41 protein-coding genes and 1 pseudogene are annotated in these 44,607 nt (G+C 63.5%); 21 read left to right on the forward strand and 21 right to left on the reverse strand.

Annotated features, from left to right (window positions below; genetic code table 11):
• Positions 1-2,038: S9 family peptidase (locus tag HU770_RS25490; RefSeq protein ID WP_186666215.1), on the forward strand; the 2,038-nt coding region annotated here is incomplete at its 5' end.
• A 37-nt stretch (positions 2,039-2,075) separates the two neighbouring features.
• Here HU770_RS25490 and HU770_RS25495 read toward each other — a convergent pair.
• Positions 2,076-2,354, reverse strand: coding sequence for a hypothetical protein (locus HU770_RS25495; RefSeq protein WP_186658456.1), 279 nt, complete (start codon positions 2,352-2,354; stop codon positions 2,076-2,078).
• A gap of 132 nt (positions 2,355-2,486) precedes the next feature.
• Here HU770_RS25495 and HU770_RS25500 point away from each other — a divergent pair, with 132 nt between their 5' ends.
• Positions 2,487-2,858 carry a YajD family HNH nuclease gene (locus HU770_RS25500; RefSeq protein WP_027594605.1) on the forward strand — a complete coding sequence of 124 codons (372 nt, stop codon included), beginning with the start codon at positions 2,487-2,489 and terminating at the stop codon, positions 2,856-2,858.
• 70 nt (positions 2,859-2,928) lie between these two features.
• On the forward strand, positions 2,929-3,399 hold the full coding sequence (locus tag HU770_RS25505) for an RNA methyltransferase (protein WP_033699757.1): 471 nt from the start codon (positions 2,929-2,931) through the stop codon (positions 3,397-3,399).
• 111 nt (positions 3,400-3,510) lie between these two features.
• Here the strand turns inward: HU770_RS25505 and HU770_RS25510 are convergent, their stop codons facing one another.
• From HU770_RS25510 to HU770_RS25530, 5 genes are all read right to left on the reverse strand, one after another.
• A complete protein-coding gene (locus HU770_RS25510; protein WP_186666217.1) occupies positions 3,511-5,001 on the reverse strand; it encodes an aldehyde dehydrogenase in 1,491 nt (496 codons plus the stop codon).
• Between the two features lie 2 nt (positions 5,002-5,003).
• Positions 5,004-5,906 carry a dihydrodipicolinate synthase family protein gene (locus HU770_RS25515; protein ID WP_186666219.1) on the reverse strand — a complete coding sequence of 301 codons (903 nt, stop codon included), beginning with the start codon at positions 5,904-5,906 and terminating at the stop codon, positions 5,004-5,006.
• A gap of 74 nt (positions 5,907-5,980) precedes the next feature.
• Positions 5,981-7,309, reverse strand: coding sequence for an MFS transporter (locus HU770_RS25520; protein ID WP_186658447.1), 1,329 nt, complete (start codon positions 7,307-7,309; stop codon positions 5,981-5,983).
• Between the two features lie 184 nt (positions 7,310-7,493).
• The gene (locus HU770_RS25525; RefSeq protein ID WP_186666221.1) at positions 7,494-8,813 is read right to left on the reverse strand and encodes an FAD-binding oxidoreductase; all 1,320 of its coding nucleotides are present in this window, start codon (positions 8,811-8,813) and stop codon (positions 7,494-7,496) included.
• Between the two features lie 61 nt (positions 8,814-8,874).
• Positions 8,875-9,603, reverse strand: coding sequence for a GntR family transcriptional regulator (locus HU770_RS25530; RefSeq protein WP_186658443.1), 729 nt, complete (start codon positions 9,601-9,603; stop codon positions 8,875-8,877).
• A gap of 338 nt (positions 9,604-9,941) precedes the next feature.
• On the opposite strand from HU770_RS25530, the gene HU770_RS25535 reads away from it, so the two are divergent.
• Positions 9,942-10,283: a DUF2892 domain-containing protein gene (locus HU770_RS25535; RefSeq protein WP_033699769.1), complete on the forward strand. Its 342-nt coding sequence runs from the start codon at positions 9,942-9,944 to the stop codon at positions 10,281-10,283.
• A gap of 50 nt (positions 10,284-10,333) precedes the next feature.
• Here the strand turns inward: HU770_RS25535 and HU770_RS25540 are convergent, their stop codons facing one another.
• On the reverse strand, positions 10,334-11,548 hold the full coding sequence (locus HU770_RS25540; RefSeq protein ID WP_186666223.1) for a hypothetical protein: 1,215 nt from the start codon (positions 11,546-11,548) through the stop codon (positions 10,334-10,336).
• 41 nt (positions 11,549-11,589) lie between these two features.
• On the reverse strand, positions 11,590-12,039 hold the full coding sequence (locus tag HU770_RS25545) for a YcgN family cysteine cluster protein (RefSeq protein ID WP_033700206.1): 450 nt from the start codon (positions 12,037-12,039) through the stop codon (positions 11,590-11,592).
• A 145-nt stretch (positions 12,040-12,184) separates the two neighbouring features.
• Here HU770_RS25545 and HU770_RS25550 point away from each other — a divergent pair, with 145 nt between their 5' ends.
• Positions 12,185-12,778 (forward strand): nitroreductase family protein, encoded by a 594-nt coding sequence (locus HU770_RS25550; RefSeq protein WP_186666225.1) that lies wholly within the window; start codon positions 12,185-12,187, stop codon positions 12,776-12,778.
• 125 nt (positions 12,779-12,903) lie between these two features.
• Here HU770_RS25550 and HU770_RS25555 read toward each other — a convergent pair whose 3' ends face one another.
• The 4 genes from HU770_RS25555 to HU770_RS25570 all read right to left on the reverse strand — a co-directional run bounded on the left by HU770_RS25555 (position 12,904) and on the right by HU770_RS25570 (position 17,085).
• Positions 12,904-13,836 carry a D-2-hydroxyacid dehydrogenase gene (locus HU770_RS25555; RefSeq protein WP_033699772.1) on the reverse strand — a complete coding sequence of 311 codons (933 nt, stop codon included), beginning with the start codon at positions 13,834-13,836 and terminating at the stop codon, positions 12,904-12,906.
• 79 nt (positions 13,837-13,915) lie between these two features.
• Positions 13,916-14,209, reverse strand: a complete 294-nt coding sequence (locus HU770_RS25560; RefSeq protein ID WP_033699773.1) for a YcgL domain-containing protein — start codon at positions 14,207-14,209, stop codon at positions 13,916-13,918.
• Positions 14,206-15,339, reverse strand: coding sequence for a ribonuclease D (rnd, locus tag HU770_RS25565; protein ID WP_033699775.1), 1,134 nt, complete (start codon positions 15,337-15,339; stop codon positions 14,206-14,208). The genes HU770_RS25560 and rnd overlap by 4 nt, the downstream gene beginning before the upstream one ends.
• Before the next feature lie 108 nt (positions 15,340-15,447).
• Positions 15,448-17,085, reverse strand: coding sequence for a phosphoethanolamine--lipid A transferase (locus HU770_RS25570; protein ID WP_186658424.1), 1,638 nt, complete (start codon positions 17,083-17,085; stop codon positions 15,448-15,450).
• 296 nt (positions 17,086-17,381) lie between these two features.
• Here HU770_RS25570 and HU770_RS25575 point away from each other — a divergent pair, with 296 nt between their 5' ends.
• Positions 17,382-17,618: a YdcH family protein gene (locus tag HU770_RS25575; protein ID WP_186658421.1), complete on the forward strand. Its 237-nt coding sequence runs from the start codon at positions 17,382-17,384 to the stop codon at positions 17,616-17,618.
• Between the two features lie 68 nt (positions 17,619-17,686).
• Here HU770_RS25575 and HU770_RS25580 read toward each other — a convergent pair whose 3' ends face one another.
• On the reverse strand, positions 17,687-18,871 hold the full coding sequence (locus HU770_RS25580) for an aminotransferase class I/II-fold pyridoxal phosphate-dependent enzyme (protein WP_186658414.1): 1,185 nt from the start codon (positions 18,869-18,871) through the stop codon (positions 17,687-17,689).
• 128 nt (positions 18,872-18,999) lie between these two features.
• Between HU770_RS25580 and HU770_RS25585 the strand changes: the two genes are divergently transcribed.
• Positions 19,000-19,461 carry an Lrp/AsnC family transcriptional regulator gene (locus HU770_RS25585; RefSeq protein ID WP_186658392.1) on the forward strand — a complete coding sequence of 154 codons (462 nt, stop codon included), beginning with the start codon at positions 19,000-19,002 and terminating at the stop codon, positions 19,459-19,461.
• A gap of 31 nt (positions 19,462-19,492) precedes the next feature.
• Here the strand turns inward: HU770_RS25585 and HU770_RS25590 are convergent, their stop codons facing one another.
• Positions 19,493-21,823: an FdhF/YdeP family oxidoreductase gene (locus HU770_RS25590; protein WP_186666235.1), complete on the reverse strand. Its 2,331-nt coding sequence runs from the start codon at positions 21,821-21,823 to the stop codon at positions 19,493-19,495.
• Positions 21,824-22,042: 219 nt separating this feature from the next.
• Between HU770_RS25590 and moaA the strand changes: the two genes are divergently transcribed.
• Entirely contained in the window at positions 22,043-23,047 is a 1,005-nt protein-coding gene (gene moaA, locus HU770_RS25595; protein WP_186658379.1) for a GTP 3',8-cyclase MoaA, read from the forward strand.
• Positions 23,048-23,067: 20 nt separating this feature from the next.
• The gene (locus HU770_RS25600) at positions 23,068-23,967 is read left to right on the forward strand and encodes a bestrophin family protein (RefSeq protein WP_186666237.1); all 900 of its coding nucleotides are present in this window, start codon (positions 23,068-23,070) and stop codon (positions 23,965-23,967) included.
• 26 nt (positions 23,968-23,993) lie between these two features.
• Here the strand turns inward: HU770_RS25600 and moaB are convergent, their stop codons facing one another.
• On the reverse strand, positions 23,994-24,533 hold the full coding sequence (moaB, locus tag HU770_RS25605; protein WP_186666239.1) for a molybdenum cofactor biosynthesis protein B: 540 nt from the start codon (positions 24,531-24,533) through the stop codon (positions 23,994-23,996).
• 140 nt (positions 24,534-24,673) lie between these two features.
• On the opposite strand from moaB, the gene HU770_RS25610 reads away from it, so the two are divergent.
• The gene (locus HU770_RS25610; protein WP_033699786.1) at positions 24,674-25,561 is read left to right on the forward strand and encodes a LysR family transcriptional regulator; all 888 of its coding nucleotides are present in this window, start codon (positions 24,674-24,676) and stop codon (positions 25,559-25,561) included.
• Here HU770_RS25610 and HU770_RS25615 read toward each other — a convergent pair.
• Positions 25,549-26,331, reverse strand: coding sequence for an AraC family transcriptional regulator (locus HU770_RS25615; protein WP_186666241.1), 783 nt, complete (start codon positions 26,329-26,331; stop codon positions 25,549-25,551). The two genes, HU770_RS25610 and HU770_RS25615, sit on opposite strands and share 13 nt — an antisense overlap.
• Before the next feature lie 319 nt (positions 26,332-26,650).
• Here HU770_RS25615 and HU770_RS25620 point away from each other — a divergent pair, with 319 nt between their 5' ends.
• From HU770_RS25620 to HU770_RS25640, 5 genes are all read left to right on the forward strand, one after another.
• On the forward strand, positions 26,651-28,267 hold the full coding sequence (locus HU770_RS25620) for an APC family permease (RefSeq protein ID WP_047583235.1): 1,617 nt from the start codon (positions 26,651-26,653) through the stop codon (positions 28,265-28,267).
• A 27-nt stretch (positions 28,268-28,294) separates the two neighbouring features.
• Positions 28,295-29,221, forward strand: a complete 927-nt coding sequence (locus HU770_RS25625) for a 4-hydroxyproline epimerase (RefSeq protein WP_186658369.1) — start codon at positions 28,295-28,297, stop codon at positions 29,219-29,221.
• A 55-nt stretch (positions 29,222-29,276) separates the two neighbouring features.
• Positions 29,277-30,224: a dihydrodipicolinate synthase family protein gene (locus HU770_RS25630; RefSeq protein ID WP_186666243.1), complete on the forward strand. Its 948-nt coding sequence runs from the start codon at positions 29,277-29,279 to the stop codon at positions 30,222-30,224.
• A 218-nt stretch (positions 30,225-30,442) separates the two neighbouring features.
• Positions 30,443-32,020, forward strand: coding sequence for an aldehyde dehydrogenase (NADP(+)) (locus tag HU770_RS25635; RefSeq protein ID WP_186666245.1), 1,578 nt, complete (start codon positions 30,443-30,445; stop codon positions 32,018-32,020).
• 3 nt (positions 32,021-32,023) lie between these two features.
• Positions 32,024-33,280 carry an FAD-dependent oxidoreductase gene (locus tag HU770_RS25640; RefSeq protein ID WP_186666246.1) on the forward strand — a complete coding sequence of 419 codons (1,257 nt, stop codon included), beginning with the start codon at positions 32,024-32,026 and terminating at the stop codon, positions 33,278-33,280.
• 130 nt (positions 33,281-33,410) lie between these two features.
• Here HU770_RS25640 and xenA read toward each other — a convergent pair whose 3' ends face one another.
• Positions 33,411-34,502: a xenobiotic reductase XenA gene (gene xenA, locus HU770_RS25645; RefSeq protein ID WP_186666249.1), complete on the reverse strand. Its 1,092-nt coding sequence runs from the start codon at positions 34,500-34,502 to the stop codon at positions 33,411-33,413.
• A 50-nt stretch (positions 34,503-34,552) separates the two neighbouring features.
• On the opposite strand from xenA, the gene HU770_RS25650 reads away from it, so the two are divergent.
• The gene (locus HU770_RS25650) at positions 34,553-34,888 is read left to right on the forward strand and encodes a helix-turn-helix domain-containing protein (protein WP_186658358.1); all 336 of its coding nucleotides are present in this window, start codon (positions 34,553-34,555) and stop codon (positions 34,886-34,888) included.
• 65 nt (positions 34,889-34,953) lie between these two features.
• Here HU770_RS25650 and mqo read toward each other — a convergent pair whose 3' ends face one another.
• Complete coding sequence (mqo, locus tag HU770_RS25655; RefSeq protein WP_186666251.1) at positions 34,954-36,591, reverse strand: malate dehydrogenase (quinone); 1,638 nt, start codon at positions 36,589-36,591, stop codon at positions 34,954-34,956.
• A 334-nt stretch (positions 36,592-36,925) separates the two neighbouring features.
• Here mqo and HU770_RS25660 point away from each other — a divergent pair, with 334 nt between their 5' ends.
• The 3 genes from HU770_RS25660 (at position 36,926) to HU770_RS25670 (ending at position 41,282) form a co-directional block, all read left to right on the forward strand.
• Entirely contained in the window at positions 36,926-37,456 is a 531-nt protein-coding gene (locus HU770_RS25660) for a sigma-70 family RNA polymerase sigma factor (protein ID WP_186666253.1), read from the forward strand.
• Between the two features lie 4 nt (positions 37,457-37,460).
• A complete protein-coding gene (locus HU770_RS25665; protein ID WP_186666255.1) occupies positions 37,461-38,426 on the forward strand; it encodes a FecR domain-containing protein in 966 nt (321 codons plus the stop codon).
• 414 nt (positions 38,427-38,840) lie between these two features.
• On the forward strand, positions 38,841-41,282 hold the full coding sequence (locus tag HU770_RS25670) for a TonB-dependent siderophore receptor (RefSeq protein ID WP_186666257.1): 2,442 nt from the start codon (positions 38,841-38,843) through the stop codon (positions 41,280-41,282).
• 85 nt (positions 41,283-41,367) lie between these two features.
• Here the strand turns inward: HU770_RS25670 and HU770_RS25675 are convergent, their stop codons facing one another.
• A complete protein-coding gene (locus tag HU770_RS25675) occupies positions 41,368-41,559 on the reverse strand; it encodes a DUF4223 family protein (RefSeq protein ID WP_027594641.1) in 192 nt (63 codons plus the stop codon).
• Positions 41,560-41,763: 204 nt separating this feature from the next.
• Between HU770_RS25675 and HU770_RS25680 the strand changes: the two genes are divergently transcribed.
• Positions 41,764-42,381, forward strand: a complete 618-nt coding sequence (locus HU770_RS25680; protein WP_047583238.1) for a LysE family transporter — start codon at positions 41,764-41,766, stop codon at positions 42,379-42,381.
• Positions 42,382-42,845: 464 nt separating this feature from the next.
• Entirely contained in the window at positions 42,846-43,109 is a 264-nt protein-coding gene (locus HU770_RS25685; protein ID WP_033699806.1) for a hypothetical protein, read from the forward strand.
• 346 nt (positions 43,110-43,455) lie between these two features.
• Here the strand turns inward: HU770_RS25685 and HU770_RS25690 are convergent.
• Positions 43,456-43,943, reverse strand: a pseudogene (locus HU770_RS25690) (IS5 family transposase); the annotation flags it as partial.
• A gap of 155 nt (positions 43,944-44,098) precedes the next feature.
• On the reverse strand, positions 44,099-44,311 hold the full coding sequence (locus tag HU770_RS25695) for a hypothetical protein (protein ID WP_186666259.1): 213 nt from the start codon (positions 44,309-44,311) through the stop codon (positions 44,099-44,101).
• Positions 44,312-44,607: the final 296 nt, after the last annotated feature.

A 44,607-nucleotide genomic window follows, 5' to 3' on the forward strand; every position in this document is an offset into this window, starting at 1 on the left:
CACCCAGCCCCAGCCCCCCATTGCCCGCGCAGACCAGTCCAGTGACCCGTATGCCTGGCTGCAGCAGCGTGACACCCCCGAGGTGCTCGACTACCTGCAGGCCGAAAACAGCTACCAGGAGGCCTGCCTGGCCCATCAGGCGCCATTGCGCGAACAACTGTTCGAGGAAATCAAGGGCCGCATCCTCGAGACCGACCTGTCGCTGCCCTCGCCCTGGGGCCCGTACCTGTACTACACCCGCACCACCGCCGGCGACGAGTACCCACGCCATTACCGCTGCCCGCGCCCGGCCGACGACTCCAACACGGTGGATGAAAGCCGCGAGCAACTGCTGCTCGACCCCAATGCCCTGGCCAACGGCGGCTTCCTGTCGCTGGGTGCCTTCAACGTCAGCCCCGACCATCGCCTGCTGGCCTACAGCCTCGACACCAGCGGCGATGAGGTCTACACCCTGTACGTCAAGGACCTGGGCAACGACCGTGTCACCGCCCTGCCCTTCGAGGACTGCGACGGCAGCCTGACCTGGGCCAATGACAGCCAGACGCTGTTTTTCGCCGAACTCGACGACACCCACCGCCCCTGGCGCCTGCGCCGTCACACCTTGGGCGGCAGCGACGCGCCGACCGTGTTCGAAGAGCCCGATGGCCGCTTCTTCCTGCATTGCTACCGCACAAGCTCCGAACGCCAGCTGGTGCTGTTGCTCAACAGCAAGACCACCAGCGAGGCCTGGGTACTCGATGCCCAAACCCCGCAGTTGCCGTTCACCTGCCTGGCACCGCGGGTGGAGGGACATGAGTACTTCCCCGACCACGGCCAGCTCGATGGCCAGTGGCAGTGGTTCGTGCGCAGCAACCAGGACGGCATCAACTTCGCCCTCTACCACGCCCAGGCCGACCAGGTCCCGACCCGTGATCGCTGGCAACTGCTGGTGCCGCACAACGACAAGGTCATGCTCGAAGGCCTGAGCCTCAACGCGGGGGCGCTGACCCTGAGCCTGCGCGAAGGAGGCCTGCCGATCATCGAAGTGCGCCCGCAGGGCCTGCCTGCCTATCGCGTCGAATTGCCGGATGCGGCCTACAGCCTTTACGTGCAAGACAGCCTGGAATTCGCCAGCAGCCGCGTGCGCCTGCGTTACGAAGCGCTCAACCGCCCGGCCCAGGTGCGCCAGCTGGAGCTGGCCAGCGGTGCGCAGGTGGTGCTCAAGCAAACCCCGGTGCTGGGCGTGTTCGATGCCGACGACTATGTCAGCCAGCGCCTGTGGGCCACCGCCCAGGACGGCACCCAGGTACCGATCAGCCTGGTGCGTCGCCGCGAAGACCTGGGCAAGACCGTGCCGCTGTACCTGTATGGTTACGGTGCCTATGGCGAAAGCCTCGACCCGTGGTTCTCGCATGCGCGCCTGAGCCTGCTGCAGCGCGGCGTGGCCTTCGCCATTGCCCATGTGCGCGGTGGCGGCGAACTGGGTGAGGCCTGGTACCGGGCCGGCAAACAGGAACACAAGCAGAACAGCTTCACCGACTTCATCGCCTGTGCCGAGCACCTGATCGCCGAAGGCGTGACCTCGCCCGAGCGCCTGGCGATCAGTGGTGGTAGCGCCGGCGGGCTGCTGATGGGGGCGGTGCTCAACCTGCGCCCTGAGCTGTTCCGCTGCGCGATCGCCGAAGTGCCCTTCGTCGACGTGCTCAACACCATGCTCGACCCCGACCTGCCGCTGACCGTCACCGAGTACGACGAATGGGGCAACCCGCAGGAGCCTGAGGTGTATGAGCGCATCAAGGCCTACGCCCCGTACGAGAACGTCAAGGCCCAGGCCTACCCGGCCATGCTGGTGGTGGCTGGCTACAACGACAGCCGCGTGCAGTACTGGGAGGCGGCCAAGTGGGTGGCCCGCCTGCGCACACGCAAGACCGATGACAACCTGCTGCTGCTCAAGACCGAAATGGGCGCCGGGCATGGCGGCATGAGTGGGCGGTACCAGGGGCTCAAGGATGTGGCGCTGGAGTATGCGTTTGTGTTTGGCGAGCTGGGTGTGAACTGACCAATATTGGGGCGCTCTGCGCCCCTTTCACAAACCCTCAGTCCTCCTCCACCGGCACTTTGGCCGGCTCTGGCCGTAACCCCGGCAAAGGCTGGTCTTTAGGCGGCCCCGGCACCGGCATCGGTGGCAACAGCGGCGCGCCAGGCTGGCTGTCGTATGCCTTGGGCGGCGAACTTGGGGTGATCTGCGGGTAAGGCGTGGGCGTAGGCGTGCCAGGTGCACCGGGCACGGGTGTATTGAGCCTGGGTGGCGTGCTGGCCGCTTCGGCCATGGGCAAGCCAGCCAGCAACAACGCGGCGAGGATCGCATGCAACATCAGCAACCTCCTGTCGGGAACCTTTCTACAGGCTACGCCTAAATGACAGCTTTCGCCTGTCCGCCTGGCCTGCAAGCGCGCTAGACTCAGTGGCATAACCGTCATTTGCCTGATCAGAACAAAGGAAACACCATGAGCTCGGCCTCTACTTCCGCCGCCACCGCGCGCCTCGACCGCATCCTCGCCGATGCCAAGCGCGACAAAGAAATGGGCTACCGCGACAAGGCCCTGAAGATGTACCCGCATGTGTGTGGCCGCTGCGCCCGCGAGTTCGCCGGCAAGCGCCTGAGCGAGCTGACGGTGCACCACCGTGACCACAACCACGACAACAACCCGCAGGACGGTTCGAACTGGGAGTTGCTGTGCCTGTACTGCCACGACAACGAACACTCGCGCTATACCGACCAGCAGTATTTCAGCGAAGGCTCGACCAGCACCCCGAGCATCGCCAAGGCCACCCACAACCCGTTTGCCGGGCTGGCGGGTCTGCTGAAGAAAGACTGAATATCGATTCGCCCCCGCTGCTACCGGCGAGCCCGTATAATCGCGCTTTTTACGCGAAGGGCCCCGGTACGTGGCAAACAAACGATACAGCTGCATCGGCCTGTTCAACCCCAAGTCGGCAGAAAACGTCGGCTCGGTGATGCGCGCAGCAGGTTGCTACGGCGTCAATTCGGTGTTCTACACCGGCAAGCGCTATGAACGCGCCCGCGACTTCGTCACCGACACCAAGCGTGTGCACTACGACATCCCCCTGATTGGCATCGACGACCTGCAGCGCATCATCCCGCTGGGTTGCACGCCTGTGGCAGTGGAGCTGGTCGAAGGCGCACGGCCGCTGCCCGAATACACCCACCCGGATCGCGCCATCTACATCTTCGGGCCGGAAGACGGCAGCCTCGATGCCAGCGTGCGAGCGTGGTGTGAAGAAACCATCTACATCCCGACCGAAGGTTGCATGAACCTGGCGGCGACGGTGAATGTGGTGCTGTATGACCGGTTGGCCAAAGGCTTGAATACCCGTTCCGGGCCCAAGTTCAAATAAAAAGCCACTTCTGATGGTGCTCATGCCGGCCCCGCGAAGAGGCCAGCACAGACAAAACCAGAAGCGGCCAGGTGCTGAGCTCCGTCAGAACAGCACCGTCCTGCAATCAGCTCACGCAGCGTTGATCCAGATGGTCTTCAACTCCGTGTACTGGTCATGGGCCCAGATGGACTTGTCACGCCCACCAAAGCCGGACTCTTTGTAGCCACCGAACGGCGTCGACGCATCGCCCTCGCCAAAGCAGTTCACCGTCACCACCCCCGCGCGGATTTCCCGCGACAGGCGCAAGGCATTGCGCAGGCTGCCGGTGTAGGCCGAAGCGGCCAGGCCGTAGATAGTGTCGTTGGCCAGCTCGATCGCTTCATCAATGGTCTCGAACGACGTTACGCTCAACACTGGGCCGAAGATTTCCTCGACGAACAACCGGTTATCAGGCGTAACCCCGTCGACGATGGTCGGCTGCACGAACACGCCCTGCTCGGTCTCACCGCCCTGCACCACGTTGAGGTTCTGCTCGGCGGCATATTCCAGATAAGACTTCACCTTCTCGAAGTGCGATTTGCTGACCATCGCGCCCAGGCGGTTTTCCGGGTCGAGCGGGTCGCCCAGCTTCCAGTCCTTCAAGTGCTTGCCAATCAGGGTCAGCAGTTCGTCCTTGACGTCCTTGTGCACGATCAGGCGCGAAGAGGCCGAGCAATTCTCGCCCATGTTCCAGAACGCACCGGCGGTGACGAACTGGGCCACTTCGTCCAGGTCCTCGCAGTCATTCATGACCACGGCCGGGTTCTTGCCCCCCAGCTCCAGGACGATACGCTTGAGGTTGGACTCGGCGGCGTATTTCAGGAACAGGCGGCCGGTGTCGGTGGAGCCTGTGAAGCTGACCATCGGGATGTCCATGTGGCGGCCGATGGCTTCGCCCACTTCACGGCCACCGCCAGGCACCAGGTTGAACACACCTGCCGGTACACCTGCCTGGTGGGCCAGCTCTGCCACGCGCAGGGCGCTGAGGGTGGTTTCCTTGGCCGGCTTGACCACGATCGAGCACCCGGCGGCCAGCGACGGGGCGATCTTCCAGGCCAGCATCAGCAGCGGGAAGTTCCAGGGCAGCACCAGGCCGACCACACCGATGGCTTCACGCACCACCATGGTCACCGCAGCGTTGCCGGTCGGGGCGGTGTTGTCGTAGATTTTGTCGATCAGCTCGGCGTGCCAGCGGATGGTGTGGATGGTTTCCGGTACGTCGACGTTCTGGCATTCACTGACCGGCTTGCCGCTGTCCAGCGCTTCCAGTACCGCCAGCTCATGGCTGTGGTCTTCCAGCAACTGGGCGAACTTCAGCAGGATGTGCTTGCGCTCACCCGGTTGCAGCTTGGACCACGAACCGTCTTCGAACACGCGCTTGGCTGCTGCCACGGCAACATCGACATCCTGCACGTCGCAGGCGGCGACTTCGGCCAGTTGCTTGCCGGTGGCCGGGTTGGTGGTGACGAAGGTGCGGCCCGAGACAGCATCGCGGAATTCACCGTCGATGAACGCCTGGGTGCGCAGTTGCAGGTCGGCGGCGATGGCCGCGTACTGTGCCTTGCTCAGTAATTCAGCCATTTTCAGGCACCTCCGGTGATCTGGGCAATGTTGCGCTTGAGTTCAGTGACCACGCGCTCGAGTGCCTGCTTCTCGGCAGCGTCCAGCTCGGACAGCGGCTTGCGCACGCCACCGGTGCTCAGGCCGTTCAGGGCCACGCCGTACTTGATCGACTGGACGAACTTGCCACCTTCCAGGAAGTCCATCAGCGGCATCATGGCGCTCATGATGCGGCGGCCTTTGTCGAAGTCTTTCTCGACCACGCAGGCCTCGAACAGGGCCACGTGCTCCCGCGGGATGAAGTTGGAGCCGGCGCACACCCAGCTTTGGGCGCCCCAGGCGAAGAACTCCAGGGCCTGGTCGTCCCAGCCGCACGACAGCTGGATATTCGGGCGCTGGATGGCCAGGCGGTGCAGTTGGGCCATGTCGCCGGAGCTTTCCTTGATGGCGACGATGTTTTTCACCTCGGCGACCGCATCGAAGAACGCTTCGCCCATGCTCACGCTCATGCGGCCTGGGTAGTTGTAGAGCATGATCGGCAGGCCGGCGGCAGCGTCGACCGCTTTGACGTGCAGGGCGATTTCCTGCTGGGTCGGCAGCGCGTACGGCGGGGTGCCCACCAGCAGCGCATCGGCTTTGATTTCCTTGGCGTGCTTGGCGAACGCCACCGAGTCTTCGGTGCGGATCGCGCCGGTGCCGATGATCAGCGGCAGGCGGCCGTTGAGCACGTCCTTGGCCTGGGCGGCCAGTTCGATGCGCTCTTGCGCGGTGTGGGCGTAGTACTCGCCGGTGGAGCCACCGATGATCACGCCGTGGATTTTCGATTCGACCAGGTAATCGAGCACTTCGGCGAACGCCGCCTTGTCGATCGAGCCGTCCGCAGCCAGCGGAGTGATTGCCGGGGTGTAGATGCCTTCGAATTTCACGGTAGGTTCTCCAGTGCGTTGATCAGTGTTGTAGAGGCCGCAGCGGTGCGACGCTGCGGCCGGTAGTCATGGGTTCAGGTCAGCGAAGCTGCTTGCTGCAGGTTCAGCGAACGGGTTTCCGGGGCGAGGGCGACGGAGAAGCCCAGGCCGACAAAGGTGACGGCGGCAGCGGCATACATGGTTGCGCCGATGCCATAGTTGTCGAGGGCGATGGGGACCAGCCAGGTGCCGACCGCAGCACCGATCCGCGACATGGAGGTGCCCACGCCAACGGCGCCAGCGCGGATTTCGGTAGGGAACAGCTCGTTGGGGTAGACCAGCTGCAGTACCTGGGCACCGCCAATGAACAATGCATAGGCCCCGAACAGCACCAGGATGAGCATCTCGTTGCCGTTGCTGAACGCCGCCAGGCCCAGCAGGGCCAGCCCCGACCAGAAGAAGCTGTGCAGCAGCGTGGTGCGCCGGCCAATGGTGTTCAGCAAGCGGGTGCCGACGATGCAACCGACCACGAACAGGCAGGTGATGGCGACCGAACCGATCGATGCCCAGTCACCCTTCAGGTTCAGTGCACCCAGCACTTTCGGGGCGAAGGCGTACACGGCGAACACCGGGATCACCGAGCAGGTCCAGAACATGGTGACGAACAGCATGCGTTTGCCGTAGCCGGAGTGCAGCAGGCTGAAGAACGACAGCTTGCGGGCCTTGGGCTCTTCCGGCAGGTTGCACAGCGAGAAGCCCTCGCCATAGACGCGCTTGATCACCTGCTCGGCCTCGGACGAACGGCCTTTGCTGATCAACCAGCGCGGCGACTCCGGGGTGCCCAGGCGAATGACGAACAGCAGCGCGCCGATCACCGCCGCACTGGCCAGCACCAGGCGCCAGGCATCCTCGCCTCCGTTGCGCAGCAGCGCTTCACCGACCATGTAGGCGGTAGCGGCACCGGCGAACCACAGCACGGTCAAGGTAGCCAGGCGAGGGCCGCGGTTCTTCTTCGGCAAGAACTCCACCAGCAGCGAAGTGGCCACCGGGTACTCGATGCCCACTGCGATGCCGATGGCAAACCGCAGCAGGAACAACACCAGCGCCGACTCCACCCAGAATTGCGCAAGCGAGGCCAGGATGAACAGGGTCGGGCCGACGAAGAACACCCGCTTGCGGCCAAAGCGGTCAGTCAACCAACCGCCGAAGAAGCCGCCGAAGAAAATGCCGATCAGCGCCGAGGCGGCGATCATGCCCTGCCAGAAGCTGTTCAGGCCAAGGCCTGCAGACATTTGCACCATGGCCACGCCAATGATGCTCAACACATAGCCATCGACGAACGATCCGCCACCCGAGCGCAGGGTCAGCAACTGGTGGAAGCGGTTGATCGGTACATCTTCAATCGAAATATTCGGACTTGTCATTATTGTTCCTACCACTTCATCTGCATGCACATATTCAAGGCGAGCGCGGCCGCGAAACTGAAAACACGGTTCAGCCCCGGGTGACCGGACAGCGCATCTCGATCATCAAATTCGGGCAAAGCGCGCCCGTGCCGGCTAACTCACACCCGGCGTTAAATGTTCAATGGCCTAACTCAGATAAGGATCAGCTTTCTTTGCCAGCGCGCAGTTGCCCCCACATCAAGTTTGCGTTCAAGCCCAGGGATACCAAGGGCTGCGGTGGATTTGCGCAAGGCCCGGGGGCATTGAGCAGAAACTCGATAAGTTCGTTTTTGTCGCCGGCCAGCCAGTCGGCCAGCAATGCGCCGGTGACGGTGCCACGGGTAACGCCCAAGCCATTGCAGCACAGGGCACCTACTACATTGGGCGCCAACTGGCCGAAGAACCCCATGTGATTGCGCGACAACGCCAGGGCACCGCCCCAGGTGTATTCGAAGTTCACCTCGGGCAGCATCGGGAAGCGCCGGGCAAACGACTCGCGGTGACGCTGGACAAAGCGTTCCAGGTACTTGCGGTTGCTGCGCCCGTCCGGGTTGTAGCTGAAACTGTTGCGGATCAGCAGGCGATTGTCGACGGTGCGCCGCATCGTGGTGCCGAACGGGTCGGCCGGGATCACGCCCCAGTAGGGCTTGCCCCCCAGGCGCGCCTGTTCCTCATCGGTCAACGAGCGGGTGATGCTGCCATAGGTGAAGACAGGCAGCATGCGGCCCTTGAGAAAGCCGAAACTCATGCCGAAGGCGTTGGTGGTGAGCACCAGCTTGTCGGCCGTGATCGAGCCGTTGGCATGACGCAGTACCACCTTCGCACCATATTCGACGTCGGTAATCGGGGTGTTTTCATACAACGAGACGTTGCTCGGCAGGCTGTCGGCCAGGCCTTTGACCAGCGCCGAGGGCTGCAGCAAGGCAGTGCCGGGGGTAAACAGGCCCTTGCGGTAGAAGTTGGTGCCGATATGCTCCGGCATGTCGCGGCCTTCAATCACTTCATACGGCTGGCCCAGTTTGTCCAGGCCACGGCGATAAGCATCCAGCACCGCGATGCCGCGATCTTCGACGGCCGCCTGGTATTTGCCGCAGTGACGGAACTGGCAGTCGATGCCGTAGCGTTCGATCAGCGCTTTGAGATAGGACTGGCCGCCCAGGTTGAGCTTGAGCACCGTCTTGGCGATATCGATGTCGCCGATGTAATCCTCGGCACCAATGTCATGGGGCAAGTCGATGGCAAAACCGGCGTTGCGCCCGGAGGTGCCGAAACCGACTTCCTGGGCCTCGACCAACACGATTTCGTCGTCCGGGAAGTTCGTTGCCAGCTGGCGTGCAGCAGCCAGGCCGGTGAAACCAGCACCGACCACCACCCAACGCGCCTGGCTGTGGCCACTGTGGGCCGGCCGGGGCTTACGGGGCTTGCTCAAGTGATACCAACCACAGGTGGCATCATCGGCAGGTAACGAACTTATTCTTGTCATGTCACTAACCTGGATCTTGCTGTTGACGAGCGGTCAGCGCCAGCGGCGAGACCTGGGAATCTCATAGCTGAATGGGTACATCCAGCCCTTGCGGCGCTGCGTATTCGGCCATGCGCCGGCGCGACAGCTCGAAGTGCTCACGCACCAGTTGCCCGGCGCGCGCAGGGTCGCGGTGTTCGATGGCGTGGATCATCTGGTCATGCTGATCGCAGGCGACTTCAAGGTCCTGCTGCATGTCATCGGTGGTCGGGTGGCGATAGAAAATCTTGCCCAGGCGGGCATGGTCGATAAGCAGGCGGCGCAGGCTCGGCATCAGGTAGTCGTTGTGCGCCATCTTGCCGATTTCCAGGTGGAAGGCATCGTTGTAGACCACCCGGTTTTCCACATCACGCGCCTCGATGGCCTGGCGAAACAGCACCTGGATAGCCTTGAGCGCCTCGATTTCCGCTGCGCTGGCGTTGGTGGCTGCCAACTGGGTGGTGGCGATATAGATGAGCGGCGCGGCGACGAAGAAGCTGTGCAGCGAATCATGGTTCATCGCGGCAACCCGTGGCGCACGGTTGGCTTCGAGCTCGATATAGCCTTCAGCCGCAATCTGGCGCAGCAGTTCACGCACTGGTGGGCGCGACAGGCCGAACTCGTCACACAGCGCCAGCTCGTCCACCACAGCCCCTGGGGCCAGTTCCATGCTGAGGATCCGGCGGCGCAGCGCTTCGGCGAGGACGGCCTTGCGGTCCTGCGGCGCTTCAGCGCCTGCGGGCGCACTGATGGCTTGAACGGTGGCTTTCATGGCGGCCTTCTTTGTTGTCATGGCGCTGTGTCTACTATTTGTATAACGACTATAGGGCACTGTTAGACAATGTGTCTACAGCATTTTCGATGAGCGGTTGAATCTCTCAAAGCCCCTGGTTCAAAGGGCTTGAGGGGTTACCTGGGGTGAGATTAAACACCGTTGGCGCTGCATTTCCAAACCGGACAAAATGTTATCCAGACCGGACACATTGCCGATTATTTGCGACCTCTCCCCCTCCACTTTGCGCACTCATCCCGCATGCCGTTGAGCAACACGAATGAACGGCTGCAAGCAGCCTGCGGTCAGCTACTTACACTTCACACGGAGGGCTTGCCATGCTCGATATCCATACCGCTGCGGCGTCGCCGGAGCACAATGTTCAGGGCCTGGAAAGGGTCGGCTCGCTGGCCGGCGGGGCGCTGATGTTCAGCAAGGGGCTGCGCCATGGCGGCCTGGTCGGCCTGCTGCAGATGGTAGTGGGCGGCCTGGCGGTGGCGCGTGGGGTCAGCGGGCACTGCTCGACCAAGGCCTGGTGGCAACGGCACCGTCAGGAATACAACCGGTTGCGCTCGGACATCGAACGCAGCGCGGAACAGTTGCAGGCATTGAAGGCGAGCGCCAAGGCAGCTACGCGCGGGGTGACGGTGACAGGGAAGGATCCGTTGACCGGCCTTTGATGTTACTTGGCCTGTGCCAGCCGGTTCGCGGGCACAGGCTACAGAGGTCTTTAGCGCAACGCCTTGCTCTGCAACACCTCGGACCGGCGCCCCAGTACGCTCTCGCTGATCTGCACGAACTCTTCGGTGCTTACGCTCGGCAAACGCATCAGCGCCCGCGCCACATCATCCAGCGAACGCTTGGCCTGGGTGTGGATGCGGATCTCCTTGTCCAGTGCCTGCAAGAGTATCACCCCACGGGCAACCTGAGCCGGGCTGGCCTGCTCGCCCTTGAGCTGCGTGACCTTGGCGCCTTGCTTGCTCAAGCGCGCCTGCCAGGCCTGGTAGCGGTCATCGCTTACCCCACCCGCCCTGCGTAGCAATTCGCTGGCGTAGTAGTCGGTCAGGCTCTCGACAAGCCAGTCATTGCCATCACGCCCATGGATCTGCGCAAACAGTTGCACCAGTTCGCGCAACAACGGGCTGCTGCCATTCTCGCTGATCATCGGCCGGGCACTGTGCAGATACAGCGACCCCTGCGCCGCCATCGCGCCGCGCCACATGCCGTCACGGGCACCGACCAGCAGCAACTTCGGCGGGTTACGGGGGAACACCGCCTGCAACTGCGGCCAGACAAAGGTCAGCAAGGTCAGGCTGTCCATGCGCCGCATGCCCTGCCCGACCGGCGCGGCAACGGTGACTTCGGTTTCGCCCAGGCGTGCACGGCGGCTGCCCAGGTCACCGGCTAACATCCAGCCGGTGGGGCGGTCGAACAGACGTGAAACGTTGTCGATGCGAAACTTGTCCTTGCCGACACGCGGCCAGGACGTTTCGATGCTCTTCCAGCCTTCGGGCAGGTCGAACCACAGGCGCGCCACCAGCTCGGTACCGTCCTGCTGGTCGAGGTGCGCAGGCGGCACCAACTGGTCACCGAGGAACAACGCCCAATGAGGCGTGATGCGCGACGAGTAGGCGCCGCTGCGCAGCTGCTGGTCCAGCTGCACGCGGTAGCTGAGGCTGGTCTTGCCCGGCGCCGGGTGCCACACCCCCCGCGCGCCCTGGTCTACCTCCTGCCATTGGCCGTCGGCCTGAAAGCCGCTGTAGGTGCCGCCCTTGCCCAGGTCGAAATCCAGGCTGCGCACACTGCTGCCCTCAGCCAGGGTCAGGCGCACTTCAGCCTGGCCATTGGCGGGCAACAGACGCACGTGATAATCCAGGTCGACTTTCTTCGCCCAGGCCGGCGAACAGGCCACCAGGCTTAACAGCAGCAACAGCGGGCAACGCATACAGAAACTCCTTGTTTCCCAGAGGCGACGGGGCGCGCCGGTCAGCTGGCGCGAAAAATCAGATGGTCTTCCCAATCGTCCTCGTCGACATCATGCTCACTGAGCATACGCCCTGACTGGGAAATGCGCTGTTCATGGACCTGCTGGCGATCGCCGCAGATCAGGTGGTGCCAGTCCGGCAAGTCCTTGCCTTCGCTGACCAGGCGGTAACCGCAGGTGCTTGGCAGCCACTTGAACTGGTCGGCCTTGCCCGGGGTGAGCTGGATGCAGTCGGGCACCTGGGCAAAGCGGTTGGGGTAATCGCTGCACTGGCAGGTGTTCAGGTCCAGCAGTTTGCAGGCGATGCGCGTGTAATAGATGCTGTTGTCGTCCTCGTCCTCAAGCTTTTGCAGGCAGCACAAACCGCAACCGTCGCAGAGCGATTCCCACTCTTGCGGGTTGAGTTGTTCGAGGGTCTTGCGCCGCCAGAACGGCGCGCTGTCAGCGATCATCACACGGGTTTCCTGCATTCATCTTCAATGGGCGGCGCGCGGCGGCGCCAGTCTAGAGCCTGGCCTTCGGCAAAGCCAGACCGCTTGTCAGTGACGACGGGACGCAGTAGCGTGCGGTTTTTCCCATCCTCTTGCAGGAGCAGCCATGAGCGCCACACCCCGTATTGCCGATTACGCGATCGACGAGCAGTTCATCAACCGCTGGTCGCCGCGCGCCTTCACGGCCGAGCCGATCAGCGAAGAGACCCTGCTGAGCTTCCTCGAAGCCGCGCGCTGGGCGCCGTCGGCGTACAACTCGCAGCCTTGGCGCTTCCTCTATGCCCGTCGCGATACGCCGAACTGGGAGCGCTACCTGAACCTGCTGGTGCCCTTCAACCGCAGCTGGGCGCAACAGGCTTCGGCGCTGCTGCTGATCATTTCCAAGACCACCTTCGCAGCGCCTGGCGCCGCGGAAGAGAGCCCGGCCCTGTGGCACACCTTCGATACCGGTTCCGCCTGGGGGCACCTGGCCCTGCAGGCCAGCATCAGTGGCTGGCACACCCACGGCATGGCCGGTTTCGACAAGGCACTGGCGCGTACCGAACTCAAAGTGCCTGAAGGTTACGAGCTGCATGCCATGATCGCGATCGGCAAGCTGGGCGACAAGGCGACCCTGGCCGAGGTACTGCAGGCGCGTGAGGTGCCAAGCCCACGCCGGCCGCTGAGCGAGCTGGCGGCTGAGGGTGATTTCAGCCTGTAAGCGCTTTATTGGCTGTACTGGCCTCTTCGCGGGGCAAGCCCGCTCCCACAGGCACTGAGCAAGTTGCAGAACTGCTCAGTACCTGCGGGCTTGCCCCGCGAAGAGGCCAGTAAAGCCACTGCACATCAGTAACCCCGGGTGAAATCCACTTCCCCGCGCAAGCCCTGCTCCGCCTCATATGCCCGCACATTCTCGACAAACAGCCGCACCATCGCCGCCGGCGAGGTGGGCGCCGAGCTGTGCCCGGTCAGCAGCAAGCCCAAGGCGGTCCAGAACGGGTGACGCTGGGGCAGCGGCTCCTGGCGGCACACATCGATTACCGCGCCCGCCAGGTGGCCTTGCTTCAGTGCTTCGACCAGGTCGCCATCGACCACCGCCACCCCGCGCCCGGCATTGATGAACAACGCACTGGGCTTGAAACGCTGGAACAGCGCCGCATCGTACAGATCATGGGTAGCCGGCGTGTCCGGCAGCAGGTTGATCACGTAATCGGCCCGCTCGACCCTGCTCGGCAGGTCCGCCAGCGCGGCCACTTCGGCGAACGGCGCCTGCTCACGGGCGCTGCTGGCAATACCGTACAGGGTTACCCCAAACGGCTGGAGAAACTCGGCTACCCGCTGACCAATATCGCCGGTGCCGACGATCAACACCTGGCGCCCCTCAAGCGTGCCGCCCGGGCGGTCGTCCCAGCGCCGCTCCACCTGGCTCAGCAGGCGCGGCAGCACTTCGCGTTCATGGCCAAGCATGTAGGTGAGCATGTATTCCGCCATCACCTGACCAAAAATGCCCACCGCACGCGTCAAGCGATAATCCCGTGGCAAGCCGTCGGCCAGCAGCGGGGTAATGCCCGCCCAGGTCGACTGCATCCAGGCCGGCTTGTGGCCCTGGCGCAGCAGGCTCGCCAGCAAGTCGGGCTGACCCAGCCACACCGGGCACTGCGACGCCTGCAGCGCCAGTTCGGCAGAGTCGCTGCTGGTCAGGATTTCCAGGTCAGGGGCCGCCTGGCCCAACAACTGGGCGTAATGGGCATGATCCTGTTCGGCAATCAGAACGCGCATTCGTGAAAACAACCTTGGCAGACAACCAAAGCGGCCCGACGCGCGGGCCACTTGGCGAAAGAGGGGAACCTGGCCTGGGTCAGACCGGATCGTTACGGCGCAGCAGCTCTTCGGGCAGGTGCTCGATGTACTCGTCTTCGACCGGCGGCATCTGCAGGTGATAGCCCTGGTTGTCGAGGTTTTCCAGCACCTTGGCGATGTCCTCGCGGGCCAGCTTGCGCTCGGGGGTCAGCACCAGGTCGAAAGCATGCACGGGGGCGCCGAAGAACGGCAGCAGGGCCTCGGGCACGCGCTCCAGGCCTTCGGCCTTGAGCACATACAGGTACATTTCGTTCTTGCGGGGGCTCTTGTAGATCGAGCAGATACGTTTCATCGGGTTTCTCCGGCACCTGCCAGGTTGTCCAGCAGGGCCTGGCCCATACGCTCACGGCGCCAGCCGCGCAGCGAATCGGGCAGTTGATAGGGGCCGTTGGGGTAGCCGCTCTTGAGCAGAGCTTCCAGGGTTTTCTTGCGCAGCATCAGCTCGGGGGCTATGCCCAAGCGCTCGCCTTCGGCCTGGCCGATCGCGCGCAGCTGCTTGAGGATACCGGCAGCCTCGATCGGCAAGGGCTCGGGCAGGACCTGCGGCCACTGCTCGGCAGGCAGGCTGGCAGCCCGCTTGATCAGCTGAACGAGGAACTCACCGTCCTGACGGATGGTACGCGGGTGCATCTCGTCGATCTTGGCCAGCGCCGACAGGTTGGACGGCTGGGACTTGGCCATCGGCCACAGCGAGTGCTCCTTGAGGATGCGATTGCGCGGCACGTCGCGGTGGCGTGCCTCGCGCTCGCGCCAGGCACACAGCTCGCGCAACACAGCCAACTGCTGGGGCGCAAGCTTCCAGGCCAGCTTGACGTCGCGGTACAAGCTCTCGGGTTCGACCTCGCGGCGCAGTTGGGCAACCAGCTCGGCGCCGTCCTCCAGCACCCAGGCGTACTTGTCGTCGGACAGGCGCGGGCGCAGGGCGGTGAACAGCTCGGCCAGGTGCACGGCATCCTCGGCGGCGTAGCTGATCTGGGTTTCGGAAAGCGGGCGCTGCAACCAGTCAGAGCGGGTTTCACCCTTGGGCAGCTCGAGCCCCAGCACTTCCTGAACCAGACGCGAATAACCCATGGAGAAGCCCAGGTTCAGGTAGCCGGCGGCCAACTGCGTGTCGAACAGCGGCTGTGGCAGCTTGCCGGTCAGGCGCAGCAATACTTCGAGGTCTTCGCTGCAGGCGTGCAGCACCTTGACCACGCCGCTGTCTTCCAGCAACTCGGCCAGGGGCTGCCAGTCCTTGATCAGCAGCGGGTCGATCAGAAAGGCGCGTTGGCCGTCGCCGATCTGGATAAGCCCCGCCTTGGGGTAGAAGGTGTCTACCCGCATGAATTCGGTGTCGAGCGCTACGAAGGGCAGTTCGCGCCAGCTTCGGCAGAGTTCGGCCAGGGTCTGGTCGTCACGGATCCAGTGTATTTCGATGGCCACGAGGCTCTCCCACTAACATTGGCGCGCAGTATATACGGCGCGGGCACTGCGGGTGAAACCTGCGCCATCCCTGGAATAGATAAACGGTGGTATGCAGGCCATTGGCAGTCAACGCTTGGCTGCCAACCAAGGCCGGCAGCTGGCGAACATGTCCAGCGACTGCTGGTAGACCTCGGTGCGCACCTGCAACAGGCCAAGCATCGAGTGGAACAGGTTGTCCTGGGACAGCGGCGCGTCGCTGAGCTTGGCCAGGCAGGCGGTGTCCAGGCCGAAATCTTCGCGGTAGCTGTCCGAAAACCAGGTCAGCAACGGCACGTGTTTCTGTTGCTCAGGCGCCAGCATGTAGGGGGTGCCATGCAGGAACAGGTTGTATTCGCCCAGCGATTCGCCATGGTCGGACAGGTAGATCATGGCGGTATCGACCTTGTCCTGCTTGCTGCGCAGGGTATCGATCAACATGGCCAGCACCTTGTCGGTGTAGGCCAGGGTGTTGTCGTAGCCGTTGACGATCTCCTGCTGGCTGCACTGGTTCAGGGCATTGCTGTGGCACACCGGGGTGAACCGCTCGGTTTGCGCCGGGTAACGCTTGAAGTACTCGGGGCCATGGCTGCCCATCTGGTGCAGCACCAGCACGGTGTCCTTGTCGAGGTTGTCGAGCAGCTCGGCCAAGCCCTGCAACAGAATCTCGTCATGGCATTCGCCATTGGCACACAGGGCCGGGTCGGTGAGGTTGCTGACATCGATGAACTGCACCCGATCACAGGTCCCCTTGCAGCCCGATTGGTTGTCGCGCCACTGCACGGCCAGGCCTGCGCGCTGGAGGATGTCGAGCAGCCCTTCACGGTTCTTGGCGACGCGCGCGTCGTATTCCTTGCGGCCCATGCCCGAGAACATGCACGGCACCGACACTGCCGTCTCGGTACCGCACGAATGCACATCGGAAAACGCCAGCAGGCCCTGCTCCTTGGCAAGGTTTGGCGTGGTGTCGCGGGCATAGCCGAGCACACCAAAGTTTTCTGCACGCGCGCTCTCACCCACCACCAGCACGGTCAACGACTTGCGGGCGTGCTGCTGCCAGGCTGCATCGCGCCGGGCATCTTCACCGTAAGGCTGGAATGGCCGGGCGGCCGTGCCCACACGTTCACTGACATAACCCATGGAGGCACCCACGATATTACTGGGCGTCAGCATCAGCCGCAGTTCGTGGTGATTGCGAAACAGCGAAGACAACCCCTGATAGTTGACCAGCGCCACCGACCCCAAGGCCACCACGCAGGCGCCGCTTACCACCAGCTTGCCCAGCAGTTCGCGGTGCCAGGCGCGGTAGGCAATCGGCGCCTTCCACAAAAGCACCGAAGGCAAAACACCCAACCCCAGGATATACAAAGCAAACTTCAGCGAGAGCAAGTCGCGCACTTCCGTGACATTGGTTTCGGCGATATTACGGAACATACCGGCATCTATAAGTACACCGTACTGATTCATGAAGTAAGCGACACCTGCACCACTCATGAACAAGAGGATCAGCACCGGTTTCAACACATACCGGAAGGCAAACAAGGTCAAGATCAAATTAAACGCGAACAGCATCAGCACGGCAAACGCCAGGCTCAGCCAAAGCCCCGGCAGCCCTGGCGGAACCACCTGTTCCAGGTGTTGCCAGAGAACGACATTGAAGCCGATCAGCAGGTACAGGCTGGCCAGCAGCGTGACCCATTCAGTCCGCAGGGATTTAACGTTGAGCATCAGGGTTCGCAATCAAGAGTGAGTATCAGCCCGTGGGCCTGTGCGGCACCGGGGGAACGTTGGCTGAACTCTAGAAAGCGCACCCTCAATATTTCGTGAAAAAGACGCCAACAAAACAGTGAGCGGGCATCTTTATCACATTAAATGAAGTTCATTCAGCCGCCATTCAGCCAGCCGGCGAAGCTTGGCGTACGGCTACGGGGGGATGCGACAGCCTACCCCAGCCCCCCAACGGCGCAAAGGCGACTATCCTCAAAAGTCAGGACCATTCGCCAACCCCCAAGAGAGGTGAAGAAATGCCCGTTCCGCACGATCTGCTCGCTGACCTGAACATCACTGCCGACGACTTCCAGGCGCGCATTGACAAGGACCATGACCTGCACAAACTGCACAAGGAGTACAACGCCAAGGACAAGGAAGTGCTGGCCGCCGAGGGCAACGCCAGCACCGATGACACCGTCACCCGTTTGCGCAAGGAGCGGCTGTTGATCAAGGACAAGATCGAACGCATTGTTCATCCGCCCAAAGCCTGACTCACACAACCTGAATTTGAATGCGCCGGCCTGTTCGCAGGCAAACCCGCGAACCAGGCCGGCAACCCTCACACCGTTGCCGACGCCCGCAGCGCGCAGTCCAGGTCCTCGATCAGGTCGCGGTAGTCTTCGATCCCCACCGACAACCGCAGCAGGTTCTCACCGATCCCCATCTCGCCTTTCTGCTCCGGGCTCAGCGAGTTGTGCGACATGCTCCAGGAGTGGTTGATCATGCTCTCCACCCCGCCCAGCGAGTCGGCCAGCACAAAGATCTGCAAGGCCTCTACCAGGCGATTGAGCGCGGCCCGGTCGCCGCCCTTGACCTTCATTGCCACCACGGCCCCGCCCGCGCGCATCTGGCGCTTGCACAGGTCATGCTGCGGGTGGCTTTCAAGCCCCGGGTAATAGACCTGTTCGATTTGTGGGTGGCTTTCGAGAAAACGCGCCACCTGCAGGGCATTGGCGCACTGGCGCTCCATGCGCACATCCAGGGTCTTCAGGCCGCGCAGCGCCAGGTAGCAGTCGAACGGCCCCTGGATGGCCCCGACCGCCATGCTGATCTTGCGCAAACGCGCCAGCAGTGCGTCATTGGCCGCTACCACCACACCGCCGGTGAGGTCGGAGTGGCCGCCGATGTATTTACTTGCCGAGTGCATCACCAGGTCCACGCCCAGGGTGATCGGCCGCTGGTTCCAGGGCGAGCAGAAGGTGTTGTCGATGCAGGTGAGGATACCGCGCGCGCGGGCCAGGTCGCAGACCGCCTTGATATCGACCAGGTGCAGCAGCGGGTTGGTCGGTGATTCGATCCAGATCAGCTGGGTTTGCGGGCGTATCGCCGCTGCCACGGCCTGCAGGTCGTTGAGGTCGACGTAGGTGGTGGTCAGCCCCGACGTATGGCTGCGGTAGTCCTCCAGGATACGGAAGGTGCCGCCATAGACACCGTTCATCACCACCACGTGGGCATCCTTGGGCAACAGTTCGAGCACCGTCGCGGTGGCGTTCACGCCAGAGGCACAAGCCACCGCGCCAACGCCTTCTTCCAGCGCCGCCACACAGCTCTCGTAGGCATGCCGGGTCGGGTTGCCGACACGGCTGTAGGCATACTCGGGGTTATCGTCGAGGCTGCGCTTGATGTAGGAACTGGCGGTATAGATGGGCGGGAAGATCGCGTTGTCGGCAACGCTATGCTGTTCGCCGGCGTGGATGGTGCGGGTGGCGAAATTACGCGGCTTGTCGGACATGATCCGGTCCATTGACTGAATAGAGCCTGCAACTATCGCACAACCGCCGCGCTCGGCAAGGGCGCGCAGCTAGGGGGATCAATTTCCTGCATTCTGGCGTAATCTGGAGAAGAATTTTCTACAGCCAGCCTTCTATCGATATGGACAGTTTCGACCAGCACATCCTCACCCTGCTCCAACGCGACGCGTCGGTTTCCCTCAAGGACCTGGCCGAGGCGGTCAACCTGTCGACCACGCCCTGCTGGAAGCGGGTCAAGCGCCTGGAAGAAGACGGCTACATCGTCGGCCGTGTCGCGTTGCTCGACCCCACGCGCCTGGGGCTGGGCCTGACCGTGTTCGTCCAGCTCAAGACCCAGCGCCACGACAGCGCCTGGCTGGAGCAATTCGCCGCCACCGTGGCCCGTTTCGAAGAGGTGATGGAGTTCTACCGCATGTCCGGGGACTGGGACTACATGCTGCGGGTGGTGGTGGGTGATATCGCCGCCTATGACCGGTTCTACAAGAAGCTGATCACCCGCACGGATGGGCTTTCCAACATCACCTCGAGTTTTGCCATGGAGCAGATGAAGTACACCACGGCGTACCCCGTGCACCGCCCCTGACGCGATGCTGGAGGCCCTTCCAGGCCACCGATCAATCCGCCGCCAACACCGCCTCGATCCGGTTCCCGGCCTTGGCCTTCTCTAGCTTGATGGCCACAAACTTCGACGTCGGCGTATACGTCCCCTCGCCATAACTCTCCAGCGGCACCAACGGATTGGTCTCCGGGTAATAGGCCGCCGCCTGCCCCTCGGGCACGTCATACGCCACCAGGCGGAACCCCGACACCCGCCGCTCGCGACCATCCTCCCACAGCGATACGAGGTCAACATGCTCGCCGGGCTCAAAGCCCAGGCGGCGAATGTCGGCCTCATTGACGAAGACCACCTCGCGCAGGCCGAACACCCCGCGGTAGCGGTCGTCCAGGCCATACAGCGTGGTGTTGTACTGGTCGTGCGAACGCAAGGTCTGCAGGATCAGGTCCGGTTTGTCGCCACGGGCCAGCACCTGGGCATTGACCAGTTGCTCCGGCAACTGGCTGGCACTGAAACGCGCCTTGCCGGTCGCGGTGCGCCAGTTGCGATCCGCCGCGTTGTTGCCCAGGTGGAACCCACCCGGGTGCTGCAGGCGCGCATTGAAGTCGGCAAAACCCGGGATCACGTCAGCGATCATGCTGCGGATGCGGCCGTAGTCGGCAATGGCGTATTCCCAGTCGATCGGTTTCTTGCCCAAGGTCGCCTGGGCCATGCCGGCAACGATCGCCGGCTCCGAACGCAGGTGCGGCGAACGTGGCCGCAACTGGCCGTGGGAGATGTGCACCATGCTGAAGGTGTCCTCCACGGTGACACCCTGCGGCCCGCTGGCCTGCAGGTCGATTTCGGTACGGCCCAGGCACGGCAGAATCAGCGCATCGCGGCCGGTGACCAGGTGCGAGCGGTTGAGCTTGGTGGAAATCTGCACGGTCAGTGCGCAATTGCGCAGGGCCGCATGAGTGCGCGGGGTGTCCGGCGTGGCCTGGGCGAAGTTGCCGCCCAGGGCGATGAAGACCTTGGCCTGCCCTTCTTCCATGGCTTTGATCGCCAGCACCGCGTTATGCCCGTGGGCACGTGGCACACGGAACTGGAAGCGTTTTTCCAGGGCGTCGAGCAAGCCGGCCTTGGGCTTCTCGTCGATGCCCATGGTGCGGTCGCCCTGCACGTTGCTATGGCCACGCACCGGCGACAGGCCGGCACCCGGTTTGCCCACGTTGCCGCGCAGCAGCTGCAGGTTGACGATTTCCTGCACGGTGGCCACCGAATGGCGGTGCTGGGTGATGCCCATGGCCCAGCACATGATGACCCGTTCGGCCTTGCGGTACATGCGCGCGGCCAACTCGATCTCGGCCTGGGTCAGCCCCGACTGCTCGACGATATGCGCCCAGGCGGTGGCATCCACCGCCGCCAGGTAGGCATCGACGCCACTGGTGTGCTCGGCGATGAAGGCATGGTCGAACACGGCCGCCTCACCCTTGGCCAGGGCCTCGCGCTCCCACTGCAGCAGGTACTTGGCGATGCCGCGCATGGCCGCCATGTCGCCGCCCAGGGCCGGGCGGAAGTAAGCGGTGTTGGTCGGCTCGGAGCCGTTGCTGAGCATCTCGAATGGGTGCTGCGGGTGCTGGAACCGTTCCAGGCCACGCTCTTTCAGCGGGTTGAAGCAGACCACCTGGGCGCCCCGCTTGACCGCCTCGCGCAGCGGTTCGAGCATGCGCGGGTGGTTGGTGCCGGGGTTCTGGCCGATGACGAAGATCGCGTCGGCCAGCTCCAGGTCATGGAACACCACCGTGCCCTTGCCCACGCCGAGGGTTTCCGCCATGCCCACCCCGCTGGCCTCGTGGCACATGTTCGAGCAGTCGGGGAAGTTGTTGGTGCCGTAGGCGCGGACGAACAGCTGGTACAGGAACGCCGCTTCGTTGCTGGCCCGCCCCGAGGTGTAGAACTCGGCCTGATCGGGCGAGTCCAGTGCCTGCAGGTGCTGGGCGACCAGGGCGAAGGCGTCTTCCCAGGAGGTTTCGACGTAGTGGTCGGTGGCCGCGTCGTAGCGCATCGGGTGGGTCAGGCGGCCTTGGAATTCGAGCCAGTAGTCGGTCTGCTCGGCCAGCGCGCTGACGCTGTATTTGGCGAAGAATGCCGGGTCTACCGAGCGGCCGGTAGCCTCCCAGTTGACCGCCTTGGCGCCGTTCTCGCAGAACTTGACCATGTCGTTTTCCGGCGACTCGCCCCAGGCGCAGCCTGGGCAGTCGAAGCCGCCGTTCTGGTTGGTCTTGAGCATGGCCCGCAGGTTCTTGAAGGCGTTTTCGCTGCCCAGCCAGCTTTTGGTCACGCTCTTGAGCGCACCCCAGCCGGCGGCGGCGCCTTTGTAGTCCCTGATGTGTTCGTCCTGGCTCATGCGGTGAATCCTCACGCTCGGTGTTTTTTCCAGACTATTGAGCGTGGGGTGGGAGCGTCCAATCGAAAGATCTTACGGCGTGATAAGCCGTTTCGATCATGGGGGGCTGGCCCAGCAGCCGTGATAGAGCATATTGATCATTCGGTCGGGGAAAGCAATTTGACGGGGGTGCACCCAGGTTATAGCTTGGAGATGAGTCCAACCCATTCGAGCACAATCGTGGAACAGAACAGCCGGGCCCTGATCGACGGCTTCAACCGGAAAATCGACTACCTGCGTATGTCGGTCACCGACCGCTGCGACTTCCGCTGCGTTTACTGCATGGCCGAAGACATGCAGTTTCTGCCACGCCAGCAGATCCTCAGCCTCGAAGAACTGTTCCAGGTGGCCGAGCGCTTCGTCGCCCTGGGCACCCGCAAAATCCGCCTGACCGGGGGCGAGCCGCTGGTACGCCAGGGCATCGTCGAGCTGTGTGGGCGCATCGCCGCCCTGCCCGGCCTGCGCGAACTGTGCCTGACCAGCAACGGCTCGCAGCTCGGGCGCCTGGCCCAGCCGCTGTTCGACGCCGGCGTATCGCGCCTGAACATCAGCCTCGACAGCCTGCACGCCGGGCGCTTCAAGCAGCTGACCCGCACCGGCGACCTCAACCAGGTCATCGCCGGCATCGACGCCGCACGCAAGGCAGGCTTTGAAAAGACCAAACTCAACTGCGTGGTGCTCAAAGGCCGCAACGATGACGAGCTGGTCGACCTGGTGCGCTTTGCCATCGACCGCGAACTGGACATCACCTTCATCGAAGAAATGCCCCTGGGTGAAATCAGCGAACACCAGCGCGGTGAGTCGTTCTACTCCAGCGACCAGGTGCGTGACCGCCTGGCCGAGCAGTTCACCCTGATCGAGTCCACCGAGTCGTCCCAAGGCCCGGCCCGTTACTGGCGCCTGGCCGAAGCGGCACACACCCGGGTGGGCTTCATTTCGCCGCACAGCCACAACTTCTGCGCCACCTGCAACCGCGTGCGCCTGACCGTCGAAGGCCGCCTGCTGCTGTGCCTGGGCAACGAGCATTCGGTGGACCTGAAACAGGTCCTGCGTGCCCACCCTGGCGATGCCGCGCGGCTGGAAAAAGCCATCCGCGACTCGCTGCACCTCAAGCCCTACCGCCATCACTTCGAAGTGGGCGGTGAGGTGCAGATTCTGCGCTTCATGAACATGACCGGCGGCTGATTGGCTGCCTCTGGATTTCCATGATCGTCCACCCCCGCCCCGATGTGCTGCGCGTGCTGTTCACCCTCAAGGGTTCGATCGTCAAGCGCATTGCCCTGCGCTGCCTGATGGTCACCGTGCTGGCCGCGCTGATCGTGCTGGTCGAGCGGCATTTCCCGGCGTTCTTCTACCCGGTCAGCGCCACGCCGTTCACCTTGCTCGGCCTGTCGCTGTCGATTTTCATGAGTTTTCGCAACAACGCCTGCTACGACCGCTGGTGGGAGGGCCGCAAGGCCTGGGGCAAGCTGATCATCGAGACCCGTTCATTCGTGCGCGAGAGTGTGGTGATCGCCGACCCGGCGCTGCGTGCCGAGCTGCTGCGCAACCTGTGCGGCTTTGCCCATGCGCTCAATGCCCGGCTGCGCAACGAGGATGACCTGGCCGCTGCCCGACCTTGGCTGGCCAGCCCGGCTGCAATCAGCCCGCACAACGTCTGCAACAGCATCCTGAACGAGATTGGCGGGCACTGTTCGCGGCTGGCCGAGCAACAACAGATCAGCGATTGGCGCTACAGCGTGCTGGAACAGCGCCTGGTGGGCCTGTCGGAAGTACAGGCCACCTGCGAACGCATCAAGGGCACGCCGCTGCCGTTCCCCTACACCCTGTTGCTGCATCGCACCATCTACATCTTCTGCCTGCTGCTGCCGTTCGCCCTGGCCGAACCACTGGGCTGGCTGGCGCCCTTGTTCACCACCATCGTCGGGTATACGTTTTTCGGGCTGGATGCGATTGGCAATGAGCTGGAAGACCCATTCGGGCGGGATGAAAACGACCTGCCCACCGATGCGCTGGTGCGTACCGTGGAGCGCGATGTGCTGGCGGGGTTGGGGGTAACGCCACTGCCACCGGCTTTGGAGCCGGTGGGGTATGTATTGAGCTGAGGGTTTTCTGCTTTCTGTGCTGGCCGTTACTCTCGACTGGCACAAGGCTCGACGGGCTTCAGGTGCGGCACGAAATTGCACGGCCGGTGCCGCGCATCCAGCTGCTCCGCCAGGATCCCTTCCCATGCCGTGCGGCACGCGCCGGTGGAGCCCGGCAGGCAGCACACCAGGGTACCGTTGGCCAATCCGGCCAAAGCGCGGCTCTGAACGGTCGAGGTGCCGATATCGAGAATCGACAACGCCCGGAACAGTTCGCCAAAGCCATCGATACGTTTGTCCAGCAGGCATTCAACCGCTTCCGGCGTACTGTCACGCTCGGTGAAGCCGGTGCCGCCGGTGATCAGCACCACCTGCACCTGCTCGTCGGCAATCCAGGTAGCGACCTGGGCGCGGATCTTGTACAGGTCGTCCTTGAGCAACGCCCGTGCCACCAGGCGGTGGCCGATCTCCACCGAGCGGCTGGCCAGCAGCTCGCCGGAGGTGTCGTTGTCGTAGGTGCGGGTGTCGCTGACGGTCAGCACGGCGATATTGAGCGGTACGAAGACCGCGTCGGGTTTGACGCTCACGTGGGCTACTCCTGAAAGGGCATTGTCACCACGCTAGAGGCATGGCCTGGGGGCGTCCAATCGATATGGCGTACCGGGTGATCAATGACATCTATCGCTGACTTGGTTAAGGTCAGCACAACCAGACGCCAGGCACTCCCATGGACATCAAGCAACTCAAGTTCCTCATCGCGCTCGACCAGACCCGCCACTTCGGCCAGGCCGCAGCGCTGTGCCACATCACCCAGCCGACGCTGTCGATGCGCCTGCGCAACCTGGAAGACGAACTGGACCTGGTACTGGTCAAGCGCGGCCAGCGCTTCGAAGGGTTTACCGAGGCCGGCGAACGCATCCTGGCCTGGGCTCGCACCCTGCTGGCCGCCCACGACGGCCTGCAGGCCGAAGCGGCCAGTTGCCGTGGCCAGGTGGTCGGTAGCCTGCGCCTGGGCACGGTGCCGCTGGCCAGCTTCAACCCGATGCAATTGCTGCTGCCGCTGCGCGAAAAATACCCCGAGCTGCAGTTTCAGCTCAGCTCGCACAGCACCGAGCAGATCATGGATGGCCTGAGCCGCAACCAGCTCGACCTGGGCATCTGCTACCTGGACCAGGTCAACGCCAGTTTCTTCGAAGTGATCGAGCTGGGCACCACCACCATGGGCCTGCTGCACGACACCCGGCACTTCCAGTTCGAGGCCGACAGCCTGCGCTGGGAGGAACTCGGCGAGATCCCCCTGGGCCTGCTGAGCAAAGGTATGCACTACCGTCAGTCGCTGGACCTGAGTTTTCGCAGCCGCAGCCTGGAGCCCAACGCCGTGCTGGAAAGCGACTCAAGCTTCCAGCTGATCCAGGCCATCAACACCGGCGTGTGCTGCGCGATCATGCCACTCGATTGCGGGCTGGAGGACTTGAGCGACCACATGCGCATCCTGCCCATCGTCGATGCCAGCATCCACAGCCCGGTGGGTCTGCTGCTGCGCCGCAGCGAGCCACGTTCGGCAATTGCCGAGCAGTGCTTCGACGAGGCCCGTGCCCTGTTTCAAGCCCCCTGAGCCGCCGTCGCCTGGCGGTACTGGCGCGGGGTGAAGCCGGTCAGTTGCTTGAACTGCCGGCTGAAGGCGCTGTGGTCGGTGTAGCCGCAGCGCATCGCCACGTCGGTGATCGGCAGGTCCGAATGCAGCAAGCGATGGGCATGCTCCAGGCGCGCCTTGTGGATCATCTGCCGCGGCGTGAGGTGGAACACCCGCTTGCAATAGCGCTCCAGTTGCGCCACGGAAATACCCGCGATGCGGGTCAGTTCACCCATGCTGATCGGCTGGTGAAAGTGCTGGCGAATATGCTCATCCACGGCGGCCAGGCGCTGGTAAGCGGGATGGGTGTCGGCGGCTGACTGCAGGTCAACCGAGATGCCCACCAAGCCGATGATGGCGCCTTGCGGGTTGTACAGCGGCCGCTTGTGGGTTAGGCACCAACCGGGCTCGCGGCTGCCGTACAGGTGCAGTTCGAGCTGGTCTTGCAGCACCAGGCCATCCTTGAGTACACGGCGGTCCTGCTCGGTATAGCCGGGGCCCAGTTGCGCCGGGAAGACTTCGGCGCTGGTCTTGCCCAGCAACGGCTGCAGGCGCTTGAGGCCACAGCGCTGGACCAAGGTGCCGTTGGCCAGCACGTAGCGGGCGTCGGGGTCCTTGATGAAGATCGCGGCGTTGGGGATGGCGTCGAGGATCGGCAGCAGCAGGGAGACCCCGGCGAGCAGCGCCTCCAGGGTGGCGGGGCGGTGCTGGTCGAAGCACTGATACAAGGTTGCCAGGGAGTGATCTGTCATCTCGCTTCTCGGGGGCGACGCTATTGACCACCTGTGGGAGCGGGCTTGCCCCGCGAAGGCGCCAGAAGCGTCACTGCTCCTCGCCAGCCCACAGCCGGTATGGCTTCCAGCCTATCCGCCCGCCCCCGCCAGCCGCCAGCTTTTTCTGCAACTGTGCCGATTTCGTCATCCCCCTTGCAGAAAACCATCAAGAACCGACGCCCCGATCGGTCCACTCTATGCCCCACGCAAGCCGCCCAAGACCTACAAGAGCGCGGCCCAAAAGCCGCATCTCGTGACATCAGACCTGCCTATCCAAAACCTACAAAAAGGCGCACCCATGTCAGGTAAATTCAAAAAACAGCTGTCATTGCTGGACCTCACCTTCATCGGCCTAGGCGCCATCTTTGGCTCCGGCTGGCTGTTCGCTGCCAGCCACGTCTCGGCCATCGCCGGCCCCGCCGGTATCCTCTCCTGGTTCCTCGGCGGTTTTGCCGTGCTGTTGCTGGGCATCGTCTACTGCGAGCTCGGCGCCGCCCTGCCCCGCGCCGGTGGCGTGGTGCGTTACCCGGTGTACTCCCACGGCCCGCTGCTCGGCTACCTGATGGGCTTCATCACCCTGATCGCTTTCTCCAGCCTGATCGCCATCGAAGTGGTCGCTTCGCGCCAATACGCCGCTGCCTGGTTCCCCGAACTGACCAAGGCCGGCTCCAGTGACCCGAGCGTGCTCGGCTGGCTGGTGCAGTTCGCGCTGCTGGGGCTGTTCTTCGTGCTCAATTACCGCAGCGTGAAGACCTTCGCCAAAGCCAACAACCTGGTCAGCGTGTTCAAGTTCATCGTGCCCTTGCTGGTGATCGGCGTGCTGTTCACCTTCTTCAAGCCGGCAAACTTCGAAGTCCAGGGTTTTGCGCCCTATGGCCTGTCCGGTGTGGAAATGGCCGTGTCGGCCGGCGGCATCATCTTCGCCTACCTGGGGCTGACGCCGATCATTTCGGTGGCCAGTGAAGTGAAGAACCCGCAGCGCACCATCCCGATCGCGCTGATTCTGTCGGTGCTGCTGTCCACTGCGATCTACGCCTTGCTGCAACTGGCGTTTCTCGGCAGCGTGCCGACCGAAATGCTGGCCAACGGCTGGGCCGGGGTGACCAAGGAACTCGCCCTGCCCTACCGTGACATCGCCCTGGCCCTGGGCGTGGGCTGGCTGGCCTACCTGGTGGTGGCCGACGCGGTGATCTCGCCCAGCGGCTGCGGCAACATCTACATGAATGCCACCCCGCGGGTGATCTATGGCTGGGCGCAGACCGGCACCTTCTTCAAGTTCTTCACCCGCATCGACGAGCAGTCCGGCATCCCCCGCCCGGCCCTGTGGCTGACCTTCGCCCTGTCGGTGTTCTGGACCCTGCCGTTCCCCTCCTGGGAAGCGCTGATCAACGTGGTGTCGGCGGCACTGGTGCTGAGCTATGCCGTGGCCCCGGTCACCGTCGCCGCGCTGCGCCGCAACGCTCCTGACATGCCGCGCCCGTTCCGGGTCAAGGGCATGAGCGTGCTCGGCCCGCTGTCGTTCATCATCGCCGCGCTGATCGTCTACTGGTCTGGCTGGAACACCGTGTCGTGGCTGCTGGCCCTGCAAATCGTGATGTTCGTGCTGTACCTGCTGTGCGCCCGCTTCGTGCCCACCCAGCACCTGTCCCTTGGCCAGCAAGTGCGCTCGTCGGCCTGGCTGATCGGCTTCTATGCCGTGACCATCCTGCTGTCCTGGCTGGGCAGCTTCGGTGGCCTGGGCGTGATTGGCCATCCACTCGACACCGTGGCCGTCGCGGCCTGCGCCCTGGGCATCTACTACTGGGGAGCGGCCACCGGCGTGCCGGCCCATCTGGTGCGCCTGGATGGCGAAGATGAAAGCGAAGCCAGCGCCGACACCCACCTGGGCCACCGCCCTGCCGCCGTCGCCTCCTGACCTCGGCCTCAACCAAGGGACATGCCCATGAAACACATTCACGTCATCGACTCGCATACCGGCGGCGAACCGACCCGCCTGGTGATGAAAGGCTTCCCGCAGCTCAATGGCCACACCATGGCCGAACAGCGCGACGAACTGCGCGAGCTGCACGACCCCTGGCGCCGCGCCTGCCTGCTGGAGCCACGCGGCAACGATGTACTGGTGGGCGCGCTGTACTGCCCACCGGTGTCGGAGGGCGCCACCTGCGGGGTGATCTTCTTCAACAACGCCGGCTACCTGAACATGTGCGGCCACGGCACCATCGGCCTGATCGCCTCGCTGCAGCACCTGGGGCTGATCGCACCGGGCGTGCACAAGATCGACACGCCGGTCGGCCAGGTCAGCGCCACCCTGCATGAAGACGGCGCGGTCACCGTAGGCAACGTGCCGGCCTACCGCTATCGCCAGCAGGTGCCGGTCGAGGTACCGGGCCATGGCGTGGTGCACGGCGATATCGCCTGGGGCGGCAACTGGTTCTTCCTGGTGTCCGAGCACGGCCAGCGCATTGCGATGGACAACGTCGAGGCGCTCACCGATTACACCTGGGCAATGCTCAAAGCCCTGGAGGCCCAGGGCATCACCGGCGAGCACGGCCAACCGATCGACCATGTCGAGCTGTTTGCCGATGACCCCGACGCCGACAGCCGCAACTTCGTCATGTGCCCCGGCAAGGCCTACGACCGCTCCCCCTGCGGCACCGGCACCAGCGCCAAGCTGGCCTGCCTGGCCGCCGACGGCAAGCTCGACGAGGGCCAGACCTGGGTCCAGGCGAGCATCACCGGCAGCCAGTTCCAGGGCCGCTACGAACGCGAAGGCGAGCGTATTCGTCCGTTCATCACCGGCCGCGCCTACATGACCGCCGACAGCACCTTGCTGATCGACGAACAGGACCCTTTCGCCTGGGGCATCTGACCCGCCCAGGCCTTTTATTCGCACCCCCTACTGAATACTGCAAGGAGTGACACCCATGAGCGACAACATCTTCACCGGCTGCATGCCTGCCCTGATGACCCCTTGCACCGCCGAGCGCAAACCAGACTTCGACGCCCTGGTGCGCAAAGGCCGCGAGCTGATCGAAGCCGGCATGAGCGCCGTGGTGTACTGCGGCTCGATGGGCGACTGGCCGCTGCTGACCGAGGCCGAGCGCCAGGAAGGCGTGGCGCGCCTGGTGGCGGCCGGCATCCCGACCATCGTCGGCACCGGCGCGGTGAACACCCGCGAGGCCGTCGCCCACGCCGCCCATGCCGCCGAAGTCGGCGCCGCCGGCCTGATGGTAATCCCGCGGGTGTTGTCCCGCGGTGCCTCGCTGATCGCCCAGAAGCACCACTTCTCGGCCATTCTGGCGGCTGCGCCGAAGCTGCCGGCGGTGATCTACAACAGCCCGTACTACGGCTTCGCCACCCGCGCCGACCTGTTCTTCGAACTGCGCCGCGAATACCCGAACCTGATCGGCTTCAAGGAATTCGGCGGCGGTGCCGACCTGCGCTACGCCGCCGAACACATCACCTCCAAGGACGACGACGTGACCCTGATGGTCGGCGTCGACACCCAGGTGGTGCATGGCTTCGTCAACTGCAACGCCACCGGCGCCATCACCGGTATCGGCAACGCCCTGCCGCGTGAGGTGCTGCAACTGGTGAGCCTGAGCAAACAGGCCGCCAAGGGCGACGCCAAGGCCCGGCGCCTGGCCCGCGAACTGGAAGCGGCGCTGGCGGTGCTGTCGTCGTTCGATGAAGGCTGCGACCTGGTGCTGTACTACAAGCACCTGATGGTGCTGAACGGCGACCGCGAATACAGCCTGCACTTCAACGAGACCGACGCCCTGACCGACGCCCAGCGCAACTACGCCGAACAGCAGTACGCGTTGTTCCGCCAGTGGTACGCCAACTGGTCGGCCGAGCAGAACGTCGCCTGATAACTCTGGGAGCAACGGTCTTGCTCAAGCGTGACCCCTGTGGGAGCGGGCTTGCCCCGCGAACACGGGCTATGCCCGTGCCATCCTCCGCGGTGCCTGCTTCGCGGGGCAAGCCCGCTCCCACAATGAATGCCCTTGTTCTCTGTGCGAAGGCGCAGCCCGAAAGGGTTGGGCGCTTTCCCGCAGGGTAAGCCGAATCTGACTCCAAAGGAGGCTCCATGACCCTGACTGGCAACCTGCTGATCGGCCAGCGCGCCGTGACCGGCAGCCGCGAGGCGATCCGCGCCATCGACCCGGCCACCGACCAAGCCCTTGAGCCCGCCTATGCCGGCGGCACCGGCGAGCACGTGGCCCAAGCTTGCGCACTGGCCTGGGCGGCGTTCGATGAATACCGCGAAACCTCGCTGGAACAGCGGGCCCACTTCCTCGAAACCATCGCCGAACAGATCGAGGCCCTGGGTGATGCGCTGATCGACCGCGCCGTCGCCGAAACCGGGCTGCCCAAGGCGCGCATCCAGGGCGAACGCGGCCGCACCTGCACGCAACTGCGCACCTTCGCCCGCGTGGTACGTGCCGGCGAGTGGCTGGACGTGCGCGTCGACAACGCCCTGCCCGAGCGCCAGCCCTTGCCGCGCCCCGACCTGCGCCAACGCCAGGTGGCCCTGGGCCCGGTGGCGGTGTTTGGTGCCAGCAACTTCCCCCTGGCCTTCTCGGTGGCCGGCGGCGACACCGCTTCGGCACTGGCCGCTGGCTGCCCGGTGGTGGTCAAGGCCCACGGCGCCCACCCAGGCACCAGCGAGCTGGTCGGCCGGGCACTGGCACAGGCCGTGAAACGCTGCGGCCTGCCCGAAGGTGTGTTCTCGCTGTTGTACGGCGCGGGCCGTGAAGTGGGCATCGCGCTGGTCAGCGACCCGCGCATCAAGGCGGTCGGCTTTACCGGCTCGCGCAGCGGTGGCATCGCCCTGTGCCAGGCCGCCCAGGCACGCCCGGAGCCCATCCCGGTGTACGCCGAGATGAGTTCGATCAACCCGGTGTTCCTGTTTGATGCCGCCCTGCACAACCGTGGCGAGGCGCTGGCGCAAGGCTTCGTCGCTTCGCTGACCCAGGGTGCCGGGCAGTTCTGCACCAACCCTGGCCTGGTGATCGCGCGCCAAGGGCCGGCGCTGCAACGCTTTGTCGCCGCCGCCAGCGAACAGGTGCAACGTGCGGGGGCACAGACCATGCTCACCCCCGGTATTTTCAGCGCCTATGCAACGGGCGTCGGCGCCTTGGCCGAAAACAGCAATGCCGAGGTCGCGGCCAGCGGCCAGCCACCGCAGGGCCCCAACCAGTGCCAGGCCCATTTGTTCGTGACCCAGGCCAGCGCGTTTCTGGCCGACCCGGCGCTGCAGGCCGAAGTCTTTGGCGCCGCCTCGTTGGTGGTGGCATGCGATAGCGACGCGCAGATCCGCCAGGTCGCCGAGCACCTGGAAGGCCAACTGACCGCCACCCTGCAGCTGGACGAGGCCGACCTCGACAGCGCCCGCGCGCTGCTGCCAACCCTGGAGCGCAAAGCCGGGCGCATCCTGGTCAACGGCTGGCCTACCGGGGTCGAGGTGTGCGATGCGATGGTCCACGGCGGGCCGTTCCCTGCCACCTCCGATGCCCGCACCACCTCGGTGGGGACGGCGGCGATCCTGCGCTTCCTGCGCCCGGTGTGCTACCAGGACTTCCCTGACGGCCTGCTGCCAGAGGCCTTGCGCCACGGCAACCCGCTGCAACTGCGCTGGCTGCTCGACGGCAAGCGGGAAGGCTAGGCCATGGGCGAGCCACTCAACGCTGCCGACACCGATATCGCCGTGGTCGGCGCCGGCATCGTCGGCGTCGCCTGCGCCCTGCAACTGGCCCGGCAGGGCCGCCAGGTGCTGCTGATCGACCGCGAGCAACCCGGCCATGGCGCCTCCTACGGCAATGCCGGGCACCTGGCCACCGAGCAGGTATTCCCGATCGCCGACCTGTCGATCCTCAAGCGCCTGCCGAGCATGCTGATGGACCCGATGGGCCCGCTGCGCCTGGACTGGAAGTACCTGCCCAAGGCCATGCCCTGGTTCACCCGCCTGCTGCTCAACCTGCGCCCGGCGCCGTTCCAGCGCAGCGTAGCCGGTATCCGTGCATTGAACGAAGGCAGCCTGGCGGCGTGGCAGCAGTTGCTCGGCTCCATTGGGCGCAGCGACCTGTTCAAGGAAGAGGGGTCGTTGCTGGTGTTCGAACGCAGTGAGTCGCGCCAAGCCCTAGCGGCGTTGCAGGCGCGCATGCAGCAGCAGGCCGTACCGGTCGACTTCTGGTCGGCCGATGCCGTGCAGGCAGCGGCGCCCCAGTTGAGCCCAGCGCTTTTGGGAGGGCTTTTTTTCCCCGCTACCGGGCATTTCATCGACCCGTACCGCGTGGTCTGCGCACTGTTCGAAGCGGCCAGGGCCAGTGGGGTGCGCTTCGTCCGGGCGCAGGTCGAAGGTGGGCAGTTGCACGGCGGCGGGGTCAGCCTGGTCAGCGACCAGGGCACGTTCAACGCCCGCCAGGTGCTGATCAGTTGCGGCGCGCACTCGGCAACACTTACCGCAGCCCTCACCGGCAAGCGGGTGCCGCTGGATACCGAGCGCGGCTACCACCTGATGTTGCCTGGCGAGCAGCAACGGCTGCCGTTCGCGGTGACCTCACTGGAGCGCAAGTTCATCATGACGCCGATGGCCGACGGCTTGCGCCTGGCCGGCACGGTGGAATTCGCAGGGCTGGATGCGCCGCCGAGCATGCAGCGGGCATGGCAGCTGCATCGGCTGAGCCAGGGTTTGTTCAAGCAGGACCTGGATGCCGAGGGCGCGACGCCGTGGATGGGCTTCAGGCCATCGTTGCCGGACTCATTGCCGGTGATCGACCGGGTGTGTGATGGGCGGGTGTTGCTGGCATTCGGGCATCAGCACCTGGGGCTGACCCAGGCGGCCGTGACGGCCGAATGGGTGGGGCGGCTTGCCGACCAGGAAAAAGGGCCGCAGATGGAGGCCTATCGGTTGGATCGGTTTTGATCAGGGCCGGCCTCTTCCCGGGGCAAGCCCGCTCCCACAGGTAACTGCCAACCTCAAGGCCAGCGGAGTAGCTGTGGGAGCGGGCTTGCCCCGCGAAGAGGCCGGCCCAGGCTACTGAATAATCAGCAACTCAGCGATAACGCTCAAGCCAGTGCGCATAAGGCGCCGGCAAGGTCCACGAGGCTTTATCCACGCCCAGCTCCTTGGCCGCAAAGTACGCCCAATGCGGATCAGCCAAGTGCGCACGCCCTACCGACACCAGGTCGAGCTGATTGGCTTTCAGCGCGCCTTCGGCCAGCTGCGGCGTACCAAAGCCCCACGCCGACGTCACCGGCAGGCCCGCCTCGCGGCGTACACGCTCGGCAATCGGCCCCATGAACGCCGGGCCCCACGGGATGCTGGTGTCAGGGATGGTGAAGCCGACGCTGACACTCAGCAGGTCCAGGCCACCGGCTTTGAACATGCGGGCCAACTCGATGGATTCTTCCAGGGTCTGCTCGTCGCGACCGTCATATTCCAGCACGCCGAAACGCGCGGTCAGCGGCAGGTTTTCTGGCCACACCTCACGTACCGCGGCCAGGGTTTCCAGTAGGAAGCGGCTGCGGTTCTCGAAGCTGCCACCGTAGGCGTCGGTGCGCTGGTTGGTGTGTTCGGAGAAGAAGCTTTGGCCCAGGTAACCGTGGGCAAAGTGCAGTTCGATCCATTCAAAACCCGCATCCCGCGCACGGCGTGCAGCGTCGACGAAGTCTTGCTTGACCCGGGCGATGTCGCCCAGGGTCATTTCGCGCGGCACTTTCGGCAGGTGAGCACCGAAGGCAATGGCCGACGGGGCGATGGTGTCCCAGCCACGGGCGTCGTCGGCAGCGATGTGGTCGTCACCTTCCCAGGGGCGGTTGGCGCTGGCCTTGCGCCCGGCGTGGGCGATCTGGATGCCGGGCACCGAGCCTGCGGCCTTGATCGCCTGCACCACCGGCACGAAGGCTTGGGCGTGGGCGTCACTCCAGATACCGGCACAACCGGGGGTGATACGCCCTTCCGGCGCCACGGCGGTGGCTTCGACCACCAGCAGGCCGGCACCACCTCGGGCCAGGCTGGCCAGGTGCACGTGGTGCCAGTCGTTGATCATGCCGTCCTCGGCCATGTACTGGCACATCGGCGGAATGGCGATGCGGTTGCGCAGGGTGACGTCCTTGAGGGTGTAGGGTTCGAACAATGCGGACATGAGGAAGCTCCCGGGTTATCTGAATACGATAGTTCGATCATAATCGAACTATGGCAATAATTGAAAGGCCCGTTATCATGTCGACCATGCGAGCCTACAAACATCCCAACCCTGAAGACCTGATTCTCGAGCGCCTGCTTTACGCCCTGAGCGACCCCGTGCGCCTGGAGATTGTGCGCCACCTGGCGGGCGTGGCGGAGGCCAGCTGCGGCGAGCTTGACGGCGGGCGGCCGAAGTCGAGCATGTCCCACCATTTTCGCGTCTTGCGCGATGCGGGGCTGGTGCACACGCGCAACGTCGGCACTACCCACATGAATTCGCTGCGCAGCGAAATGCTCGACGAACGGTTCCCTGGGTTGCTGGAGTGCATTCTGCGTCAGCGGTAGTCCCGTGCTGGCCAAAAAAAAAGCCACGAGGTCACCCCCGTGGCTTTCGATTACAACAATGGGGCTTACAGCGCCATGTCGTTCTCAGGCTTGCTTTCTACCGGCTCGCTTGGCGCGTTGCCGAAATCAACGCTGGCGTCGATCACTGGCGGCTTCTCCAGCTGCAGCACTTCAGCGGTGTAGTTCCACTCTTTCTGCGTGGCCGCAGCCGAATCATTCAGCTTGGTACCGTAGCTTGGCACGATCTCTTTGATCTTGGCCTGCCACTCTGGCGTCGCCACTTTCTCTTTGAACACGGTCTCAAGCACATTCAGCATGATCGGGGCCGCGGTCGAAGCACCTGGCGAGGCACCCAGCAGGCCGGCGATGGTGCGGTCTTCGGAAGCCACCACTTCGGTGCCCAGCTTCAGCACGCCACCCTTCTCGGCATCACGCTTGATGATCTGCACGCGCTGACCGGCCTGCCACAGGCGCCAGTCTTCTTTCTTGGCGTTAGGGAAGTAGGTGCGCAGCGCTTCGAAGCGGTCGTCGTCAGACAGCATCAGCTGGCCAGCGAGGTACTCGACCAGCGGGTACTGTTCGATACCGACCTTGGTCATCGGCCACACGTTGTGCAGCGTGGTGCTGCCCAACAGGTCGAGGTACGAGCCGTTTTTCAGGAACTTGGTCGAGAACGTGGCGAATGGCCCGAACAGGATCACGCGCTTGCCGTCCAGCACGCGGGTATCCAGGTGCGGTACCGACATGGGCGGCGCGCCGGTCGAGGCAATGCCGTAGGCCTTGGCCATGTGCTGCATGGCAACGGTCGGGTTCTCGGTCACCAGGAACGAACCACCCACCGGGAAGCCGGCGTATTCCTTGGCCTCCGGGATACCCGACTTCTGCAGCAGCTTCAGCGCGCCGCCGCCGGCACCGATGAACAGGAACTTGGCGTCGGTGGCCGACTCGGTACCGTCCTTCAGGTTCTTGTACTCGACGTGCCAGGAGCCGTCCTTGTTACGGGTGATGTCCTGCACTTCGCTGGACAGCTTCAGGTCGAACTTGTCCTGGGTCTTCAGGTGGCCAACGAACTGGCGGGTGATCTCGCCGAAGTTGACGTCGGTGCCGATCGGCGTCCAGGTCACGGCCAGCTTCTGGTTAGGGTCGCGCCCTTCCATCATCAGCGGGACCCACTTGGCGATCTGCGCGTGGTCCTCGGAGTACTGCATCGGGCGGAACAACGGGCTGGCCTGCAGCGCGTCGTAACGCTTCTTGAGGAACTTGATGTTGTCATCGCCCCAGACGAAGCTCATGTGCGGGGTGCTGTTGATGAACGAATGCGGGTTCTTCAACACACCCTGGCGGACCTGCCACGACCAGAACTGGCGGGAGATCTGGAAGGCTTCGTTGATTTCGATGGCCTTGGTGATGTTGACGTTGCCGTCTTGGTCTTCCGGGGTGTAGTTCAGCTCGGCCAGCGCGGAGTGGCCGGTACCGGCGTTGTTCCAGCCGTTGGAGCTTTCTTCGGCGACGCCATCCAGGCGCTCGACCATTTCCATCGACCAGCTCGGCTCCAGCTCGTGCAGCCAGACAGCCAGGGTGGAACTCATGATGCCGCCGCCGACCAGCAGCACGTCGACTTTCTTGGTTTCTGCCGCGTGCGCTTGCATGACGCTCGCCGCGACAGCCAGACCCAGCAAGGTCTTGCCAGCTTTCTTGAACATTGATTGATTCCAATGGTTAGCACGTAAGGAAGGCCTAGGCGGGGCCTTGTATTTCTCTGTCCTTCAGCGCGCGCTTGTTATTGGTCATTGGAGTCAGCAGCCAAGAGAAACAGTGAACGCCCAGCCGTTGGTCGAATTGACCGGCCATCGCTGAAACGTTTTTCCGATTGTAACCCAATTGCCAGCACAAACAAATTGAGGGGGTTCGCGTCAAGGCGGCAGGTTGTCCCAGGTGCACGGGGAAGAACGACACCGATTGCAGTATTGTTCCGCCGCCCCTACTATTGCGATCATTTCTCATTCGCACCAGTACGCGCTCGCGCCGGATGCCGCCGTGGTTTCGATACCTGAGTTGAACACCTCGATCCATACCCTGTACCACAGCCATTCGCGCTGGTTGCTTGGCTTTTTGTACCGGCGCCTGGGCAGCCGTTGCGATGCCGCTGACCTGGTGCAGGACACCTTCCTGCGCATCCTCAACCGCCCCCGCCAGTTCGACGGTGAGCGTGGTGAACGCTCGTACCTCGCCACCATCGCCCGTGGCCTGTGCGTGGATCACTGGCGGCGACAGAAGCTGGAGCAGGCCTGGTTGCAACAGCTGGCGTTGCAGCCGGAAGCATTGCAGCCCTCCCCCGAGCAGCGGGCGATCATCGTCGAGACCCTGCACGAGGTCGACGCCATGCTGTTGCGCCTGCCCGGCAAAGTGCGCCAGGCGTTTCTGCTGGCGCAGATCGATGGCCTGGCCTACCGCGATATTGCCGCGCACCTGGGCGTTGGCGAGCGCATGGTCAAGAAGTACCTGGCGCAGGCGTTTTTGCATTGCGCCATCCTTGAAGCCGAACTCGACGGCGTGCTGGTGGAATGACGCCATGAGTACACCCGCGCAGAAACTCAGCCACGCCAGCCTGCAGGAAGCCGCGCACTGGTATGTGCAACTGCAGGACGAAGCCGCCGACCCGCAGGTGCGCCACCAGTGGCAGCGCTGGCTGGACCAGCACGGCGACCACCAGGCGGCCTGGCATTATGTGCAACGCGTCGGTCAACGCTTCGCCCCCTTGCAGGCCGAAGGCGCTGCGGCGGGCCGCGCCCTGCGCGAGCACGACCCGCGCCGCTTCAGCCGGCGCACGGGGCTCAAGACGTTGCTGGTGCTCGGCGCCAGCTCGCTGCTGGGCTGGCAGGCTTGGCGGGGGGCGCCGCTGTCGAACTGGAGCGCCGACCTTGCCACCGGCATTGGCGAAACCCGGGTAACGCGCCTGGCCGACGGCAGCCAGTTGTGGCTGGGTGCACAAAGTGCGGTGGACCTGGAATTTTCGGCGCTGAGCCGAGTGTTGAAGCTGCGCTTTGGCGAAATACTGGTGGAGACCGCCGCCGACCCGCGCCGGCCGTTTTTCGTCGACACCGCGCAAGGGCGCATGCAGGCGCTGGGTACACGGTTTGCGGTCTGCCAACTGGGCGACAGCACGCGGTTGAACGTGTATGCCGGTGCGGTCGAGGTTTGTACTGCGCTGCGGGGTGAGCGCCTTATCGTCCAGGCCGGGCAGCAGGTGGATTTCAGTGCCCAGGGCATCAGCACAGCGCGCCCGGCGCAGAGTGCGGGCGAGTCGTGGATTCAGCAGCGATTGAATGCCGAGGACATGCCTCTGGCGCAGTTGCTGCAGATGCTGGGGCGCTATCGCCATGGGCACCTGGGGTGGCATCCGGCGGTGGCGCAGTTGTCGGTGATGGGGGCTTTTCCGCTTGATGATACCGACCGCGCGCTTGAGCTGTTGCAGGCGGCGCTGCCGGTGCGGGTGCAGCGGGTGACGCCATGGTGGGTGAGTGTCGAGCCCGCGTGAGGGTCTGTGGAGGTGACAGGTGCATGCCGATAGGTTTGCAGCGCCCATGAGATCGAGCGCCGCCCGCGCGGCGCATCGCGACGCAAGGCCGCTCCTACATCTGTTTCGGGCCAGTCATGTCTGTGCCAGCGCGCGCGAGCCCTTGTTTGTACGGCGCGAAATGAAGGCGGGCGCCAAGGGGCCGCGCGCCAATGCTTCAGGCGTAACTGGCCCGAAACAGATGTAGGAGCGGCCTTGCGTCGCGATGCGCCGCGCGGGCGGCGCTCGATCTCAAGGGCAATACAAAAACAACGGCATGCACCCAAAAGCCCAAAACCCCCAAAAAAACCCCACCGCCCAGTTCCCTTTTCCCAATCTCGTTCGGTTACCCCCTCACAACCCCTTCTACTCACCGTATCCACCCCAGGGACCAGCATGCCGACGCCCTTCCACCCCGCCCTTCGCCTGGCGCTTGCCGCCCCACTGTCTCTATGCGCCGCCGCCCCCCTCATGCTGCCGGCAACGCTGGCCTATGCCGAACAAGCCGCCAGCGCCGAGACCACCTTCAACATCGCCCCCGGCTCGCTGGCCGGCGCCCTCAACCAGTTCAGCAGCCAGGCCGGCATCTACCTGGCCGGCAGCAATGCATTGGCCGCCGGCAAGACCAGCCCGGGCCTGCAAGGCCGCTATAGCGTCGCCCAAGGCCTGGCCCGCCTGCTGCAAGGCAGTGGCCTGCAAGCCGTACCGCAAGGCAGCGCCGGCTATGTGCTGCAACCGGTCGCCGACGGCAATGCCTTGCAACTCGATGCCACCGCCATCAACGCCGCAACCCTGGTCGCCAGCAATGGCCAGGGCGACAGTGGCTACCGCGCGGTAGCCAGCGCCACCGCCAGCAAGACCAGCAGCGCCCTGGCCGACACGCCGCGCTCGGTCTCGGTGGTAACCCGCCAGCGCATGGACGACCAGCAATCACAAACCCTCACCGAGGTACTCGGCTATGTGCCGGGCATCTTCTCCCCACCGTTTGCCGGCGGTGATGGCCAGGCGGGCGACCTGTTCTTCATCCGTGGCTTCAACGCCACCGACTATGGCTACGGCCTGCTGCGCGACGGCCTGCGGGTACAAGGCAACCGCTACGACACCAGCAGCGAACCTTATGGCCTGGAGCGCGTGGAAGTATTCCGCGGCCCGACCTCTATCCTTTATGGCGAGAATGCCCCAGGTGGCGTGGTCAACCTGGTCAGCAAGCGGCCGACCGCCGAACCCCGTGGCGAAGTGCAGCTGAGCTACGGCTCGCACAACCGCCGCCAACTGGGCGTCGACGTGTCCGGCCCACTGAACGAAGAAGGCAACGTGCTGGGCCGCCTGGTGATGATGGGCCGCAACTCCGATACCCAGGTCGATCACCAGCCCGATGACCGCCTCTACATCGCCCCCTCGCTGACCCTGAACTTCGACGACTTCAACAGCCTCACCCTGCTGGCCACCTACCAGCGCGACCGCACGCTGATGGAGCTCGGCTACCCGGCCGCCGGCACCTTGCTGCACAACCCCAATGGCAAGATCGACAAGGACCAGTTGTCCGGCAACCCGGACTGGGACAACTTCGAACGCGAAACCTGGAGCCTGGGCTACGAGTTCAGCCACCGCTTCAACGATACCTGGCAGTTCCGCCAGAACTCGCGTTACCTGCAGTCGCGCATCGACCGCCAGGAGACCTGGCCAGGCAGCCTCAACAATGGCGGCTTCGGCACCACCCTGAGCAACCAGGCCTACGACCGCTACAACAAGTCCATCGCCTACTCGCTGGACAACCAGTTCGAAGGCCACTTCAACAGCGGCGCGTTCGAGCACACCCTGCTGTTGGGGGCGAGCCTTGACCGCACCTCGTTCAACCAGGACTGGGACGCCGGTAACGGCGGCACCATCAACGTGTTCGACCCGGTGTGGAACGGCAAGCCAAGCACGCCACTGCACGTGCAGAACGCCTTGCTCGAACAGACCATGTACGGGCTCTACAGCCAGTTGCAGACCAAGGTCGACAATTGGGTGCTGCTGCTCGGCGGGCGCCTGGACCGGGTCAACAGCCAGTTCCGCAACAAGGCTGGCACGCTCAACGTTCCAGCGGACATGGACAGCTGGGACAGCGACTTCACCTGGCAGACCGGCGTGATGTACCAGTTCGAAAACGGCCTGTCGCCCTACTTCAGCTACTCCACTGCCTTCGCCCCGACCCAGCAGACCGAGAGCAAGAGCGGCCCGCTGGACCCGACCACCAGCGAACAGTACGAAGTGGGTATCAAGTACGAACCCAAAGGCTGGAACACCGCCTTCACCGCGTCGGTGTACGACCTGCGCAAGAAGGACGATGTGCTGTTCGACTCAAGCGTCGGTGACTACCGCCAGATCGGCGCCAGCCGCGCCAAGGGCGTGGAGCTGGAGCTCAACAGCGACCTGAGCGAAAACCTCAACCTCACGGCGGCGTATACCTACACCGATTCGCGCATTACCAAAGACGTGGCCGGCTCGCTGTATGAAGACCATCAGATGACCGGGGTACCGCGCAACCAGGCGTCGGTGTGGAGCACCTACCGCTTTCGTGATGGGCTGTTGAAGGGCTTGCAGATTGGCGGCGGCGTGCGTCATTTCGACAGCACATTCGCTTATACCCCAGCCAGCCTGTACGGCAAGCTCGATACCGGCGATGTCACGCTGGTGGACGCCAAGGTGGGTTACACCCTCGACGACAACTGGTCGGTCGAGGTCAACGCCCGCAACCTGTTCGACAAAGAGTACGTGGCCGGTTGCAACAACGCCGGGCGTTGCTACTGGGGTGAGGAGCGCACCTTGCTGGGCACGGTGTCGCTGCGCTGGTGAGCCGTTAAACAAAAGACCCCGGCCACTTGCATGGCCGGGGTCTTTGGATCACGTCGCAAGCGGCGCGATCAGGGTATCGCCAAGATTACTGCGGCTGAGGCAGTTTATCGATTGGGCCGCAGCCACCGATGACCTTGGAGATGGAAACCGAAGGGTGGAACAGGTAGTCGTACGAGCAGTTCTTCTGCTGGTTGTAGACTTGGCCAGTGCAGCCGGACAGCAGGGCAACGCCCGAAACGACAGCAACAGCAACAGTGGCTTTCAACAGCTTTTTCATACAAAGTCCTTTAAATGAATCGTCGGCCATCGTGCTGATGGCGCCCGGATCATACAGAACCAAGGCATTGGATCCAAGTCGTGCGGGCCGCGATGTAACAATACGTCGCGTTATCGCAGCATTAACCGACAGTTGAAAAGTAGGCCGCCACGGAAGATAGTCTGTCGTTCTGCCTCACACCTGCACGCTTACAGGAGTTTCCCCATGCTCGGTGTTACCGACTACGGCGCGTTCGTCATCGCCTTCATCATCGTCCTGGCCATCCCCGGCCCGGGCAACTTTGCCTTGATCACGGCGACCGGCAAAGGCGGCATCAAGGCTGGCATGGCGGCGACCTGCGGGGTGATCCTGGGTGACCAGGTGCTGCTGTGGCTGGCCGTGGCCGGCGTTGCCACCCTGCTGGCCGCCTACCCTGCCGCGTTCCATGTGGTGCAGTGGGCGGGCGCTGCGTACCTGGCCTACCTGGGGCTGCGCATGCTGCTGAGCAAACCCGGCGGCGCCCCGCGTGCAAGCCGCATGGACAACGGCCACTACTTGCGCCAGACCATGATGATCACCTTGCTCAATCCCAAGGCGATCATGTTCTACATGGCGTTTTTCCCGCTGTTCGTCGACCCGGTGAAGCACCAGGGGCTGGTGACCTTTGGCTTCCTGGCGGCGACCGTGGCGGTGGTGACGTTGCTGTATGGGCTGATTGCGGTGGTGTTGACCCACAAGCTGGCTGAACGCATGCGCGCGAACCCGCGGATTACCCACCTGTTCGAGCGATTGGCGGGGGTGTGCCTGGTCGGGTTCGGGATCAAGCTGGCGGCGATGCGCTGAGGGTTTTCCTACAAGGCTTGCGCTGCCCTGTAGGAGCTGGCTTGCCCTGCGATGGGCCGCAAAGCGGCCCCAGGATCTATCCAGCAAACCATAACCAACAGGTCAGCCCAGTATTCATTCCCTGAACGATAAAAGACGGCAACTTAGCCTTCCGCCCTACAGCTAACCTTCAGTTTTTTCCCCTATCTTGTAGTCCATTTCCCAAACATACTCCCAACCTGCTCAAACTGTTGCTAGTGCTTGGGTCGCGCTCTAGTCTCGCCGTGTCGTTGCCACTGTAGCGACCGGCTTTGACAGGCCGTCCCGACTTAAGAACTCACTTGCAGCGCTTAATGGCAGCTGTACATGGGGCACACTCGTGTGCGCCGGGTTCCTTGGGTCACCGGTCTGTCAACCCATGTATAGCTGCCTCCATTCGTTTGACAGCGTTAGCAGGCAGCTCCACCTGACTCAAGGAGCTGTATATGCGCAAGATAGTCCCCGATCCGCCCTACTCCCTCGATGCCTCGCAAATCCTGCAGGACACCCTGATCCAATCCACAGAGTACGTCCTCTGCGCCCTGTCCGTAGCCCGTCAGTCCGTGCAACTCAAACCCACCTCGCCCAGCTCGATCGTGATGCAAGCCGTCATCCACGAGATGGAAGCCGTACAAAGCCTGGTGGAGTCCGCCTTGATGCAACTGCAGATGCAGCCGCATGCTCCGGCAGAGCCGCGCACCCTGCACTGAAACCATTGAAGTGATGCATCGCCTGGGCGTGCCTTGCGCGGGTAAAACCGCGAACCGGCACGCCCAGGCACTGAACAACCCAGGGAGTTCAAATGACGACTACAGACACCCCCAAGCCGCCCACTACAGCCGGCAAAACCACGTTCTACCAAGGCGAAAACCAAACCCACCCACTCTTTCGCATTGAGCCCGGCCCGCGTAGCCCAGCAGCAGATGCAGGTCCGCCCATTAAGGCAACACTATGCGAGTCCTCGATCTGAATTTGAGCAACACCAAACCGTTCGAAGCCTCGCGCTTTCTCGACAATGCCGAAGTAATCCGCCACCGCCGTAGCGGTGCCTCCCAATCAAGCCCTAGCTCTGTACGAAAAGAGATGTCGCAAACACCGCATGGAACAAGCCAGTGGAACCATGGCGGCGTAGCTTTTCGCCAGTTTGTCGAAGCGCGTTACGATCCGGCGGTTCTCTTTCAGCCAGCCAAACATGCGCTCGATGATGTTGCGCTGACGGTACTTGGGCCGATCAAAGAGTCTGGGTAATCCTGGTTTAGGCTTGCGCTTCATCGAGCGCAGAGGGATGACGGGTTGCATTCGATATTTGTCGCAGTCGCGGCGTAGCGCTTCGGCGTCGTAGCCCTTGTCAGCAAGCAGCCATTTACAGCGTTTGCGCGGGCGGCCACGTTGGGTTGATGGAATGCTGACTTCCTCCAGCAGTGGCTGGGCGTAACTGATGTCCTGGCTTGACCGCCAGAGAGTAGGAAGCGCAACGGTGTCCCGTTGGCGTCGCAGAGCATGTGGATTTTGGCTGTCAGACCGCCGCGACTGCGGCCTAGAGATTGGTGTCCTGGGATTCTGCCAAATCAGGAAGTCTTTTTCCGATTTCCTGAAGAACAGGAAAGGTCTAATTTCTGACCACTCCAACGTTTGAACCTCAACCCAAGAGGGCATCAAAAGTCGGATAGATACTTTAGACCTTCCCTAATCTTCGAGACTACAAATCTATCGTAATTATATCTAACAAGTCCTGAAGGGTGTCCAGTTCGCTCCAGTGTAGCTCGGTATCTGGAGCTAACGCTTGCACTAAATGATCAAGATCGGATGGTGTAAGGTAGAGGGATAGCTCTTCACTTAACGATACCTCTGAAAGATCTTCGCCAAGCTCATCTTTGATAAATTTAACTAATGAAGCAAGATCCTTACTCATATCACACCTCGTTGACTTAAATTTGTACAGGAGTAACTTAGCCTAGGCTCTGTATGAAAAGTCTTGAGACGAAGGTCAGGCAAGGCGAAACAGCCGAGAAAGCGGAGTTTACGGGTTGTAAATGAGCATTCCGAGGCTGTTTTCAACGCAGCACCACCGAGTATCAAGGCTTTTCGTACAGAGCCTAGTGTGGTGTTTCACAAATACCACTGAAAATCTGAGCTAGGCTCTGTAGAAGCCAACTCTCCAAGGGCATCGACATGGGCCGACCAGCAACCGTCATTACCCTTTCCGAA

This window comes from Pseudomonas sp. SWRI68 (assembly GCF_014269165.1).
Taxonomy (GTDB): domain Bacteria; phylum Pseudomonadota; class Gammaproteobacteria; order Pseudomonadales; family Pseudomonadaceae; genus Aquipseudomonas; species Aquipseudomonas capeferrum.

Excerpts from the sequence above, each read along its gene's own strand:
- HU770_RS25495 (WP_186658456.1), bottom strand. The coding sequence starts at position 2,354 with ATGTTGCATGCGATCCTCGCCGCGTTGTTGCTGGCTGGCTTGCCCATG.
- HU770_RS25500 (WP_027594605.1), top strand. The coding sequence starts at position 2,487 with ATGAGCTCGGCCTCTACTTCCGCCGCCACCGCGCGCCTCGACCGCATC.
- HU770_RS25510 (WP_186666217.1), bottom strand. The coding sequence starts at position 5,001 with ATGGCTGAATTACTGAGCAAGGCACAGTACGCGGCCATCGCCGCCGAC.
- HU770_RS25520 (WP_186658447.1), bottom strand. The coding sequence starts at position 7,309 with ATGACAAGTCCGAATATTTCGATTGAAGATGTACCGATCAACCGCTTC.
- HU770_RS25525 (WP_186666221.1), bottom strand. The coding sequence starts at position 8,813 with ATGACAAGAATAAGTTCGTTACCTGCCGATGATGCCACCTGTGGTTGG.
- HU770_RS25530 (WP_186658443.1), bottom strand. The coding sequence starts at position 9,603 with ATGAAAGCCACCGTTCAAGCCATCAGTGCGCCCGCAGGCGCTGAAGCG.
- HU770_RS25535 (WP_033699769.1), top strand. The coding sequence starts at position 9,942 with ATGCTCGATATCCATACCGCTGCGGCGTCGCCGGAGCACAATGTTCAG.
- HU770_RS25540 (WP_186666223.1), bottom strand. The coding sequence starts at position 11,548 with ATGCGTTGCCCGCTGTTGCTGCTGTTAAGCCTGGTGGCCTGTTCGCCG.
- HU770_RS25545 (WP_033700206.1), bottom strand. The coding sequence starts at position 12,039 with ATGATCGCTGACAGCGCGCCGTTCTGGCGGCGCAAGACCCTCGAACAA.
- HU770_RS25550 (WP_186666225.1), top strand. The coding sequence starts at position 12,185 with ATGAGCGCCACACCCCGTATTGCCGATTACGCGATCGACGAGCAGTTC.
- HU770_RS25555 (WP_033699772.1), bottom strand. The coding sequence starts at position 13,836 with ATGCGCGTTCTGATTGCCGAACAGGATCATGCCCATTACGCCCAGTTG.
- HU770_RS25560 (WP_033699773.1), bottom strand. The coding sequence starts at position 14,209 with ATGAAACGTATCTGCTCGATCTACAAGAGCCCCCGCAAGAACGAAATG.
- HU770_RS25570 (WP_186658424.1), bottom strand. The coding sequence starts at position 17,085 with ATGCTCAACGTTAAATCCCTGCGGACTGAATGGGTCACGCTGCTGGCC.
- HU770_RS25575 (WP_186658421.1), top strand. The coding sequence starts at position 17,382 with ATGCCCGTTCCGCACGATCTGCTCGCTGACCTGAACATCACTGCCGAC.
- HU770_RS25580 (WP_186658414.1), bottom strand. The coding sequence starts at position 18,871 with ATGGACCGGATCATGTCCGACAAGCCGCGTAATTTCGCCACCCGCACC.
- HU770_RS25585 (WP_186658392.1), top strand. The coding sequence starts at position 19,000 with ATGGACAGTTTCGACCAGCACATCCTCACCCTGCTCCAACGCGACGCG.
- HU770_RS25590 (WP_186666235.1), bottom strand. The coding sequence starts at position 21,823 with ATGAGCCAGGACGAACACATCAGGGACTACAAAGGCGCCGCCGCCGGC.
- HU770_RS25600 (WP_186666237.1), top strand. The coding sequence starts at position 23,068 with ATGATCGTCCACCCCCGCCCCGATGTGCTGCGCGTGCTGTTCACCCTC.
- HU770_RS25610 (WP_033699786.1), top strand. The coding sequence starts at position 24,674 with ATGGACATCAAGCAACTCAAGTTCCTCATCGCGCTCGACCAGACCCGC.
- HU770_RS25615 (WP_186666241.1), bottom strand. The coding sequence starts at position 26,331 with ATGACAGATCACTCCCTGGCAACCTTGTATCAGTGCTTCGACCAGCAC.
- HU770_RS25620 (WP_047583235.1), top strand. The coding sequence starts at position 26,651 with ATGTCAGGTAAATTCAAAAAACAGCTGTCATTGCTGGACCTCACCTTC.
- HU770_RS25625 (WP_186658369.1), top strand. The coding sequence starts at position 28,295 with ATGAAACACATTCACGTCATCGACTCGCATACCGGCGGCGAACCGACC.
- HU770_RS25630 (WP_186666243.1), top strand. The coding sequence starts at position 29,277 with ATGAGCGACAACATCTTCACCGGCTGCATGCCTGCCCTGATGACCCCT.
- HU770_RS25635 (WP_186666245.1), top strand. The coding sequence starts at position 30,443 with ATGACCCTGACTGGCAACCTGCTGATCGGCCAGCGCGCCGTGACCGGC.
- HU770_RS25640 (WP_186666246.1), top strand. The coding sequence starts at position 32,024 with ATGGGCGAGCCACTCAACGCTGCCGACACCGATATCGCCGTGGTCGGC.
- xenA (WP_186666249.1), bottom strand. The coding sequence starts at position 34,502 with ATGTCCGCATTGTTCGAACCCTACACCCTCAAGGACGTCACCCTGCGC.
- HU770_RS25650 (WP_186658358.1), top strand. The coding sequence starts at position 34,553 with ATGGCAATAATTGAAAGGCCCGTTATCATGTCGACCATGCGAGCCTAC.
- mqo (WP_186666251.1), bottom strand. The coding sequence starts at position 36,591 with ATGTTCAAGAAAGCTGGCAAGACCTTGCTGGGTCTGGCTGTCGCGGCG.
- HU770_RS25665 (WP_186666255.1), top strand. The coding sequence starts at position 37,461 with ATGAGTACACCCGCGCAGAAACTCAGCCACGCCAGCCTGCAGGAAGCC.
- HU770_RS25670 (WP_186666257.1), top strand. The coding sequence starts at position 38,841 with ATGCCGACGCCCTTCCACCCCGCCCTTCGCCTGGCGCTTGCCGCCCCA.
- HU770_RS25675 (WP_027594641.1), bottom strand. The coding sequence starts at position 41,559 with ATGAAAAAGCTGTTGAAAGCCACTGTTGCTGTTGCTGTCGTTTCGGGC.
- HU770_RS25680 (WP_047583238.1), top strand. The coding sequence starts at position 41,764 with ATGCTCGGTGTTACCGACTACGGCGCGTTCGTCATCGCCTTCATCATC.
- HU770_RS25685 (WP_033699806.1), top strand. The coding sequence starts at position 42,846 with ATGCGCAAGATAGTCCCCGATCCGCCCTACTCCCTCGATGCCTCGCAA.
- HU770_RS25695 (WP_186666259.1), bottom strand. The coding sequence starts at position 44,311 with ATGAGTAAGGATCTTGCTTCATTAGTTAAATTTATCAAAGATGAGCTT.